The organism is Deltaproteobacteria bacterium (assembly GCA_016874755.1).
GTDB lineage: Bacteria > Desulfobacterota > Binatia > UBA9968 > UBA9968 > DP-20.
In genome coordinates, this window is sequence record VGTH01000043.1 from 1 (window position 1) to 47523 (window position 47523).

The 47523-nt window shown below is 58.1% G+C and carries 44 protein-coding genes and 1 pseudogene; 25 read left to right on the top strand and 20 right to left on the bottom strand.

What is annotated here, in order from left to right; genetic code table 11:
- Nucleotides 1-421: 421 nt before the first annotated feature.
- Together FJ145_21055 and FJ145_21060 are read right to left on the bottom strand one after the other, a co-directional pair.
- Entirely contained in the window at nt 422-1855 is a 1434-nt protein-coding gene (locus FJ145_21055) for an MFS transporter (protein ID MBM4263895.1), read from the bottom strand.
- 51 nt (nt 1856-1906) lie between these two features.
- Entirely contained in the window at nt 1907-2320 is a 414-nt protein-coding gene (locus FJ145_21060) for a hypothetical protein (GenBank protein MBM4263896.1), read from the bottom strand.
- Between the two features lie 90 nt (nt 2321-2410).
- Here FJ145_21060 and FJ145_21065 point away from each other — a divergent pair, with 90 nt between their 5' ends.
- A complete protein-coding gene (locus FJ145_21065; GenBank protein MBM4263897.1) occupies nt 2411-3406 on the top strand; it encodes a hypothetical protein in 996 nt (331 codons plus the stop codon).
- Between the two features lie 7 nt (nt 3407-3413).
- Here FJ145_21065 and thrC read toward each other — a convergent pair whose 3' ends face one another.
- Both thrC and FJ145_21075 read right to left on the bottom strand, forming a co-directional pair.
- On the bottom strand, nt 3414-4643 hold the full coding sequence (gene thrC, locus FJ145_21070) for a threonine synthase (protein MBM4263898.1): 1230 nt from the start codon (nt 4641-4643) through the stop codon (nt 3414-3416).
- 81 nt (nt 4644-4724) lie between these two features.
- Entirely contained in the window at nt 4725-5234 is a 510-nt protein-coding gene (locus FJ145_21075) for a hypothetical protein (GenBank protein MBM4263899.1), read from the bottom strand.
- 128 nt (nt 5235-5362) lie between these two features.
- Here FJ145_21075 and FJ145_21080 point away from each other — a divergent pair, with 128 nt between their 5' ends.
- The 10 genes from FJ145_21080 to FJ145_21125 all read left to right on the top strand — a co-directional run bounded on the left by FJ145_21080 (nt 5363) and on the right by FJ145_21125 (nt 13321).
- The gene (locus tag FJ145_21080) at nt 5363-6730 is read left to right on the top strand and encodes a VanZ family protein (GenBank protein MBM4263900.1); all 1368 of its coding nucleotides are present in this window, start codon (nt 5363-5365) and stop codon (nt 6728-6730) included.
- 89 nt (nt 6731-6819) lie between these two features.
- A complete protein-coding gene (locus tag FJ145_21085) occupies nt 6820-7068 on the top strand; it encodes a GlsB/YeaQ/YmgE family stress response membrane protein (protein MBM4263901.1) in 249 nt (82 codons plus the stop codon).
- A 30-nt stretch (nt 7069-7098) separates the two neighbouring features.
- Nucleotides 7099-7449 (top strand): ribonuclease, encoded by a 351-nt coding sequence (locus tag FJ145_21090; GenBank protein ID MBM4263902.1) that lies wholly within the window; start codon nt 7099-7101, stop codon nt 7447-7449.
- On the top strand, nt 7329-7901 hold the full coding sequence (locus tag FJ145_21095) for a barstar family protein (GenBank protein MBM4263903.1): 573 nt from the start codon (nt 7329-7331) through the stop codon (nt 7899-7901). Before FJ145_21090 ends, FJ145_21095 begins: the two co-directional genes overlap by 121 nt.
- A gap of 341 nt (nt 7902-8242) precedes the next feature.
- Entirely contained in the window at nt 8243-8536 is a 294-nt protein-coding gene (locus tag FJ145_21100) for a helix-hairpin-helix domain-containing protein (protein MBM4263904.1), read from the top strand.
- Between the two features lie 109 nt (nt 8537-8645).
- Nucleotides 8646-9497, top strand: a complete 852-nt coding sequence (locus tag FJ145_21105; GenBank protein MBM4263905.1) for a flagellar biosynthesis protein FlgM — start codon at nt 8646-8648, stop codon at nt 9495-9497.
- Nucleotides 9498-9674: 177 nt separating this feature from the next.
- Nucleotides 9675-10673 (top strand): ABC transporter substrate-binding protein, encoded by a 999-nt coding sequence (locus FJ145_21110; protein MBM4263906.1) that lies wholly within the window; start codon nt 9675-9677, stop codon nt 10671-10673.
- Nucleotides 10674-10698: 25 nt separating this feature from the next.
- A complete protein-coding gene (locus tag FJ145_21115; GenBank protein ID MBM4263907.1) occupies nt 10699-11037 on the top strand; it encodes a hypothetical protein in 339 nt (112 codons plus the stop codon).
- A gap of 187 nt (nt 11038-11224) precedes the next feature.
- A complete protein-coding gene (locus FJ145_21120; protein MBM4263908.1) occupies nt 11225-11638 on the top strand; it encodes a hypothetical protein in 414 nt (137 codons plus the stop codon).
- 237 nt (nt 11639-11875) lie between these two features.
- On the top strand, nt 11876-13321 hold the full coding sequence (locus FJ145_21125) for a hypothetical protein (protein ID MBM4263909.1): 1446 nt from the start codon (nt 11876-11878) through the stop codon (nt 13319-13321).
- 96 nt (nt 13322-13417) lie between these two features.
- Here the strand turns inward: FJ145_21125 and FJ145_21130 are convergent, their stop codons facing one another.
- The gene (locus FJ145_21130; protein ID MBM4263910.1) at nt 13418-13786 is read right to left on the bottom strand and encodes a VOC family protein; all 369 of its coding nucleotides are present in this window, start codon (nt 13784-13786) and stop codon (nt 13418-13420) included.
- 147 nt (nt 13787-13933) lie between these two features.
- Here FJ145_21130 and FJ145_21135 point away from each other — a divergent pair, with 147 nt between their 5' ends.
- The 8 genes and pseudogenes from FJ145_21135 to FJ145_21170 all read left to right on the top strand — a co-directional run bounded on the left by FJ145_21135 (nt 13934) and on the right by FJ145_21170 (nt 22970).
- Nucleotides 13934-14962, top strand: coding sequence for a hypothetical protein (locus tag FJ145_21135; GenBank protein MBM4263911.1), 1029 nt, complete (start codon nt 13934-13936; stop codon nt 14960-14962).
- Nucleotides 14963-15255: 293 nt separating this feature from the next.
- Nucleotides 15256-16341 (top strand): amidohydrolase, encoded by a 1086-nt coding sequence (locus FJ145_21140; protein MBM4263912.1) that lies wholly within the window; start codon nt 15256-15258, stop codon nt 16339-16341.
- A gap of 141 nt (nt 16342-16482) precedes the next feature.
- Nucleotides 16483-17274 carry an alpha/beta hydrolase gene (locus FJ145_21145; GenBank protein MBM4263913.1) on the top strand — a complete coding sequence of 264 codons (792 nt, stop codon included), beginning with the start codon at nt 16483-16485 and terminating at the stop codon, nt 17272-17274.
- Between the two features lie 43 nt (nt 17275-17317).
- A complete protein-coding gene (locus tag FJ145_21150) occupies nt 17318-17713 on the top strand; it encodes a hypothetical protein (protein MBM4263914.1) in 396 nt (131 codons plus the stop codon).
- Nucleotides 17714-17782: 69 nt separating this feature from the next.
- A complete protein-coding gene (locus tag FJ145_21155) occupies nt 17783-19498 on the top strand; it encodes an FAD-dependent oxidoreductase (GenBank protein ID MBM4263915.1) in 1716 nt (571 codons plus the stop codon).
- Between the two features lie 167 nt (nt 19499-19665).
- Entirely contained in the window at nt 19666-20139 is a 474-nt protein-coding gene (locus tag FJ145_21160; protein ID MBM4263916.1) for an MEKHLA domain-containing protein, read from the top strand.
- A gap of 201 nt (nt 20140-20340) precedes the next feature.
- Nucleotides 20341-21657 (top strand): MFS transporter, encoded by a 1317-nt coding sequence (locus tag FJ145_21165; GenBank protein ID MBM4263917.1) that lies wholly within the window; start codon nt 20341-20343, stop codon nt 21655-21657.
- Between the two features lie 200 nt (nt 21658-21857).
- A pseudogene (locus FJ145_21170) lies at nt 21858-22970 on the top strand (ABC transporter substrate-binding protein).
- Nucleotides 22971-22990: 20 nt separating this feature from the next.
- Here the strand turns inward: FJ145_21170 and FJ145_21175 are convergent.
- Nucleotides 22991-24484, bottom strand: a complete 1494-nt coding sequence (locus tag FJ145_21175; protein ID MBM4263918.1) for an adenylate/guanylate cyclase domain-containing protein — start codon at nt 24482-24484, stop codon at nt 22991-22993.
- An 84-nt stretch (nt 24485-24568) separates the two neighbouring features.
- Complete coding sequence (locus FJ145_21180) at nt 24569-25546, bottom strand: ChaN family lipoprotein (protein MBM4263919.1); 978 nt, start codon at nt 25544-25546, stop codon at nt 24569-24571.
- Between the two features lie 120 nt (nt 25547-25666).
- On the opposite strand from FJ145_21180, the gene FJ145_21185 reads away from it, so the two are divergent.
- The 3 genes from FJ145_21185 to FJ145_21195 all read left to right on the top strand — a co-directional run bounded on the left by FJ145_21185 (nt 25667) and on the right by FJ145_21195 (nt 29046).
- The gene (locus FJ145_21185; protein MBM4263920.1) at nt 25667-26923 is read left to right on the top strand and encodes an MFS transporter; all 1257 of its coding nucleotides are present in this window, start codon (nt 25667-25669) and stop codon (nt 26921-26923) included.
- A gap of 132 nt (nt 26924-27055) precedes the next feature.
- Nucleotides 27056-27922 (top strand): response regulator, encoded by an 867-nt coding sequence (locus FJ145_21190; protein MBM4263921.1) that lies wholly within the window; start codon nt 27056-27058, stop codon nt 27920-27922.
- Nucleotides 27919-29046 carry a response regulator gene (locus FJ145_21195; protein MBM4263922.1) on the top strand — a complete coding sequence of 376 codons (1128 nt, stop codon included), beginning with the start codon at nt 27919-27921 and terminating at the stop codon, nt 29044-29046. The genes FJ145_21190 and FJ145_21195 overlap by 4 nt, the downstream gene beginning before the upstream one ends.
- A gap of 32 nt (nt 29047-29078) precedes the next feature.
- Here the strand turns inward: FJ145_21195 and FJ145_21200 are convergent, their stop codons facing one another.
- Both FJ145_21200 and FJ145_21205 read right to left on the bottom strand, forming a co-directional pair.
- Nucleotides 29079-31418: a response regulator gene (locus tag FJ145_21200; protein ID MBM4263923.1), complete on the bottom strand. Its 2340-nt coding sequence runs from the start codon at nt 31416-31418 to the stop codon at nt 29079-29081.
- Between the two features lie 12 nt (nt 31419-31430).
- Nucleotides 31431-32282: a phosphate/phosphite/phosphonate ABC transporter substrate-binding protein gene (locus FJ145_21205; GenBank protein MBM4263924.1), complete on the bottom strand. Its 852-nt coding sequence runs from the start codon at nt 32280-32282 to the stop codon at nt 31431-31433.
- A gap of 119 nt (nt 32283-32401) precedes the next feature.
- Between FJ145_21205 and FJ145_21210 the strand changes: the two genes are divergently transcribed.
- The 3 genes from FJ145_21210 to FJ145_21220 all read left to right on the top strand — a co-directional run bounded on the left by FJ145_21210 (nt 32402) and on the right by FJ145_21220 (nt 34094).
- Nucleotides 32402-33220, top strand: a complete 819-nt coding sequence (locus FJ145_21210; protein ID MBM4263925.1) for a p-hydroxycinnamoyl CoA hydratase/lyase — start codon at nt 32402-32404, stop codon at nt 33218-33220.
- A 99-nt stretch (nt 33221-33319) separates the two neighbouring features.
- The gene (locus FJ145_21215; protein ID MBM4263926.1) at nt 33320-33544 is read left to right on the top strand and encodes a hypothetical protein; all 225 of its coding nucleotides are present in this window, start codon (nt 33320-33322) and stop codon (nt 33542-33544) included.
- A gap of 25 nt (nt 33545-33569) precedes the next feature.
- Complete coding sequence (locus FJ145_21220; GenBank protein ID MBM4263927.1) at nt 33570-34094, top strand: hypothetical protein; 525 nt, start codon at nt 33570-33572, stop codon at nt 34092-34094.
- On the opposite strand, the gene FJ145_21225 is transcribed toward FJ145_21220, so the two are convergent.
- The 11 genes from FJ145_21225 to FJ145_21275 all read right to left on the bottom strand — a co-directional run bounded on the left by FJ145_21225 (nt 34091) and on the right by FJ145_21275 (nt 47379).
- On the bottom strand, nt 34091-35410 hold the full coding sequence (locus tag FJ145_21225; protein ID MBM4263928.1) for a methyltransferase domain-containing protein: 1320 nt from the start codon (nt 35408-35410) through the stop codon (nt 34091-34093). The genes FJ145_21220 and FJ145_21225 overlap by 4 nt on opposite strands.
- Nucleotides 35411-35449: 39 nt before the next feature.
- Nucleotides 35450-36175 carry an enoyl-CoA hydratase/isomerase family protein gene (locus FJ145_21230; protein ID MBM4263929.1) on the bottom strand — a complete coding sequence of 242 codons (726 nt, stop codon included), beginning with the start codon at nt 36173-36175 and terminating at the stop codon, nt 35450-35452.
- Between the two features lie 111 nt (nt 36176-36286).
- Nucleotides 36287-36949, bottom strand: a complete 663-nt coding sequence (locus FJ145_21235; GenBank protein ID MBM4263930.1) for a 4Fe-4S dicluster domain-containing protein — start codon at nt 36947-36949, stop codon at nt 36287-36289.
- 117 nt (nt 36950-37066) lie between these two features.
- Nucleotides 37067-37630, bottom strand: a complete 564-nt coding sequence (locus FJ145_21240; GenBank protein MBM4263931.1) for a hypothetical protein — start codon at nt 37628-37630, stop codon at nt 37067-37069.
- Nucleotides 37631-38947, bottom strand: a complete 1317-nt coding sequence (locus FJ145_21245) for a 4Fe-4S dicluster domain-containing protein (GenBank protein MBM4263932.1) — start codon at nt 38945-38947, stop codon at nt 37631-37633.
- Nucleotides 38948-39097: 150 nt separating this feature from the next.
- Nucleotides 39098-39496, bottom strand: a complete 399-nt coding sequence (locus tag FJ145_21250) for a heme-binding protein (GenBank protein ID MBM4263933.1) — start codon at nt 39494-39496, stop codon at nt 39098-39100.
- 196 nt (nt 39497-39692) lie between these two features.
- A complete protein-coding gene (locus FJ145_21255; protein ID MBM4263934.1) occupies nt 39693-41990 on the bottom strand; it encodes a xanthine dehydrogenase family protein molybdopterin-binding subunit in 2298 nt (765 codons plus the stop codon).
- A 385-nt stretch (nt 41991-42375) separates the two neighbouring features.
- Nucleotides 42376-43821, bottom strand: a complete 1446-nt coding sequence (locus tag FJ145_21260; GenBank protein ID MBM4263935.1) for a UbiD family decarboxylase — start codon at nt 43819-43821, stop codon at nt 42376-42378.
- A gap of 141 nt (nt 43822-43962) precedes the next feature.
- On the bottom strand, nt 43963-44799 hold the full coding sequence (gene purU / locus FJ145_21265; GenBank protein ID MBM4263936.1) for a formyltetrahydrofolate deformylase: 837 nt from the start codon (nt 44797-44799) through the stop codon (nt 43963-43965).
- A gap of 265 nt (nt 44800-45064) precedes the next feature.
- A complete protein-coding gene (locus tag FJ145_21270) occupies nt 45065-46180 on the bottom strand; it encodes a hypothetical protein (protein ID MBM4263937.1) in 1116 nt (371 codons plus the stop codon).
- A gap of 89 nt (nt 46181-46269) precedes the next feature.
- Complete coding sequence (locus tag FJ145_21275; protein MBM4263938.1) at nt 46270-47379, bottom strand: ABC transporter substrate-binding protein; 1110 nt, start codon at nt 47377-47379, stop codon at nt 46270-46272.
- Between the last annotated feature and the right edge of the window lie 144 nt (nt 47380-47523).

Genomic DNA, 47523 nt, shown 5'->3' on the forward strand with positions numbered 1-47523 from the left:
AAGAGCTTCCGCAAACTGAACGCACCACAGCTTGTCGGAAAAGTAGCGCGCGGGACGAAGTATGACAATGGCAAAGAGATGAGGGTCGCCGCCTAGTATCTTTTTACACACCTATTGACAACGGCTCATTCGCTTTCCTCCTCCTTTGTTGTTCCGTTTTGCGTTAATAATTAGCAAAAATTTCCTTGCCAAGTTGTGACAGCAATAGCTGTGCCGTTCTAGAATATGCTGATTTAACTCATTTTTTTCGTTTTTTCTAAATCAAAACTGTTAGCCAATCTTACACTTTCTAATTCCATCTCCTCACCACACTAAAGGGCTGTTTTTACATGATAATTTTGTCGTATTTTTGTATCTCCTATTTACACTTTTTCGCGATAGCATCGGTTTACACCCTTTTTTGTCTGCAACCAACCTCGGGCTACTTTGTTTCACTCACTGGCGTTTGGCCCCGCATCGCCGAGCAGCCCATCGCCACCAGCGCCATGCAGCCGCCAATTGTAAAGCTGAAATTCATCGCTTGCACGAAGACCGTCGGGTTGGCTGGGGTCGGCGTGGCGCTCGCATCTCCACTGAAATAGCGAAAGGCCATGGTCAAGAGCAGCGTTCCCAACGACACGCCGAAGGTCGTGCCCAGGCCGAACATCACGTAGATGGCGCCGGTGGCGACGCCACGATGTTGCGGCGGCACCGAGGTGATCATCGCCGTGTGGTTCGACGTAAAAAATAGCGATGTGGCTAGCCCCCAGAGCATCAGTACTAAAACCGACGAGCTCCAGTGCGAGTCAGGCCGGAGAAACGAGCCATAGAAGCCGGCGGCGGCAAGAAACGAAATACCCATCGTCGCGGGCAGCCGCGGACCGACCTTGTCCACGGCCCAACCTACCAGCGGCGATAACGTAACCGTAAAGATCGGCGCGCTGATGAACATGAGACCGATAAACGATGGTTTCAAGCCCAGGATATCTTGCAGATAGAACGGCAGCACAAAACCGAGCATCACCTGCGCGATGCCGACCAGCATCAACGCCAGAGCGCTCAGCGTGAACATACGAATGCGAAACAAAGACAAGTCCAAAATCGGGCTCGCCACCGTCGCTTCGCGATAGAGAAACCCGCCAAAGGAAGCGAGAAACCCGCAGACCAACATTACCTTCAGCGGCGTGGAAAGGCTTTCCATGACGCGATGATCGACCACGGCGATGAGCGCGCCCGTGGCCGCCACCAGCAACAGTGCGCCAAGATAATCGATCGATTTGTCCGTCTCAGGCGGAGCTTCGCGCTGCGGCACGTGACCTTTCGCGCGGTTGAATAGCGTTAACCCTAAACCGCACAACGCAATCGGCACGAGAAAAAAGAACACGGCGCGCCAGTGAATATAGTCGATGATCAAACCGCCGACGCTGGGACCAATCAGCACGCCGGTGTGAAAGGCGGTCGTCATAAACCCTTGGGCACGCCCGGACAGTTCCTTGGGCGCCGCTTCCAGCGCCAGCGCACGCCCCTGGGTTTGCGTCATCGAAGCGCCGATGCCTTGAAACAAGCGAAACAGAATCAACTGACCGGCGGTCTGCGACAGGCCGCAGAGCATGGCGGCCACCGAGGAGACCACCAAACCGATGCCAAAAAGTGTGTGGCGCCCGTAGATATCGCCGATGCGGCCGAAAACGAACGACAGACTTATTTGCGAAATCTGATAGGCGATCACCGCCCATGAAATGCCGACGATGGTCGTCTGTAGACTCGCAGCCACGGTCGGTAGCGACACGGCGAAGATTCGGCTGGCGGTGCCGGCCAAGAAATTTCCCAGGGCAGCGTTGATCAGCAACGGCCAATTGATGCGTGTTGTTGACATCGGCAGGACTGGGCTCGGTGGCGCGCGAAATATCCGAAATGAAAACCGGACTTAGGCTGGCGGCTGCCAGTGTTCGTTGATCAGATCGATGCAAAGGAGCAACCCGGCTTCGGCCTCCGAGTGCGTCACGCCGCCGCGCCCTTCGCGCATTTCAAGTCGCGCCCGATGGATGCGTTCTAGGGGCGCGACGGCCTGCCCTTTGAGCCAACGTTGCTGCACCGCCCGGGACAATAGGTTGGTAAAATCGCTCTGCGCCCAGGGAGAAAGCCCTAGGCGCGCTCTAAGCCAATCACCGATCGCTTGGTCGCACAGAATAATCACGTCGTAGACGCCTAGCATCTGTGCTGCCCAACCGTTGAGGGCGCGGCTAAGCATGCGCATCGCGCGCCCCTCCGGCGAATGATGGCCGCAGCGCCGCTCCTTCTCTGCCAAATTAGCGAACAGCTCCTGCGTATCGACGGTCATCCGAGTTTCTATAGCACGTAAGTTTGCTTGGCCATAGCACTGAGCCTCGCTTGGCGGCAATCTGTTTGACAGGTGCATCGGCACATCCCTATGTTGGTCGAAAACTTTGGAGGTTCGATCATGGAGAAGCTCCCCCGCGGCGCCAATTTTCAACGCGCTTTGATGCTCTGGCAGATCGGTTTGCACATCGCCAGCGATCCGAAAACGCCCTATTACGGTCCGCGCGATATGTGCATTACCGTCGGCAGCGGCTCGCACGAAAACATGCAGCCCTGGCTGCGCATGTGCACCGGCTCGCCGATACTCGCCCACGGCATTTGCCGTGGAGAGCTGGAAGCGGCGATGATCAACCCTTCCGGGCTATTGACTCAAGCCTATCGCGGCACTGGGATTTTTCCGACGCCCCTGCCGGTGCGCATCATCGCCGTCTACCCATCGCTGGATCACTTTGTCTATCTCATCCATCCGCGCACCGGCTTGAAATCATTGGCTGAGATCAAAGCCAAAAAATATCCGCTGCGCCTGTCGATTCGCGAGGACGCCACCCATTCGACCCGCGTCCTGGTCGATCAAACCCTCGCGGCCTACGGCATGACGCTCAAGGACATCGAATCCTGGGGTGGCAGTTTTCAATTGAACGGCGGCCCTGGCGACGAGCGCCGCTTGCAAGCACTCAAAGATGAATCCATCGACGCCATCTTCGACGAAGGCTTACCGCTGTGGTTCGAAGCCGCCTTGGCGGCCGGCATGAAACCGGTGACGCTCGAGGACAAAGTGTTTAAATACTTGGTCGACGAGCTCGGCTGGCGCCGCTACACGATTGCGCCCGGGCGCTTCAAAGGCTTAAACGAAAACTATACCTGCATCGACTACAGCGGCTGGCCGCTCTACACCCGCGCGACACTGCCGGACGACGACGCCTACAAAATCTGCGACGCCATCATGGCGCGGCAAGAGGCGATCTATTGGGAGGAGTCCTACACCGGCGTCGGCCAATTGGGCGAAAACACCGACGCCACCCCGCGCGATGTGCCGCTTCATCCGGGAGCGGAAAGATGGTACCGCGAGCACGGCTTTAGAGTGTAGGAGAAAATTAGCGCCGCAGACGCTCACGCAGAGCTGCCAAGGTCGGCGCGATCGGCCCGACCTCTTGCGGCGGGATGGCCAGCGCTTCCGGTTGTTTCAAGCCGTGACCGGTTAGGTTGCAAACCACAATGTCGTCGCGCGCGATGGTGCCCCGGGCGCGCATCTGATTGGCGACGGCCACCGACACCACCGCTGCTGGCTCAGCGAAAACCCCGCAAAGACTGCCGGTTAGTGTCTGAGCTTCAAAAATTTGTTGATCGCCAACAGCCACCGCGGCGCCACCCGAATCGTAGACCGCCTCAAGCGCGCGCCAGCCGAGTGACGACGGGTTGCCGACTTGGATGCTCTCGGCGACCGTGTCACGCGCGTCGACCGGCTCGACCGTGCGCAGCCCCTTTGCGAATGCCTTGACGATGGGCGCCGCAGCTTCGCTTTGAGCGGCGACCAGCTTGGGCATTTTTTCAATCCAGCCCAACGAACGGAATTCTTTGAACCCCTGCCCCATGGCAAAGATGCCTGTGCCTCCGGCAGTGGGATGAATCACCCAATCGGCAATGACTCCATCGAGTTGATCGACCAGCTCATAAGCATAGGATTTCTTGCCGACGCGGTAGGGATTGGAGGACACGCAATCGTACCAGCCAAATTCACCCACCGCCCGGCTGTACAATTCGGCCACTTCGTAGTCGAACCGGCCGTCGACAACGACAACCTCCGCGCCATAGGCGCGGGCTTGAATAATCTTCGACAGCGCGGTCCCCGCCGGCACCATGACAACGCTCCGCATGCCGGCAGCGGCGGCGTAGGCGGCCACCGAAGCCGCCGCGTTGCCGGTGGAGATGACGCTGGCGACTTCAAACCCCATCTCTTTGCCTGCCGAGATGCCGACCGTATTGCTGCGGTCTTTGAGCGAGCCGGTGGGCAGAACTGTATCGTTCTTTAGATATAGATTTGGAATACCGATCCGCTCGCCGAGACGCTGCGCGCGCAAAAGCGGCGTGCTGCCCTCGCCCAGAGACACAATCGAAGCAGGGTCTCGCACTGGAAAAAATTCGCCCCAGCGCCAGATCGACAGATCGCGGCGCTGGCGCATGGTTTGAAAATCGGCGCGCGTCAGATGGTCGATCTGAACAGCCACTTCAACGATGACGTTGCATGACGGGCAGCGAAACGTCCTCTTGGTCGGCGGCTCTGTGCCACACAGAGGACACTGGAGGCAAAATTGTTTGGCCATCATTCGAATCCGCAGTCACCGGCAAATAGCGCCGCGCCGAAACGCGCTCTTGCCCATTTTCAACTCTCCACTTTCAATTTTCCATTAACTCGCGCGCTTTTCGACTTCGTTCAACGACTTTTCCAACTCGCCTTCGAGATCGCCGACGTCGAAACCGACGGCGCGGGCGCCGTCAAGGATAGCGATGCAAATCATGATCATATCGAGGCACTCGCGCGGCGGGGCTGCGTCAGGATGATCGTAAAGATAGTGATCGACGCGCTGCCTGAGGGTATGAAAGTCGCGCAAACAGACGACCGCCGGCAAGCCAGCCACCGGACCGGAATTTTTGACTACGGGCGCAAAGGCGATGCCGCCCGGATCGACAAGCGCGATCTGGGTGCCCTCTGCGAAAAGCAAAACCAAATAAGGCTCGCGGGATTCGGCATGCATCTTTTCCTCAAACGCGCTCAAGTCGCGCCACGAGATCTGCAATCTTTTCCCCGAAGCAACGTCGAGCAAGATGGCGCTCTCGACGTCGTAGGAAACCGCTTGGCGATGAGTCTCAGCCCACTGGCGAACCTTCAGCTTTGCTTGATCGACCGTCGAATCCACAACGAAATTTATATCAGGCGCGGCGCGCGGGAACTACTCCGCTGTAAGATTGACTTCAAGCGAAAAGGCCCCATACTAGCGGAGATTTCGCGCCACCCCATCACCATGAAACGCCGCGTCGGCTCGGTTTGACCGTTGTCACTGTGCACTCTGAGGACCCCACCGAATTTCGCCTGATCGAACGGCGCGCGCTGCGTTGGCTGTTGGTTCTGTACGGCCTGTTTATCCTCTACGGCACGTTCATTCCGTTTCGCTTCAACGACGATCCGGCGTTCCTGCAGTTGCAGTGGCAAGGGGTTTTCACACCTCCGTTTAACCAAGGTCGTAAGACCTTTTCACTCCTCGACGTGGCTGCTAACTTTTTGCTGTTTGTGCCGTTGGGTTTCCTCTGGGTCGGCAGCGCCTTTCGCAGGTTGTCCGCGGCCGGTTTCTTTGGCGCCCTGTTACAAGCTGGCTTGTGCGGTTTGCTGTTGAGCCTCGCCGTCGAGTTGGGCCAAGTCTATTCTCCCGGCCGCACGCCCTCAATCCTCGACGTGGCATTCAATGCCGCGGGTGCCGCCTTTGGCGGCGCGCTCGGCATTGTGATTTTCACAGGATTGCGCGGCGCCCTCGGCAAAAACTTATTGTTTGTCATCTGCTGGCGTCCCGCCCGGGTTCTGCTCGCCATGCTGGCCGTGGCGCCGGTCGCCGATGCCTTCTACCCGTTCCACCTCACCCTCGACGTCTCCACCGCCTGGTCCAACCTCAAGCGTGCCCAGTGGATGCCCTTTCTCGCCGGCACGCACCGCTATTGGCTCGACCTGGTGGTCGAGAAAGTTTTTGTCTATGCGGCGATGGCACATCTGGTCATTCTTGGTTTCAGGCAAAGCTATCGAACTGGCGGAGCCGGTGGTGCGCTAGGTTTCTGCTTCGCGCTCGGCTTTGCGGTCGAAGCAGGCAAACTGCTTTTCGTCGGCCGCGTGCCCAACGCCGAAAACTTTCTGCTCGCCGTTTGCGGCGCTCTCTTCGGAGTCATGGTGGTCACGCCGCTCAGTGAAACCCATTTCTGCCGGCGCCACGGCCGCCGGATCTTGCTGATACTGGCGCTTGCCCTGATGATTTATGCCCAACTGTCGCCGTTCGATTGGCTTGTGTCTTTGGCGGAGCTGCCGCAGCGCTGGCAGCGCGTCGAGTGGCTGCCGCTGGCAGCGTACTACGGCGCCGATCCGCAATCGGCCCTCTTCGATCTTGGCAAGAAGATTTTCATCGCCGGCCCTTTCGGCCTCCTGGTGGCGGCACGGCGCCACGCGTTATCGGGTAAGCCCGGGCGCAATCAAGCGCTTTTCTTTGGCTTGGCAATCGGCTTAATCTTAGAAGCTTGCCAGCGGGGGCTCCGCTCACGCACCCCTTCGATCACCGACGTGCTGCTTTTCGGCGCCGCTTCTTGGACCGGCGCGACGCTGTTTAGCCAGCGGCTAAGACTAATGAAATCGCAAACTCGGTCGTCTAATCGATAGGTCAGCTTGACAGCATGAGGGATTCCCGGCTAAGAGCTTGGCAGCCGCCTAGAATCGGGAGGCACAGCTACATTCACTAAGGAGGCGCTATGTTCGGACTCATTTGGACGATTGTTATCGGCTTTGTCGTTGGGGTCATCGCCAAGTTCATCATGCCGGGCAAGGAAAACCTGGGTTTTGTCTTGACCACCGTCCTCGGCATCGTCGGCTCCATCGCCGCTTCCTATGCCGGGCAAATCATCGGCTTGTACGATGCTGGCCAGGGCGCCGGGTTTATCGGCTCCATCGTTGGCGCCTTTGTTGTCTTGTGGGGCTACCTGAAAGTAAAGTCCGCCTAACTTCGGCAGCTCATCGTGCGCCGCATCGCGATATCTATATTGATTCTGTTCTCCCTCTGCGCGTCGGCGTCGCCGGCTTGCGCACGCGAGAAACGCGCCAACACCGGCGCGGAAATTCTCTTGGCCGAGCTGCCCAAAGAGGGACGCGCGACCTTGGCGCTGATCAAGCAGGGCGGCCCCTTTCCGTACAAACGTGATGGCATCGTCTTTGGCAATTTCGAAAAGCGACTCCCCGCGAAGAAGCGCGGTTACTACCGTGAATATACCGTGGCGACGCCGGGAGCGCGCGATCGCGGCGCGCGCCGCATTGTCGCCGGCGACGGCGGCGAGTACTACTACACCGCCGATCACTACAAGAGTTTTCAACGCATTCGGGAGTAACTCCATTGGCAAGTCTGAACGAGATTCTCGGCGATCCCAAACGCTGCGGCGTGTTTCGCTACGGTGGCGACTTGGACAGGCTGGAAAGCGCAGCCGAGCGCGCCAATCTCTCGCTGCACAAGCTTGATCTTAGCCTAGCCCGCAGCAAGAAAGACGCGCTCAAGAGCTTCGCCAAGACGCTAAAGTTCCCGACCTATTTCGGCGAGAACTGGGATGCCCTCGACGAATGTCTGAGCGACCTAGACTGGCTCGACGCGCCGGGCTGGATGCTAATCGTAACCGGCGCCGGCAAGTTCGCAGCGGTCGACGAGGAAAGCCTAGTGACGATTTTAGATGTGCTAAATAGCGCCGCTGAATACTGGAGCGAAGAAGGGAAACCGTTTTGGGCGATTGTTATCGGCGAGGGTCAGACTAAAGGCTTAGCCAACCTTAAACCTGTGCCCGAGAAATAAAATTCCGTGCTAGGTCGGCGCGCAGGTTGACAAATGCGCCGAACATCGGCTATTTCCAGGGGAACCAAGCTTTGAATAGCTCAACATTCGCTGCGTCTAAGAGTGCAAATTGGGCGGATATCCCGCCGAAAAAAAACCAGGAGGCATAGATGAAAAAATTGGTATTAGCAACTGCGTTGTGGTTTGCCGCGGCGGGCGTCGCGGGCATCGCAACCGCCGCCGACAAGGCGATGGAAAAGGAGAAAAAGGAAGCCGCCAAAGCTGAGGCGAAAGCAGAGACCAAAGCCAAGGAAGCGACCAAGGACGCCCCCAAACCGGCGGCAGCAAAACCCGGAAGTTTGATGGTCAACATCAACACCGCGAACGTTGATGAGCTGAAAGCTCTCAAGGGCATCGGTGAGACGCGGGCCAAGGACATCATCGAGTACCGCAAGAAAAACGGCGACTTCAAAACCATTGAAGACTTGGAAAAAGTTAAGGGCATCGGCCCCGGCACGATGAAACAGATTCGCGCCAATATCTCCGTGAGCGGCGACACCGTTGTCCCGAAAAAGGCCGAGCCGGCTGCCAAAGCCAAGGACACCAAAGCCCCGGCCAAAGCGATGGACAAAATGGAAGAAAAGGGCAAAAAATAACGCCTAGCACTCCCGGCAACAACCCCGCTCGCGGCAACGCGGCGGGGTTGTTTTTTTCCGCCAAAGTCATATCCAGAAGCTAAACGAAAGAGTGGCCGGGAGGATACCTATGCGGCTCGACAACGAACAAGAAAGTCGGAACATCGAAGATCGCCGCGGTTCACGGGTCTCACGCGGCGCCATTGGCGGCGGCATCGGCACCATCGCGTTGGCGCTGATCGCCATGTTTCTTGGTTTTGACCCGGGCGCGATCCTGCAAGGTAGCCCGCAATCGAATATTTCCAACGAACCACAGGTGCAGCAGGCCGGCGGGCGCGACGAAGGACGCGAATTTATCGCCAAAGTGCTCGGCAGCAACGAACGGGTCTGGGGTGAAATTTTCCAAAAAGCTGGACGCCAGTACGTTCCCCCTAAGCTCGTGCTTTTCTCCGGCGAAGAGCAGTCCGCCTGCGGCTTTGCTTCGGCGGCATCGGGGCCGTTTTACTGCCCCGGCGACCAAAAGGTTTACATTGACCTTTCCTTCTATCGTGAGCTAAGCCAGCGCTTCAAAGCGCCGGGCGATTTCGCTCAAGCTTACGTGGTTGCGCACGAGGTCGCGCATCACGTGCAAAATCAGCTTGGCATCATGGGTAAGGTGCAGGCGGCGCAACAGCGTTCCAGCGAGCGCGAGGCCAACGCGCTTTCGGTGCGCCTCGAGCTGCAGGCCGATTGCCTCGCCGGCATCTGGGCCAACTTCGCCAACCGCGATCGCAAAATCCTTGAACCAGGTGACGTGGAAGAAGGCCTAAACGCCGCTGCCCAAATCGGCGACGACACCCTGCAAAAGCGTTCCCAAGGCTATGTCGTACCCGAAGGCTTCCCCCACGGCAGCGCCGAACAGCGCGTGCGCTGGTTCCGCGCCGGCCTCCAATCCGGCGACATAAAACAGTGCGACACCTTTGCCGGACGCGGTGTGATGTAACCTCGTCTAAACGAACCATCCGGCTATGCTCATTGGCAGGTGGCGGCATCGCCGCCGCCTCTGTCTTGTTCACTCCGATCCCCGGCTCCCACTCGATTTTATTTGACAGGGTTTTCCCCTTTCTTTTAGACTCCGGCAGTTCCTAAACCAATTCGCTCGGGATACCGGGAGCACTTCATGATTTTGATCAAGGAACCTAAACTCGATCGGCTCAAGCGCGCAGCCCTTCCGGCTCTGTGCGTCGTTCTTGTCGCCATGGCTGTAACGAGCAGCGCCGCGGCACAAAAGGTGCGCATCGCCATGCCGGCCAAGAGCATGACGTTTTTGAACTTCTACGTCGGCGAGAAGTTCGGCATTTACAAAGCTGAAGGCTTCGATGTCTCTTTGGAAGTGATCAAGCCCGACGTCGGCGTGGCCGGCATGGTCGCCGGCGAGATCGATTATACATCGGCCATCGGTACCGCGATGCGCGCCGCCGCCACCGGCGTGCCGACCAAGGCGGCGATGTTCACCATGGATCGCGTGCTCGTCTACCTGTATTCCAAGCCATCGATCAAATCGATCGAAGAATTGAAAGGCGGCAAGACCGTCGCGTCCACCGGTTTGGTCGCCACACCAACTTTCGCGGCGAAGGCGATGGCGCGCGCCCATGGATTGAATCCCGATCGCGACCTGACGTTCGTCTTCACCGGCGACGCCGGCAATTCGCTGACCTCGCTGCTGAGCGGCGCCACCGACGCAGCGATGTTGTCCATGCCTTTTAATATCAAAGCCGAAGAGTCCGGTTTTCGAAATCTCGGCAATGCGGTCGATTATCTGCAAACCCCTTTTGCCGGGCTTGGCGCGACTGATGCGAAGCTGAAAAACAATCCCGCCCAGGTAAAGCGCATGATCCGCGCCACATTAAAAACGGTCGAGTACACCAAAGACCCGGCGAACCAGGAAAGAATCGTGGGCCTGTTAGTCGATGAGTTTAAGATCGACCGCAAGGCCGCCGCCGGCGCGCTGCGTGACATCATCCGGGCTTTCAGCAAAGATGGCACGACCACGGAAGAAGCCATCAAGATTGAAATCCGCGACATCCGCGAGCAAGCCAAGATCAAGAACGAAGTGCCGGTGAGCCAGGTGGTCGATTACAGATTGCTCGAAGAAGTGTTGGCGGAGATGAAGCGATAAAATTTTTGCGAAAAAATCGAAATGAATGACTCACCACGAAGACCCGAAGTACACGAAGTTCGGAAAACATATTTTCTTTCCTTACCTTCGTGATCTTCGTGCCTTCGTGGTGAACAATTCCGAAAACAAGCGATGCTCTGCAGTCGACCGCAGCGTCGAGCACCTAGGCGCCAGCGACGCCTTCATCATCCAACTGCGCCGCTTCCTGCAGCGCGCGATTAAAGAAGTACAAGCCGGCAAAGACGCACCGGGCACGATCTTCGATTCCCAACCGCGAGACTACGTGCATCTCCGCCGCGAAGCCGCTGATTTGCCAGCGGACGTTTCTTGGCGAACACTGTATTCAAATGCAGCGAATTCGTAGGGTGCGCATGGCGCACCCTACACGCTGAATAGTATATTGATTGTGCATGCCTCCGCGGAAACATAAACAATCGACTTGGTCGTCTGTCAAAGCGGCAGCATCAGGGCTCAGCCGTGATGACTTGCTTGCCCTTTTGCGAAATCTGTACGAGCTCTCGTCGAGCAACAAGCAGTTCGTCGACGCACGTCTGCGAATCGGCTCGGACCACGTCGCGCCGCACAAAAAAATAGTTAGTGACTGCATGTACCCAGACGTCCTTCGGAATCACCCTGTGCAGATTTCGAAAGCGAAAAAGGCCATCAGCGATTATCGCAAGGCGGCCGGAGATATTCACGGAGAGATCGATCTCATGATCCACTTCGTCGAATGTGGAAACCGATTCACGTGCGACTACGGTGACATTAACGAGCCATTTTACGATGCGCTGCTCAATATGTACGCGAAAGCTGTCCAGGCCGTAGCGGGACTCCCCGAGCCAGCGATGGCGCCGTTTCGAAACAGGCTATGGAAACTCACGGAAGCATCTCGCGGAATAGGATGGGGGTACCATGATGATCTATGTGAGGCGTACTACTCGGTGTTTCCCGAGGACGACGCCTGAAAGCTGCGTGTAACAATATGGGAGCCGAATGAGGTAAAAAATCAAAAGTAAAGATCTGACCTTAGTCTTCCCGGCGGTTCCTTAACGAAAGTCCAAGCCGCCATTCGTCTTCGCTGCTCCCGCAAATTGACACCGTTTCGAGTTATCGGATAACGTCGACGGACCGGCAACGTTTGCAGCGAAGGCAAGTCGAGTTCAATTTTATTTAACCGCAAAAATTTGTTGAGAGCTATGTAAATGCCAATACGTCGAGGAGAGGAATATCTCGAAAGCCTGAGAGACGGGCGCCGCGTGTGGCTGCACGGCGAATCGGTGGATGTCACCGCGCATCCCGGGTTGGCGGGCAGCGCGCGCAGCGTGGCTGGGGTCTATGATCTGCAGCATGACCCAGCACATCAAGATCTGCTGACAATGCCTTCGCCGGCGACGGGCCAGCGAGTGAGCCTGGCTTATCTGCTGCCCCATTCGGTCGAAGATCTCACTCGGCAGCGCAAGATGTATGAGTTCTTGGTGCGCCGTACAGGTGGCACGGCGGCGCGTCTGCCGCACCACTTGGCGACCGTCGTTTTGGGACTGCACGACTCTCGCGATATCTTCGGCCAAGAGAATCCGGCCTTCGCGGAGAACGTGACGCGCTACTTCGAGTATTGCCGTGAAAACGATTTGAGCATCGCGACGATTTTCAACGACCCGTTTCATCATCGCAGCCATCCGGAGTCCAAGCAAGAATATTTACGGGTGGTGGAGCGGCGGGCCGATGGCATCGTCGTGCGCGGCGCCAAAGGCGTGGGCACGCAGGCGCCCTACGCCAACGAAATCCTCTGCCTGACCCAGCCCAGACCCAACCTCCAGCCCGACGAAGTGATGTACTTCGCCGTGCCGGTCAACTCCAAAGGCCTCCAGCTCATCTGCCGCTCGTCGCTGACGCCGCCCAACCCCGAGGACCATCCGCTGAGTCCCCACTGGGACGAAATGGACGCCATGGTGCTGTTCGACAACGTGTTCATACCCTGGGATCGGGTATTCTATTTGCGCCAATCTCATCCCAAAGACCCCGGTCTCTACGCACAGCTCTTCCAAGGAGCCATGGGCATCGGCCCTTGGTATGTTTTAGTCAGGCTCGCGGTCAAAGCGGAGGTGTTGCTCGGCATCTGCGCGGCGATGGCGGAATATCTCGGTACTGCCAAACAACCGCACGTGCAGCTCGCCTTGGCCGACGCCATCCTCTACATGGAGACGATGCGAGCATTCATTCATGAGGCCGAATCAAATCCGGTGCGCTCGCCATCGGGCCTGACACTGCCCAACTGGACCCCGGCGCAAGCGGCGCGCATCTTTTCCATAGAGGGCTACCCTAAGATGTTACAGATGCTGCGCGAGCTGTGCGGCTCCGGCATCCTGATGTCGCCGAACCAAGCCGACATGAATAACCCCGAGATCGGCCAGCAAATCCAGCGCTATTTCGTGGGCGAGAACGAGCGCACGCAAGACATGTTTCGCATGTTGAAACTGGCGTGGGAGTACGCCTGCGATTCTTTCGGCTCGCGCCAGCTGCTATTTGAGATGTACAATGTCGCCAGCCTCGCCACCAACAAACAACGGCTAGTCGGCGCCTACGATCTGAGCCCGTACGTCCGTCTAGCCAAGGAATTGGCAGGCATTGACGGAAGGCGCGAGGCGTGAGGCCCTTCGATTGAACTCAGGACAGGCAACCCGGAAATGGTGCGCACGGCGCACCCTAGGTAACTCACACCTGTTGCCTCACGCCTCACGCTTTCTTCACACCGGCCAGCCATGCTTCGATAGATCAATCGGATTGCCGTCCGGATCATGCACGCGATATTCCGCCTCGCGATTGGGCGGCCTTTTATTAACATCGGTTTTCGCCTGCAGTCCTTTGCAAGCCTCGCGCACGGCCGCGACGTCGTCGACTTCGAAGCCAAAGTGATTGATGCCCACCTGAAGCTGAGGCCCTTCGATTTTACGCTCTGGGCCGATGGGAATGATCGCTAGATTGATATGACCGTCGGTCAAATAGGTCGCCGTGCCGACGCCGTGAACGATCTTCAAGCCGAATGCGGTCGTATAAAACTTCACGAGCTTGTCTACGTCTTCTGTGAGAATCGCGAGATGTCGAATGCGTGCCATCGTTAGTCCTCCTTTAACTGGGGCATCCTACTGAATCAGCAACAACTATGACAAGCTGTTCAGTCCTCTATTTCTGTGGTTGACTTCGCCCGCGCAATCGCTTTATAGGGATGCTGTCGCTGCCCGCGGGACCGAAGGAGTCTTCGCATGAAGTTCGCCAGCATTATACTAACTATCGCCAGCATCTGTGGCGCACTCTTCACGCCGGGCCGAATCGCGGCGCAAGATTTCTACCGCGGCAAAACCATTCGCTTTGTCGTTGCCTTTAGTCCAGGCGGCACTTTCGACGCCTACACGCGGGTCATCGCGCGCCACTTCGGCAAACATGTGCCGGGTAATCCGACGATCGTGGTCGAAAACATGACTGGCGCCGGCGGATTCATCCAAGCCAATTTCATGTACCAGCGCGCCAAGCCAGACGGCCTGACCATCGGCAACAACCAAGGGAGCTTCATCCTGCAGCAAATCCTCGGCGCCAAGGGCATCGAGTTCGACAGCCGCAAGTTTGAATACCTCGGCGTGCCGACGGAATTTCACCCGGTGTGCGCACTGACCAAAGTAAGCGGTTACACCAACATGGAGCGCTGGTTCGCCGCCAAAGAACCGGTGCGGTTGGGCGGCATCGGGCCCGGCACCGGTCCGTCAGACATCGCCCGCGCGGTGAAAGCGGCGCTGCCGAATTTGCCGATCCGCGTGGTCGACGGCTACAAGGGCGCGGCCGACGTGCGCCTGGCTGCCGACGGCGGCGAGTTGGCCGGCTTCTGCGCCGCCTGGGAAGGTATCAAACTGCTCTGGCGCAAGTCCATCGACAGCGGCGACGTCTCGGTAGTCCTGCAAGTGGCGCCGAAGAAACATGCCGAGCTGCCCAACGTGCCGCTCGTCATCGATTACGTCAAGAGCGACGAAGCCAAGCAGATTCTTAAATACGCCGTGCAGGACGTGGCCGTGTTGCAGTACTTGTATTTCTTGCCGCCGGCGACTAACAAAGAGACCGTGCGGCTCTTGCGCAAGAGTTTTCTTGACACGTTGAAGGACGGTGACTTTCTCGCCGAGATGAACAAAGCCAACCTCGCCGTCACGCCGGTGGGCGGCGAGGTGATCGACGGCATCGTCTCGGGTTTATTTAAGCTAGATACGCAGATGGTCGGGAAACTAAAAGGCGTACTGGTGCCGTAGCGCCGACACCAGGGGGTCGCCCCTACAAAGATTCGGATGACCGGTAGTCGCGAGTTGAATCCAGGACGCATTGTTATTTCGCAGGAGGGCGCGATGAATCGCGCCCCTACATGCGGATCGTTTTTGCGTTCTTTGCGCTCTTTGCGGTTAAATTCTCCGGATTCCGAATCCGGGCGCGCAGCGCCTTTTGTGCCCATGTGCTCTTTATGGTTAAAGCTCTTGCCGGATTCGGTTGCCGCTGCCGCGCTGGCTGCTTCGTGGTGAGATCAGATATTCCCTTGTAGGAGGAAAACATGGAACGTAAACTTATCGACGCCGACGGCCACGTGCTCGAGGACGAAACTCTCTTAGATTTTCTCGAAGAGCCCTACCGCAGTTGCCGCACCCAGGGCGGCATCATCGGGCCGATCCGCCAAGTTATGGGCAATGTGTTTCCGGCACTGGACTTCCTGCACTTGGCGACGTTCAAGCGCAGCGAGCGCGCCTTCGGCGGCGGCAAGCGCGTCGGCCCGGAGGAGTGGGTCAACTTCTTGGAAGTATCCAAGTTCGAAACCGCATTTCTTTACCCCACCGCCGGCTTGTCCATGGGCAACATCGTCCATCCCGACTGGGCCTGCGTGGTCGCTCGCGCCTATAACAATTGGCTGCACGAGCGCTACATGAAGCGCAGCCCCAGATTAAAGGGAATGGCGCTGATCCCGATGCAGGACGTCACCGAAGCGGTCAACGAGCTGCGCCGAGCGGTAAAAGATCTGGGCATGCCCGGCGCCATGCTGCCGTCGCGCGGCCTGCCCTTCGATCTCGGTCACCGCACCTATTGGCCGGTCTATGCTGAAGCAGAGAAACTCGGCTGCGCCCTCGCCATCCATGGCGGCTGCCATCACGGCATGGGGCTCGACACGTTTGAAACTTTTGTGCCGATCCATGGATTGGGCCATCCGTTGTCTTTGATCATCGCTTTCTCCGGCATGGTTTATCATGGCGTCTTCGATCAGTTTCCCAAACTGCGCCTCGGTTTTCTCGAAGGCGGCGCGGCCTGGGCGACGTTTTGGATGGACCGCATGGACCGCTCGCACCACTACTTTGGCGAATTAAATCTGCGCGAGCGCTACAAAGGCCCGTCGATGCAAAAGAAGCCGAGTGACTATGTCAAGCTTCCTAACGTTTACATCGGCTGCGAAGGCGGTGAAGACGGCTTAGACTACCAGGTCAAGCGCAGTGGCAACGGCCACTTTCTGTTTGCCAGCGACTTCCCGCACGAGATCGGCCCGGAGGACATTCTCCACGAGATCGAAGAGGTCGAAGAGTACGTGGGACTGACGGACGAAGATAAGACAGCTATCTTGGGCGGCAATGCCCGGCGATTTTACAATATGTGAGAGATAGACTAACTCACCGCGAAGACACGAAGACCGCGAAGGGAAGAAAAGATTTTTCTGAAAGACGCCTTTTTCCGCACTTCGTGGTCTTCGTGCCTTCGTGGTGAACGATGTTTTTTCCTTTTAGATAGGAGCACGCTGATGGCACCACACATTCACGGCCCGCTTTACTACGAACGCATGGGCCGCACCGGACCGGTGCTCGCGTTTATTCATCCCAACCCAATGGATCAGTCGTGTTGGATTTTTCAGCTGGCGCACTTCTCGACCTGGTATCGCTGCATGGCGATCGACGTGCCGGGCTATGGCCGCTCGCCCAAGGCTAGCGCCGGATTGACCATGGACGACATGGCGCAGGCTTGCTGGGAGGCGATCGATGAAATCGCGCCGGGGGAAAAAGCGATTCTAGTCGGCTGCTCGGTCGGCTCGTCGATTGCGCCGTTCATGTTTCATCAGCGCCCGGACAAAACCGCGGCGCTGGTCGTCTGCGGCACGGGTTACAACCCGACCAAAGAATTTACTAAAAAGCGCATCGACAATTACACCGCGGAAGGGATCAACTACCGCTGGCGCTACACCTTCGAGGACATGAGCGCCGCGTTTCGCACCACGCCGCTGGCGCATTACTTCGCCAACATGTTCACCGAGCGCAACGACATGGCTGACGTGGAAACGATCATTCACCAATTCCGCGCGTTGGCGCAGCCCTACCCGGAAGGTCATCACGAGCGCATCGCCTGCCCGATGATTATCTTGACCGGCAGCGAAGACGGCAGCCACCCGGGCAGCTTCGCGCTGCAGCAGCGCGTGCCCAATTGTGAATTGAAAGTGTTACCGGGAGCGGGCCACGCCTGTCAGCTCGAGCAGCCGTGGCTGTTCAATCGATTCATGATCGAGTTTCTGACCAGGCATGGGTTGTTCCCGGGAAAATGAAGAAGGGCCGCTAGTTCTTGACGGCACGCTATGAATTGCCATCATGGCCTCTATCCAAGTCCTCAGCGAGCCCATCGAGTTTCATTGCGATCACCGTGGTTTGGTTTTTGAGCCATTGCTAGCCGGCCAATTCGACGCGCAACGCAACCTCCACGTTGTACTGACGGCACCCGGCCATGTGCGAGGCAACCATTACCATCGGCAAGGCACCGAGGTACTTGCAGTCGTTGGCTCCTGGCTGATTCGCTATCGAGAAAACAACGCTATTAGAGAACTCACCCTCGGCGAGAAACAAGCCATGCGTATGACAATCCCGCCGGGGATTGCGCATGCATTCAAATACATCGGAACCGGTTCAGGACTTCTTGTCGCCTTTACCGACTTGGACCGCGATGCGGCGTTGGCTGACGTGGAGAAGGACGTACTGATCGCCCCGTGATTTTCTCTTGTAATTTTTCACTGCCGGTTATAAGCGATTGCTAATCTCATTATCGACGGAGGACAACCGATGGCACAGGTACAGAATTGGGATTACGAAGCCGACGTCGTGGTGATCGGTGCTGGCGCGGCCGGGCTGCCCGCGGCGATCAAAGCGGCCGACGGCGGCGCCACGGTCATTGTCGTCGAGGCGAATTACGACGTTGGCGGCCATGCGATTGTCAGCGGCGGCAACGTGCCGCTCGGCGGCGGCACCAGCGCGCAGAAGAAATACGGCATCAAAGACTCGCCTGATATTGTTTTTTCCGACTTGACCGACTGGACGGTCCTGGAGAACAACGGCTGGCCCAACTACCGCTACAACGACCGCGAGGTGATGCGCGCCTTTGCCGACCACTGCGCGCCGACGTTTGAATTTCTTTTAGAGAATGGCGTGAAGTTCAAAGAAATCGCGCCCGACAACCAGGGCGGCCACTGTTTGGGCAACACCGCGCCACGCGAGAACCACGCGTTTTGGACCAAGGGAGCGGGCCCGGAAAGCCCCAACGCGCGGCCAGGCACCGGCGTGATCAGGCCGTTGGAAGATAGCGCGCGCAAGAAAGGTGTGCGTTTCTTGCTCAACCATCAGATGACCGGCTTCGTGCGCGAAGGGCAGAAATCCGGCCGCGTGATCGGCGTGACCGCCGAGTACAGGCCGCGCATCATGCCCGGCCAGTCGACGCCGCTGAAAAGCTTTCGCTCCGACGGCAACATCGACGATACCAAACCGTCGTGCAGCGTGCGCGCCCGCAAAGCGGTCATCGTTGCCACCGGCGGCATGACCAGCGACGTCAACTTCCGGCGCATGTTCGATCCGCGCTTGACTGAGGTCTTGACCGTCGCCGGCGAGCCCTACAGCTATCAAGACGCCAGCGGCGAGCGCGCCGCCATGGACATCGGCGCGGCGCTGTGGGGACTGGTCAACCAGACCCTGGAGGTTGGCGACCAGATTCGCACCCAACGGGTGCTCGGCACCAAGTGGAACTATATGAACTGGGAGCTGGAGTCGCCGATTTTTCCGCTGGTGAAAGCGGTCGGCCTGACCCTCAAAGATTGGCAGAACGTGATTCTCGTCAACCAGGTTGGCAAGCGTTTTTACGACGAGACCAAGGGTGACTATCCGCACGGCAATGTCGCCGGCGACATCGATCCTTATACGCACAATGACTTTCGCAATCACGACAAGATTCACTTCCATCCCAACCACTACAACTTCTTTAACGCTGCGGTGGCGATGAACGAATATTCCGAAGCGCCGGAGTATTCCGCCGGGCCGATCTGGGCAATCTTCGACGCCGATGCGGTGGCGCGCAACAAATGGATCGTCGAGCCGCCCCACGTCGACCCGGACGGCTATTTTTTCAGCGCCAATACCATTCGCGAATTGGCCGGCAAGATCAAAAGCGAGTTTCAAGCCAAACCGATGAAAGGCGAAGTGCTCGAAGCAACGGTGGCGCGCTACAATTCATTCGTCGACAAGGGCGTCGACGAAGACTTCAGTAAGCCAACGCCGAAATACAAAATCGAAAAGGCGCCCTTCTATGCCGCCTGGGGCACGCCCAACGTGCACGACACCCGCGCGGGCTTGCGCATCAACGGCAACTGCCAAGTCCTCGACATGGACGGCAAATTGATTGCCGGCCTGTACTGCGCCGGCGAAAGCGCAGGCGGCTTCAACCAGCACGGCTTGGGCCGCTGCACGACGCAAGGATTTATTTCCGGGATGAGCGCGGCGAAGGAAAAATAAGCTGGCCAGCGCTCGTTCAAGCGGTTCATCCTTCCCTCGATATACGTTACACGCTACTTGGGACGGTCGGAAAAAATACCGTTTCCCCGTCCGCCCCGAGTAGCGAATAGCGAGGAAGTAAGCCCGCAGGGCTGGATCAGGGGCGCTCAGTCAAAATCCTACCGCCCATGACCTCTGTACCCAGCGAAGAAAATTCTTATCAACGGGACCACGCTCTGCGCATGCTTGCGAGCTATGCTCATTGGACCGGCAAACACCTAATCGAGCCTGAGCTGCCGCCGAGCGAACGAGCGCGGCGGCTCTTCGAAGCGCCCTTCGCAGCCCTATCCCACAATACTGCCGCCGATCCGATCTTGAACTATGCGAATCGTACCGGGTTACAGCTTTTCGAGCCTTCCTGGGCGGAACTCATGCAAACGCCGTCGCGCCAGACTGCTGAGCCCATGCATCGCGAAGAGCGGGCGCGCCTGCTCGATGCCGTTACCAAGCGGGGCTTCATCGACGACTACCGCGGCATTCGTATTTCCAAAACCGGCCGCAGGTTTCTCATCGAGCGAGCGACGGTGTGGAATCTCCTCGATGAAAACGGCGCCCCGTATGGTCAGGCAGCGACTTTCAGTCAGTGGCACTATCTCGAATGACAATGAGGCAAACACAGGGAGGACGCGATGATGGCAAAGGCTCTAACTCTAATCCTGCTCCTCCTCCGCGCCGAGGAAATAGCCAAAGCGCAAGCCGCGCGATGCAAAGATTCTCATAACGCATTTCACCGAATCTGTTGGCCGACAATTGTTTAATATCGGCGACTCATGTACTGCTGCTAAAAACGCCTGCGGCGATGCTTGATTTTTATTCGCCATGCCATCGATAACGTGATCCCCAAACTTTCAGAACTATTCTATGGTTGGCGCATGGTCGGACTATCGGCCGCCATGCGCGTGCTTGGCGCCGGTCTACACAGTTTCGGCTTTACGATCTTTTTCCTGCCGTTAAGCCAAGATCTCCACCTGAGCCGCACCGCGACTTCCTTCGCGTTCTCCCTCGCGCGCGCTGAGGGTGCCATCGAAGGGCCCCTTGTCGGGCACATTCTCGACCGCTACGGCCCGCGACCGGTGATGTTCGCGGCCATATTACTGATGGGGTTTGGTTACCTGCTACTTTCTACCGTCGACGGTTACGCGATGTTCCTCGTCGTGTATCTCGGCATGATCTCGATCGCCCACTCCGGTGGCTTCATGCACGCGCCGATCGTATTGGTCAATAGTTGGTTTATTCGCCAGCGCGCCCGCGCGATTACGCTCAACAGCGCGGCTTTCAGTCTGGGCGGAGTTTTGATCGCGCCGATTCTTAGCGTGATTGTCTTGTCCTGGGGTTGGCGCATTGGCGCCGCCTTTGCCGGCGTGATGTTCTTGCTGATCGGCCTTCCGATATGCATGGCGATTCGCCGCTCGCCGGAGAGCATGGGGCTTTTGCCCGACGGCGATCCGCCGCAACCTTCACAAGCAGAGTCGCAGCGCACAGGAGCAGCTCGGACACCAGCCAAAGAAGTGAACGTTACGGCCAGCGATGCGTTTCGCTCGTTTACTTTTTGGACTTTGGTATTCGGCAACGCGATCCGCAACATGGCCTACCACGGCATCTCGACGCATTTTGTGCCGATCATGGTCTGGAAAGGCATGACGCAGGCTCAAGCGGCGTTCTTGCTCAGCTCTTTCGCGCTACTCGGCTTTATCAGCACCTTGGCGTTCGGCTGGTTTGCCGACCGCATGAACAAACCGCGGCTGGTATCGACGATCCTGTTCATCGCTGCCGCCGGCATGTTGCTGCCGCTGTTTGGCAATTCAATCTGGATACTCTGGCTCTTCACACTCCTGTTTACCTGTGTCGAAGCGACCTATGCCGTCGGCTGGGCGGTGGTCGGTGACTTCTTCGGTCGCACCCACTTCGCCAAGATCCGCGGCTACATGAGTTTCTTTTACATGTGGGGTGGCGTCGTCGGGCCGGTGATCGCCGGCGCCATTTGGGACCGCTGGCAAACCTACGAGCCGCTGCTCTGGGGCTTGATCGTCTTGTTTACCATCGCCGGCATCACCTTTGGCATGCTGAGCAAGAAATGGGCAGCATTGCGAGCGCCATCGAAGAGCCCGCCGGGAGAATAAGCCGTGATGAAGCGTAGCTGCTTGCCGCGGTAGAAGTCAGCCACCGAAGATGGCGGCGAGGGCTGGCGGTCAAGCGAATGGCTCCACGACAACCGCGAGGAAGCAGTCAAGTTTCCGGCCCAATTACAAAACTTGACCGCAAGTTTGACATGACGGGGATTTTCTGGCTCTTTTCAAATTTTGCGAAGGGAGCCATCGCCATGCAAGCATCATCGATCAAGGTAGGAGTCATTACCGACCAGACGGGCCCACTCTCATTTATGGGCATCGCCAACGCCAATGTGGCCAAGATGGTCATTGACGACATCAACGCCAAGGGCGGCTTATTGGGGCGACACGTAGAGCTGTGCCTTGAGGACGGTGCGACTACGGACAGTGTCGCGGCGGCCAAAGCCACTAAGCTCGTCGAGCGCGACCACGTGGACGTGATCTTCGGCGGCATCTATAGCTCCACGCGATAGGCGATCAAGGGACCGGCTGTCACAGACGGTAAGAAGCTCTACCTCTATCCGGAGCAGTATGAGGGGCAGGAGTGCCACCCGTTGATTTTCTGTACCGGCCCCGTGCCGGCGCAGCAGCTTGAGCCGCTGATTCCTTGGCTGATGCAGCAAACCGGCGCGAAGAAATTCTACTTGCCGTCGGCGGATTATATCTGGCCGCACACGATGAACCGGAGAGTGCTTGAGCTAGTCACGGCAAATGGCGGCGCCATCGTCGGAGAGGAATATTTTCCTCTCGATCACGCCAATTATGCCAAGACAGTGGACAAGATTACCTCCACCGGCGCCGAGGTCGTTTTCAATACCATCGTCCCGCCCGGGCTCACGCCGTTCCTAGAGCAGCTTTACAACTCCGGCTTCGCGCGGCGCGGCGGCAAGATCGTTTGCACTTACTTCGACGAGAACTTTCTCAATTTGGTGCCGGCTGATCATGTCGAAGGACTCTACAGCTGCCTCGACTACTACCAGGAAATCAGCGATCCCTTCAGTAAGGAACTGCTCGACCGTTACAACAAACTGTATTCCGGCAGCGCCAAATTTACCGCCGGCAGCGCGTGCTCGGGCATGTACCGTGCGTTGAGGCTTTGGGAAGCCGCCGTGAAAGAGGCCGGTTCGCTCAAGCAAGAAGACGTCATCAAGGCGCTAGACCATGCAAGGATTGCCGAGGGGCCGGGCGGTCCGGCTGAAATGGTGCCGGGGCAGCATCACGTGCGCATGAACATGTACATCGCCCAGGCGCAGAACAGCCATTTCAAGGTCGTCAAAAGCTTGGGAATGGTCGACCCCAAGGAATGCATGCAGGGCGTAAAGTAAGCGGCTGCAGCTTTCCTCGTCTAACTGATAGCGATCCGATGGATCGCCACTTTTTGCCCGACGCCTTTCACTTGCACATGGTCGGCGGAGGCTCGATGCGCTGCGACCAAATCGGCGACGCCTGGGGCTTCCATCACCTCCTGGCTGATACACACTTCGTCGCCCTCAACCAACCCTTGCACGCGCGCGGCGATGTTTACGTCCTGTCCGAAATAATCGATCCGGTCATTGAGCGACACCGCGACCGACCGGCCCTTGTGGATGCCGACCTTCAGGATGAGCGGCCGTGAAACGGTCCGATTGAAGCGCACCAGTTCCTGGACCATCTCGATGCCTGCGCCGACCGCGTCACGAGACCGTTCAAAAGCCGCGAGAATCGCGTCGCCGATCGTCTTAACGATGATGCCGGAGCGTGCGCTGACAACCTTGTTCAGGATCTCGAAGTGCTGGCGCACTAAAAAATAGGCGTTCAAATCGCCCACCGTATCGTAGAGCGAGGTCGAGCCCTTCAGATCGGTGAAGAGGTAGGTCATGTCGGCGACGGGCAAGCCTTCGCCTTCGTTAATGAGCTGCGTCTTGTACAGCTCGCGAAACGTCGGCGTGAGCAGCAGCCTCTTGCCGGACAAGAACCGTTCGTATTCGACCCGATGCGGTTCGAAGGCCGGAGGATACTGAATCATCCAGAAACGGCCGAGCTCGTTCATCCGATTGGCGATTTCGATTCGATGTTTGCCGGGGTGGACGTCGGCGACCTGCCGGAACGAAAAACGCCCCTCGCCCAAGACTTTATCCCGCGGCTCCGTTGGCCGGTTCGGCACCAGGAATTTGCCGCCGTCGAGTTGGATCTGCGTCCGTTGCGGTTCGGCGGTTTGCCCCTCCACGAAGAAAACCAAGAGCAGGTTGTGGCTCAGATCGAGCACTTCGAATCGGCCAGCAGAAATATCAAAGTCGAAGGCACACTGCTGGTGCGCATCGATGTCGACGAATTTTCGCGACAAAGCCGCGACCAACTGCTCAGGGGTCATGCCGTGCGGCGGCTTGAAGCCCTTGGCGAAATGATAGCGCAGGTAATAGTCCTCGACGGACAGCGCTTTGGGGTGGTGAAAAATGTTGTATCGAATCTTTTCAGGAAGCGTGAAGGTCACCTGGATATAGTCGTCGAGCCCCACCTCATTGATCGCGTTGCAGAACTCGCACTGAAAGCGCGGATGGACCTTGTCCAGCTCGCGAAAGCTGCCAGCAATCTGGGGACAGTACGCGCACAGAAGCTGCCAATCCATCTCGAACAGACCGACTTTCGCCGCATGGATGAACAGCTCTATAGCGTCTGCTTCCGATAGGCCGGCCGTGCTGCCATAATGGATCGGGTTGACGCGAAACAGATCGTAATCGTCGGCCGTGCGAATGAAGTGCTCCAGCGCGGGCAGCACAGGCGACGCCCAAGCTTTGGCCGCCGCTAACTCCGACAGCCGCTGCCGTAAGACTATTTCGTCGACGGGGGAAGGACTGGTCATGCGCAAGGCCTACCACACCGGGAAACCCGCAGCAAATGACGGAACCCGCACTAGGTCAAATCGAACGTGGCTGCATGGACAAAATCACTGCGGCTTTTTGAGGCGCTCGATCTGCGCTTTGAACTTCTCACAGGGGTCTTCGTTGTCGACGCGCGGGGTAAACCAAAGATAATCGAAGGGCGCGCGGCCCGCGTCCTCGGGCAAAGCATACAGTCCTGGATCGACAGCACGCTCATCGACCTCGGTAAAAGCAATGCTGACAACCCGCTTATTCCCCGCCGCTGCCGCGAGATAGATGGGCACACCGTAGTCATTACGCCCATGGCCTGATCCAGCGATCAACACAGCGCCGTCGGCAGTGGCGCCCTTGATCAGACTCCGCGCCATCTGCGCGTCTCTGGCGCGCTGCACTTCGACCATCGCGTTGACGCTCGCCTCGGAGCCGTAGCCGCAATGGGAGTGGCGAATGTCCGCGGCCATTCTAGCTCGCAGCGGATCGGCTAGCGGCCGATCCAACCCCAACTCACGTGTCAAAGACGCATCGAGGGCTTGCCCATCGCGGCTCATTTTCCGTGCGGTGCTATTCGACAGATTGGCCGCAATGATCGGCTGTCTTGCGCCAAGCGCCGCTTCGGCAATGGGTTGGTACATCGCCCAGTCCGGCCAGCCGCTCGTGTCCCAGTTCACTGCCGGTCCCAAACCGGCGGCATCTTTCGGTGCTCGCGCCAGATGACTCGCGATCGCGTCGGCGTCATCGGCGGTGTACATTTCAAACGCCACGGCAGGTCTTCGCCCAGCCCCAATCAGCGTCCGTAATATATCAGCTTGCAAACGGTGATGATCGGGATTGTCGTGCTTCTCACCGAGCAGCACGAAATCGGCGCGTGCCAAGCGGGTATCGAGATCGCGGCGGTCGATAAACTTCCCAGCCGCTACATCCCAGATACGACCGACAAGCACGTGGTCGCGGCCGAGCGGGGCTTGCCACGAGGAGGCCGAACATGCCGACAGAACGTTCAGCAGCCCTAACAGGGGAATCCAACCAACTGACGGCCTTCGCATACAAGCAGGATAACACGCGGGACGACGGGTTGCAGACCGCAACACTTCAAGTTATCTCAGTGCAAGTCTTTGGAAACTATTTAGTGGGGCCCGCAACAAGCTGCGGGAAGTTTATAGGCCATGGCAGCTCCCAACGAACAGCCGAAGCCCGATAGGCGCGCGGTCTACTCAGTCGATCAATTTCTCACGCTCTACGCACCGGCGTTCATCTTCGCCTTAGGCGCGAGCATTGCAACTCCAGTCATCCCGGTTTTCGCAAAATCCTTCGACACCGGCTTCGGCGTCGCGTCGCTGGTTATCGTCATACACGCGTTGGGCGGGCTTTTCGCCGCACTGCCCACCGGTTTTTTACTCGACAAATTTGGCCGGCGGCCGGTGCTATTCATCGGCCCTACGGTGATGGCGCTGTCCTCTATTCTCACCGCGGTCGCGAGTTCTTTCCCGGAGCTGCTCGTCTACCGTTTTATCGGCGGTTGGGCGATGGAGATGTGGCGCCAGGCGCGGCTTGCGGTCGTCGCCGATCGTAGCCGGCGCAGCCAACGCGGCCGGCAGCTGACCGGCATGGTAGGCGTCGAAGCCTCGGGCCGCCTTATCGGTCCGGCGGTTGGCGGTTTCTTAGCGGCGTGGAGCATTCGCACGCCGTTCGTCGTCCACGGCATTTTGGCATTGCTGGCAATTGTCCCGAGCTTTTTTCTCGTCAAAGAAACCGCGCCTCTGGCCAATCGCCGTGGCGCACAGAATGACGACGCGCCGCTCAGCAACCGTGAGCTCTGGCGCATGATTCGCGACGGTGGCTTGGTCGGGTTTTTTCCCGCCCAGTTTTTCGCGTCGATGACCCGCGGTGTGCTTTGGGGCGGCACGCTGCTGCTCTACGCCACGTTTGCCTACGGCACCAGCGCGCAACTGCTAGGCGGGCTCGCCACAGCGGCCAGCGTTATCGGCATACCGGTCACGCTTTCTTGCGGCTACTTGATGGACCGCTTCGGCCGCAAGACCACGATGGTGCCTGGTTTTACCCTGATCGCGCTGGGCCTTTTGTTCCTCGCGTGCGGGGCCCAATGGCACTGGAGCCTCGTCAGTTTCATCGCCGGTTTCTTCTGGGTCCACGGTGGCCACAGTGTGACCTCGGGCAGCATGCAGGTGATCGGCTCCGACATGGCGCCGGCCAACGCCCGCGGCCGCTTCTTTGGCATTTGGCGGCTGGTCGGCGAGATCGGCGCCCTGGTCAGCCCGCTGTTGTTCGCCTTCGTCGCCGAACACTTTGCCTACAGCGCCGCTTTCGCGCTCTTTGCCCTCTGCTCTTTCGCCACCGCCCTGCTGCTCGCCTTTTCAGTCAAAGAGACGCGCCATTCGGGACGGCGCAGTGAAGATAGCTGACAAGCTCGTTACCAACGCCGCAACAGCAACCTTGGCATTCTTCGGAGCGCCTACGCATTTTGGCGAATAACCAGGGGATAGAGAAAATAGAGAGCATTTGGCTGATTGTATGTTAAGATCGACGCTCGCAGCATGAACGCGCGCCTTACATACCCAGCTGTTCCTGGCTCGCAGCTCCAAGCGGCGCCGCTTTGGCCAAGAGTTCTCTTGGTCGAAGACGTTGCGATTAGCCAGGTGTTGGCCGCCGAAACCCTCAAGGCGTTGGCGTGCGCGGTGGTTATCGTCGGCGACGGCGAGGCTGCGGTCGAGCGCGTGGCTCGGGAAAAATTCGATTTGATTCTCATGGATTGTGAGCTGCCAGGCATAGACGGTCTGGAAGCGGCGCAACTGATTCGCTGTGAGTTGCTTGCCGCCGGTTCAGCAAGCCCACCCATCATCGCTTTTACAGGCAATGACGAGCATGATTATCGACAGGGGTGTTTGTTGGCGGGGATGAGTGGCTTTCTCAATAAGCCGCTGAATCTGAGCGGGCTCAGCGAGATATTGCGGCACCATCTTCCAGGCTATGACTTACCCGATTCTCTACCTACAGCGGCCTTTCCGACGCAGCAGTCACTCGACGGCGCGCCGTTGACGTCGGAGCCGGTCATCGATCGCAAGGCTCTCGATGCCATCCGTGCCTTGCAGCGGCCGGATGCGCCGAATCTTGTTGCCCAAGTTATCAATAAGTTTTTCCTTCATGCGTCTAAGTTATTACATGACCTTGAACGAGCCCTACGGGACGGCGACGCGGCGGCTGTGAGAGACGCGGCACACGGCCTAAAGTCAAGCGCTGCCACAGTTGGTGCCATCGCCCTAGCGGCGCAGTCCCGGCGAATGGAGGCTGTGGCGCGACAGAACGATTTCGTGGCCGCAGGGCAATCTTTGGCTCAGCTGCTGATCGAGCACGACAAAGCCTTCAAAGCGTTAAACCGGGAATCCAACGAGCTTGAACGATGAGTAAGCCGTCGAAGGAGGAAAACCAGCCGCTGGTGCTCATCGCCGACGACGATCCGGCAATGTGCCTGCTGATGACCGAATCGTTGGAACGGGCCGGTTTTCGCACCGTCGAGGCGCACGACGGCAATGAGGCGTTGGCCGCGTTTCAGCGCCAGCAACCCGACGTGGTTGTCCTCGACGTCAAAATGCCGCAGCAGGACGGCTTTGCCGCCTGTGCCGCAATTCGCCAAAAACCTCGCGGCGAACATGTCCCGATCTTGATGGTTACCGGGCTGGACGATATCGATTCGATCAACCGCGCTTTCCAAGTGGGCGCCACCGACTTTGTTTCCAAGCCGATTAACTGGACGGTCCTGAGTCATCATGTGCGTTATCTTTACCGCGCCGGACGCGCCATGATCGAGCTGCGTCAAAGCCAAACCGATCTCAAACATCAAGCTGAACAGTTGGCACGCTCCAATCGCGATTTAGAACAGTTTGCATACGTGGCCTCGCACGATCTCCAAGAGCCGCTGCGCATGGTGTCGAGCTACGCAAAGATGCTGGCGAAACGCTACGACGGCAAGCTGGATAGCACCGCCGATGACTATATTGGCTTTGTTCTCGATGGCGCCGAGCGCATGCGCCAACTGATCCAGGATCTGTTGAAGTACAGCCGGGCCGGCACGAGCCCAGCGCCGCTGGGCCCGGTCAATGTGGCGACGGCGTTGAGCCAGACCTTGGAGGATCTCGACGTCGCTATTCAGAGCAGTCGCGCCACGGTCACTCACGACGAGCTGCCCATCGTGATGGCCAACGAAACCCAGATGAAACAGCTCCTGCAAAACTCGATCGGCAATGCCATAAAGTTTCACGGCGACAAGGCGCCGCAAATACACGTGTCAGCGGAACGCAAAGGATGCGAATGGCGATTTGCCGTGCGCGACAACGGTATCGGCGTCCCCGCCGAGTTTGCCGAGCGCATATTCGTCATGTTCCAACGCCTACATTCACGCGAGACCTACCCCGGCACCGGCATCGGGCTCTCGATCTGCAAGAAGATCGTCGATCACATGAACGGACGCATATGGGTGGAGCCCAACCCGGAGGGCGGCAGCTCGTTCTTTTTTACCATTCCGGCGTAAGCTTAGACCGGCAAAAAGTTCAGTATAGCCCGTCACAGTTCGTCGCGCTGCGCGCTGGAGGGCGGCGGCGGGTTGTCGGCGGCTTGATGCAATAACCGTAGCGAGGTTTCGATCATCGGCTGGTTCGCGTCGAGAAGGCTGGCGATTTCTTGTTGCCGGCCGGCTTTGGCCAGCTGCTGCAGTTCCGCATAACAGCGGCCGAGGGCTTGCGCGCCGAGGCCGAGGCTCGCGCCTTTGAGCGAATGGGCGGCGCGCGCCAGCGCGTCATCGACACCTGCCGCTTTTGACGCCCGCAACTGTGCGGCGAATGCTTCGACGCTGGCTGTTAATTCGCGCACCAGCTCTGGCAACGAACCGAAGGCGCCGGAGGAGCGCAGCATCGCTGAGACCTCTGCAAAGTGCTGCCAATCGATCAGGTCACCGCCGACGAGCTCCGCCGGCTTGTTGCTAGCGCCGCTGCCCTCGCTCCCATCGCCGCGCGCCGCGCCGGCGTCGCCGAGCGCGGTACGCAGCTGCGCCAAAGTAAGCGGTTTGCTGAGCAAACCGTTCATGCCGGCGGCGAGGTAAGTCTGCCGATCGGCCGGCAGCACATTGGCGCTAACCGCAATGATAAAGGGCGAAATCGGGTTGCCTCCCGACGCGCGAATGCGCCGCGTTGCCGCTAAACCGTCCATCTCCGGCATCTGAACGTCCATCAAAATCACGTCGTAAGCGTTTGCATTTAGGCGGTCGAGCACTTCGCGACCATTGCCGGCAAAATCCGCTCGCACACCCAGCTGGTCAAGCATTAACGAGAGCAAGCGCAGGTTGATCGCGTTGTCTTCAGCCACTAGAACACGAAGGTGGTCCAAGCGCTTGCGCTCGGAGCCCTTGATGGCCACCGGCGCCACCGCCAACGCTTGCGGCGTTGCGTTTGCGACACGAAGGGTGAAGCGAAACGTCGACCCCTTGCCCGGCGTGCTCTCCACGCCGATCGCTCCGCCCATCAGCTCCACCAGGCGCTTGCTAATGGCTAACCCAAGGCCAGTGCCGCCGTAGCGCCGTGCCGTGCTGGCGTCGACTTGATGAAACGGTTGAAACAGTTCACGCTGCGCAGCTTCGTCGATGCCGATGCCGGTATCGCGCACGGCGAATTCCAAAACCTCGCTATCGTGCACCGCGCGCGCAACCTGGACAAAGACTTCGCCGCGTTCGGTAAACTTGATCGCGTTGCCCACCAGATTGATGAGCACCTGCCGCAAGCGAGTCGCGTCGCCGACGATCGCTTGCGCTACCTCCGCCGCTATTCCGTAACGCAGCTCGACCTGCTTTTCCCTTGCGGAGGCGCCGACGATGCGAAACGCCGACCCGATGCAGTCAGCCAAATTGAAGGGGGCCAGCTCCAACACCATGTTGCCAGACTCGATCTTTGAGAAATCCAGAATATCGTTGATCACCGTCAACAAGCCGCTACCGCACAAACGAATGGTATCGACGTACTCCGACTGGTCAGTGCTTAGCGAGGTGCGCGAAAGCAGATCGCTCATGCCGATAACGCCATTTATTGGCGTGCGGATCTCATGGCTCATGTTGGCGAGGAAACTGGACTTGGCCTGGTTCGCGACGACCAATTCCGCCTCCCGCTGTTCGGCTTCGGCGCGATAACGGCGCTGCAGCGCTTCGCTGGCGGTGAGCTCGCCCATACGGCGCTCCACCTCCGCCGCCATGCGGCGAAAGTCCTCCGTCAGCGCGCCGACTTCATCCTGTCCGGCGGGAGCAAGGTCAATGTTGTAATTGCCGGCGTTGATCTGCCGGCTCGCTGCCGCCAGCTTGGCCAACGGCCGGGTCAAGAAAAACGCCACCGCCGCCAACAGCAGCGAAAACAAGAACAGGCAACCGACCCCGACAATCAGGGCGCGCTGCAACAGCTGGTCGCGCGCTTCGTCGATCACCGTGGCGTCAAGCCCAAATTTGAGTTGACCCAGGGGCTGGCCCGCTAGCTGAAGCGGCATGTCGAAGTCGAACCGCTTGCTGCCATTGACGCCAACGGAGGGCTGCGCCATTGCCACATTGGGCAAACCTTCCGAAGGCTGCCAGCCCTCGTAGGCGATGAAGCGCTGCGCGGTGTCGCACACGATCAGATAGGCGAAACCCTGCGCCGAGCGCGCCTCGCGCAGAATCGCCTGGACCGTGGCATAGTCGCGCTGTGCCATTGGCCCCGATAGGGCGGCGTTAAACATCGGCTGATCTTGTCTGACCCGTTCTTGGAACCGCTTGAGGACATAATCGTCGATCAACCGGACCGTGTTCCAGGTGAGCAGAGCGATTGCGGCGACAAGCACCAAGACACCCGACAAGACCAGCTTTGCGCGAAAGCTGAGTCGGTGCCACATAAAATGAAAGAACTATTTTGGGGCTGGCGCCAAACCGGCGCGCGTCGCCGCGACGAACGGATCGAGGGACTCCAATTCCGCGCGGGTCACTTCACGAATGTTGGCGAATCCCGAAAGCGCAAAAAATTTCTTGCCCTCACTGTCCTGCGGCAGCTTGAGCACCAGGGTTTGAATCCGGCGTTTTTCGGCGCTGTCGAGCTTCGGATTGAGCATCACGAGAAAGCCCGGCACTTTGGCGATCTCGGTAACGACCTTGAGCGACTTGCGGATGTCTTCGCCGATTTGGCGAAATTCGCCCAGGCTCATCATCGCCATCGGCGCCTCTCCTGAACGGATCATCGAACCTAAACTGTCATCGTTGTTGGCGCGCAGCATCTTGAAATCGCGCCCATCCTGCAAGCCCTGTTCGCGCAGCCATTGCAGGCCGCGTAAAACCACCAGCGACTGCGGATTGGCCACGGCCAAGGTTTTGCCACGCAATTGCTCCACTGAAGAGTTGCTGTTGTCGCTGCCGGCAATCAGCAATGCTGGGATGGCTGGTTCGTAAATCGCGATGGGTTCCCACTTCCCGTCCAACTGAGCGACTCGACCGAGATTGGCGGCGGTGACAATCATGTGATAATCGCCGCGCAGCGTCGCTTCGCCGAAAGCGCGCAGATCGGCGGCAGTGACAATCTCGACGCTGCGCTTCAACTCGCGCTCGAAATAGCTGCGCACCGGTTGGTAGTTTGCGAGAATCACCCGGGCGCTGACGTTGGGGAGCACCCCCAAAAGAAACGGCGTTTCCTGCGCCGCCACTCGGCCCGCGCCCAGCGTTAGGATCATGACGGCGAACACAATCCAATTGATCGCGAGCTTCCTCATGAATCGTCCCCTTTCCGGCTGCCATTATCGCGCACTCCTTAGGGCCTGGCAATGTTTTCAGCTCTTGCTTCTCGATCGGGTCTGGGCGATGACAGGAAACACGAAGGGAGAAACAACCCATGGCCGAAGATCTACAAACCCTCTTAGTTACCAAGGAAAGCGGCATTACTACCATCACGTTCAACCGCCCGGAAAAACGCAACGCCATGAGCCCGCAGCTACACCGCGAGATGTACCAGGTGCTAACCGAGCTGCGCTACGACAAAGAGACCCGCGTCGTCATCATCACCGGCGCCGGCGGCAACTTCTGCGCCGGCCAAGACTTGAAGCAATACGGCCTGGAGATGGAGTCCCAGCCCGAGTGGGTGAAAGATGAAGTCCGCGACAAGGTGCGCAAATGGCGCACAGAGCTATTGCGAAATCTGCCCCAGCCGGTGATCGCCAAGATCATGGGCTGGTGCCTCGGCGGAGCGCTCACCGTCACGGTCGGCTGCGACGTTGCGATCGCCTCCGACGACGCCAAGTTCTGTCTTCCCGAAGTCAACTTCGGCCATTTCCCCGCCGGCGAAACCACGCCGATTTTGTCCAACTACCTTCAGGCAAAGCACGGGCTCTACTACGCGCTCTCCGGCAAGATGATGTCGGCTCAAGAAGCCGAACGTATCGGCTTGGTTTCCAAGGTGGTGCCGAGCGCCGAACTGGACAAAGAAGTCGACGAATTCGCCAAAGTCCTTGCCGAAAAAAGCCCGCGGGCATTGAAAGCCGTCAAAGAGGCTTGGTATCTCAGCCGCAACGCCTCCCTCGATATCGGTTTTACGCTTTCTAATTTCATTTCCGAGCGCATCGTCCGAGAGCAAGGCGGCCGGCCGGGCTTGGAACAGTTCGTCCAGAAAAAGCTGCGCCCGGTTTCCGGCACGATGAAATTGGAAGAAGAGTGATTTTCATTGCTTTATTCGTTCGGCGAATTCGTCTAACGTAAGGGCGCAACGCTACGCTTTGGCTGCGCGCGGTAATTTTCCAAGGAGTGGACAGTTTCGATGGCGCTAAAACTGGTGCGGAGCAGCAACAAAGCTCCTGAGCAACCTAAAAAAGAAAAATCCCGCGGAGAATATCTCGTCGCTTGCCTGCGCGACGAACAGCACGATCCCAAATATACCGATTGGGAGCGCAACTTTATCGCCAGCGTCGCCAAACAGGTCGATCAAGGACGCAAGCTGAGCGAGCGGCAAATCGAAATCATCGAGCGCATTTGGGATAAGTAGATTGCCCACCCTTGCGGAACTAACCATGAGCCGATGGTCGCTCCTAGTCTTGCTGCTCGCGTGCGTGTGGTCGAGCGGCTGCAGCTATACGCTTAAAATGCATGCGCGCGACGGCGAGCAGTTGCACGGCCGCTACCGCCACGGGCGAGAAGGCCGCGGTTTGATACGAGTGGCGCGGCCTGACGGCGAAGTGTTGTTCGGAACCTTTTTCAAAGTCGACCGCACCACGTTTGTCGACGGCTACGAAAAAGCCTTCGGCCGGGGCTCCATCGAATGGGACGGTCCCGATCTATCGGCCGCGGGCAACGTCTTCTCAAGCTTGCTCGGCCACTCCTATGCAACCGGCGAGTCGGCAAGCGGCCAGCAATTCAACGCGCCCCCGGGGAAAGCTGCCACGGTGGTGAGCGGACCGCTATTCTTTTGGACGGCTTTTCTGGAGAGCGACCGGCGCACGAGTATGCGCTGCTACTTGATCGGCTCCGCCTACACCGGCAACGGCTTCGGCCGCTGCGTCAATCAGCAAGGGATGGAATACAGCGTCGAGTTCTAGCTGGCTTTCTTGCCCACTGCACAGTGAAACGGCTCGGTCATAAAGAAGCTGCCCTCAGCCTGAGCTTGAGCTATGGCAGCGCGCCATTCGACTAACTCATCCGCGCTCAACACACCTGCGATGCGATCCTGCATGTATTGTAAACGCTCCCCGCCGTGATGACTCGCCCACTGCGGCATCTTAGCGATGTTGCACAGCCCGGCGGCGTGCATGCGTCTATACAGACTCATGTCGGCACACCCTTCGGCATTGACATTGCCGCCCACCAGACCCGGCGCTTCGACTTTGTACTTCAGTGCCGCCGACAGCTGTAAATTGACCCAGCGCGGCATATCGATGGAGCGCACGACGTTCGCAACCCGGCCACCCGGCTTGGTAACTCGCGTCAATTCGGCGATCATGCGATCGGCGTCGCCCTCTTCCATGACGGTGCAGGCCATCGCGACGTCATAACTATTGTCGGCGAACGGCAACTTCTCAGCGTTGCCCTCTTGAAACTCGATCCACTGCGCCACGCCGTCGCGCTTGGCGAGAGCCGCTGCTTCGCGCATCAAGTAGCGATTGACGTCGGCGCCGACGATGCGATTCTGCCCCGCGGTTTTCTTGGCGAGCCGGCGCACGATCGCCCCCGGTCCACAGCCAATTTCAAGGATCGATTGCCCGGGCGCAAGCCCAATTTCCGCAATCAGCGTATCGATCACCCGCATGTAGCCGGACTGCGCCCGAGCTTCGAGATGGGCGACCATGCCCAAGTGCGGGCCGCTAAGCGTTATAGTGCAAAACTCGTCGCCCAGGCGCGCAATCAACGGATCCCATTGCGATGGCGACAGCGCCAGCGGCATGAGAACCAACGGCTGACCTTTGCCGTGAATGCTGTAAACGATCTCGGCAAACTCACCGGAACCTTTGGTCAGAGATGCCGGTTGCAATTTCGCGTGCAGGCCGATGATGAATTCGCTGATTGCCCGATCCACTTCTTCGCCGCGGTCCTTCGCTGCGTCCGCCCAGGACGGACTGAAGTAATCGCGCAGTGTGACGATCTTCGCTTGCGGCACATCCTTGGCGGCCCGCTGTGTCTCCTGAGCCGAGCGTCCCTTGTCGCCGCTAATACAGAGAACCGGCAAAGACTCAGACGAGAGCAGCCCGACGTTGATCCCCATCGGACAGAGCAGCGTCAGTGACGCGATAGACTCCGGCTGTTTCGCCACCAACCCTTGCCAATCGCGCGGCATGCACGCCGCCCAATGAGCGCGCTCGATACCAAGATGAGTGAGCAACTGCGTGAGGCGTTCTTCAAGTGGTAAGCTTTGCGTCATGATTCTTTGTTGGTTTCAAATGCCTATTGCCTATTATTCTCATCCACGCATGCCCGAATAACTATTCACCGTCGCATGCAAACTGCGCGCGTAGTCGGTGGCGGCCGGCACACTCATATCGAAGGCTTGACGCGCGTACTCTTTGGCCGCAAGGATCGCCGCCATCGGTCCTTTCTTGAAATGATCGACGAGAGTCGTGACCGATCCTTGCAGTTCACCTGCGGCAACTACGTTGCTGACCAACCCGAAGCTCAAAGCCTTATGGGCATCGATCTCCTGCGTCGAATAGATCATAAACGTCGCGGCCTTGCGCGGCATGCGATCGACCAACGCCGAGAAGGCAATCGTTGGCATGATCTTGTGCGCCATCTCGGGAAACGAAAAACGCGCTTTGTCACTCGCTAAAGTAATGTCGCACAGCGCTGCCAACGCGCAGCCTAACCCTGAGGCGCGGCCTTGCACGACGCCGATGATCGGCACTTTGGAATTGCGAAAGGCGCCGTAGAGATTGAAAATAATATCGGCCCGTTCACGCACCTGATAGGCTTCGAGCACCGGCCCGGCCTGCCCCATCGCCGCCCGTCCTAAGCAGAAGTCAGCGCCAGCGCCGCGAAAGACGATCGCCCGCGACTCTTTCGCCGCGGTGTTGAGCATCTCGGTGCATTGCGCCCAAGTGTCGTCGGACTGTTTGTTGCCGTCTTCAGGACGATTGAGTGTGATGGTTGTGATGTCACCGTCTTTTTGTTTGAGAATCGGGTCTGCCATAGGATTCTCCTCCGACTGAAGTGAACCGCTCTAACAAACAGGGCGGGTCTCAGACCCGCCCCTACAGTCTTTACTTGGCGCGCTCCGCGCCTCTGCGCGAGACATTCCGAACTAATGCCCCGCGTTTTCCCACACCGACAGCCCCGCGCGGCAGCACAGCCCGTCCTGTTCCGGCCGAGCCATTCCGGCAACGCCGATGGCACCGACAATGGTCACGCCGTTGATAATCGGCAGCGCGCCGACGGCAGGCAAAATCTTGCCGCGCGAAGCAATCGACAAGCTGCGCATCTGCGGGTCGCGTGCCTGCGCCGTTAGTGTCGCAGTGGCGACGTGCAGCGCGGCGGCCGTATAGGCTTTGTTAAATGCCAACTCGGCCGTCATCGGATCGGCCTTGTCCATCTTGCCGACGGCGATCGGCGCGCCCGCTTCATCGACGACAACCGCAGTCACCGCAGCGCCGACCATCTGCGCATATTCGTGCGCAGACTTGATCATCGCCCAGGCCGTCTCGAACGGCACTGGCCCGATGGCGGCCTTGTTCTGGCGGAAGAAAGCCGCGTTGACTTCAATGAAGTCGGTGTACTTCGCCGGGATATCGACGTCTTTGAAAATCGCATCCACCGGGCAGACAATCTCACACTGCTCGCAGTCGATGCAGACTTCGGGGTCTATATAGAATTGCGGCGCGCCGGGTTTGGTATGAATGCACGCCACCGGGCAAACTTCGACGCAAGCGCCGTCGTTGGTGCAGAGGTCGGTGATTACGTAGGGCATAGGTTCGCTTCGCTCAGGATGCAAAATTACAGATTCCAGATTTATTCACGCGATCAGCCGAGCCAATTTGGAATCTGTAATCTGGAATTTGGAATCGCACCGCGCGCCAGCGCCGCGCTAGTCGGCTTTCATCGGCATGTCTGTGTAGACCGCGTCGGCGACATAGATATTGGTTCCGAATTGTTGCGTCACTAATCTGCCGTTGCCATTCAGAGTTCCCATACCGGCTTTTCCAGCCATGGCGTCGAAATCGTGATCGCGCACAATTTTCGCTCGAAAGCCTAATTCGCGAATCCACGAGCTCAACACGAACGTGATAAACAAGCCGTTCTGCACTGGCATTTGGCCGCCGATGCCTTTGGCGCTCCGCGCGTCATAGTCGTCGCGCACCGCGCACAGGATGGCGAAGGGGAATTTTTCGGCGTTGTCCGGTGCGCCGTCACCGAGCGCAAGTATGCCGGTCCTCTCCGAACCGAAATACAGAGCCATGCCTTTGACGTGGCTCGCCGTGATCGCCGGCGTGTGCAGCTCGGTCTTCGTCGGAAAGACGTTGCCCGGCGGCGCCTTGCGAATGAGTTCAATGACCGTGTTGGTCATGTCAGCGGGCTGCGTGTTGACGAAAAAATCCCAGTAGGGATCGTCGCCGTGAGATTCTTTCGACCAGGGAAACTTGAAGGCCACTTACGGTTCCCGCTTAACGAAACGGTTGGTGTTTTCTTTGAGCGGCGCGTAGTAGCCGGTGCTGCCCGTAACGGCGCCGGAACCTGCCTTGTCATGGGACGCGGTGCAGCCGGCCACCGTGCAAGCGTGCTCGCCCGGCTTGATGCCCGAGTCATAACCCAGCCAGGTAACGCGAGCTGTGCGCGCCAATCCCCAGAATTTGTCATCGATCCATTTGAGAAATTTCACCACCAGCGGCCGCGCGCTGTAAGGAGAGTTGTGCAGCGACCAGGTAGCTAGATGGTGCCACCACACGTTCGGTTTGGTGTACGGGCAAACCGCGGCGCAGGTCAGGCAGCTGCCCCAGTAGTCGTGCACGTAAGGCCGCAGCTTATAACAGGTCAGCCAGTTGATCTTGTATTTTTCGACGCCGTTGTGGACGACCTTGTCGCCAACAGGGATGCTGTTGGTCGGACAGGTGTTGGCGCACTTGCGGCAGATCTTGCAGAAATCATCGACGCCGATGTCAATCGGTTCGTCGGCCTCGAGTGGCAGATCGGTGACAATCGGATCGGGCATGTGGACGCGTGCGCCGAACTCTTTACTGATGACCAGACCGTTGCGCCCCAGCTCACCGACACCCGACGCGATGCCCGCCGCCTGTGGCACCGCCACGCCGCGCAGTGCGTTGTAGCCCAACTCTTTGATGTAGCCTTCCAGGGCTTTGAGGATCATGTTCCCTTTGATCTGCGAGATGTGATACGCCGCGTCGCCGATCAGATGCCGATGTGCTTGCAGCTTGTTGTAATCCCAAGCCGTGGTGGCGACGACGATGTAAGGAAACCGGCGCGCCATGTCTTCGACAGAATCGCTCTGAAAATCATCTTTCGCCGTGCCGTCCTGGACGTAGCGACCCCCACCGGGTGCATAGAGATAGTTTGGATGGGTCTTGGCGATGCGGCAAATGTCGGCGCCCATGTACTTGGCGACCGCTTTGATATGGCGCGCCATCGCCTGCGGATCGTCGACGGAAACTTTCTGCGGATTGACTTTGCCCTTGGCTGCCTGGTTGACCACCGTGCTCAAGAAATGGCGCCGGTCGGCAAAGTGGTTCGGCGCCGACACCCGCGTCAGCGGATCTTTCGAGACCGTGTTGTGGTACCAGTTGAATAGCGGCTTGCCCAACTCGCCGCGCTGATTTTTCGGATGCGGCGATTGGTTCATGTCGACGTTTTCGAACTTGTCGACGATGCGCACCGTGCGGCCGAGATAGGGAGTGGCGAATTCCTTGCTGGAATCGGCTTTTATTTCCGGTTCGATTTTTTCTGCTTTGGACATGAGTCCTCCAGAGAAAATTGTGAATTATGAAAACGGAAGGATGAAGGAAAGCAGAAACGCGGAAAACGGAAAGCGGAAATATTCACTCGGAGTTGGGCGACCTCCGAAGTTTCCGCTTTCCGCGTTTCCGCTTTCATAATTCATAATTCATCATTGATAACTCGCCAGCGCCACTTCGGCGCATTTTTGATCCTGATCGTCGGTGCCGCCCGATACGGCGATGGCACCGACGACGTTGCCGCCCTCGACAACGGGTACGGCACCGCCGCCGGGCATGACCTTGCCGCTGCTTGAAACGACCAGACTTTGAAACCATGCTTGATTGGCAACGTTGGAGAGATCTTTGGTCGGCTGCTGAAAACTCGCCGCGGTGTAGGCTTTGTTGAGCGCGATTTCCACCGTAATCGGCCGCGCCTTGTCCATGCGCCCCAGCGCGATCATGCGTCCGCTTTGATCGACCACCACCGCTGTGACGGCGATCTCCAACTGCGCCGCCTGCGCGTGCGCGCTGCGCACCATTTGAATCGCTTTTTCTCCAGGGATAGCCATGTCGAAGTCGCTGCCTCGTCAGGCCCTATGATGACCCCTACTAAGCCAGAAACGCTTAGAAACGGCAAGGGAAACGCAGGATGCAAAAGGATCAAAACGGAAACCTGAGGCTCCAAACGCTGGCCCAATAGCGGCCAGGTCAACCCCAGAGCGAAAACGCGAACCCCGGAACTCGAAACCCGAAACCGCGCGCCGTCTAGCCGCGCTTGGCTTGCAGCGCCTGCCACACCTTCGGCGGCGTCAGCGGCAAGTCCTGAATGCGCACGCCGACGGCGCGCGATACCGCGTTCGCCACGGCCGATGCCACCGGCAAGAGCCCACCTTCACCGATGCCCTTCGAACCAAACGGCCCCGGTCCGTTGCCGTTCTCTAACAGGATGGTTTGCAGTTTCTCAGGGACATCCTCAAACGTCGGCACGCGATAATCGACCAGGTTGCCGTTGAGCAGCTGGCCGTCTTCGTAGTGCATCTCTTCGAGCAGCGTGTGGCCGATACCGAACATCACGGCGCCTTCGTCCTGGCCTTCACATTGTTCGGGATTGATGGCTTTGCCAGCGTCGCAAGCAGAAACATACTTGAGCAGCTTCACCGTGCCGGTGTCCGGATCGACTTCGACTTCGGCACCGCCCCAACCGACTTCCCAAAACGTCGTCGTCGAACCCAGCACTGCTTTCGTGCTGCGTTTGTCTTTGTAGAGGCCCTTGCCGATGATCTCGCCGGCTTTGCTGCCAAAGAAATCAACGATGATCTTACTGTAGGGGATCGCCTGCTCGCTCGCCGTAATCACGTGGCCGTCGCGCAGCATCAGCTTTTCCGGTTTTTGCTTAAGCACTTTGGCGGCGCATTGGAGCAACTGCTTTTTGGCATCCTGGGCCGCGCGCAGCACCGCCGTGCCCATGACCACCATCGAGCTACTCGCGCTGGTGGAAATATCGTAGGGCGTGACATCGGTATCGAGCTGCGCCACACCGATTTGGTCCATAGGCATTGCCAGCTCTTCGGCGACCACTTGACTAAGAGCGGTGCGGGGCCCCTGCCCCACTTCGACCGTGCCGGTGAGCAGCATGACGCTGCCGTCGGACGACATCTTGACGGTCGCGCCGGCGACTTTATACGTGCCGCCGGCGTCTTTGATACAGCAACTTAGACCTTTGGCGCGATTGGGCTGGGAGCTTTTCTTGTTCCATTCGATGGCGTCGGCGACTTTGAGCAACCCTTCTTTTAAATCGCAATCGAGTGGCGTGTCGCCTTTCGTGTAAAGGTCGCCTTTCTTCATGAGATTCTTCAAGCGAAACTCGAGCGGATCGATGCCCAAACGATCGGCCATCATGTCCATCTGCGACTCATAAGCCCACGTGACTTGCAGTGCGCCGAAACCGCGAAACGCTCCAGCGGGGACGACGTTGGTGTAAACACCATAGGCTTCGACTTTGGCGTAAGGGATTTTGTAAGGACCCAGCGAACGGTAGCACGCCTTCTGTGTGACGCGCGGGCCCGCGTCGGCGTAGGCGCCAGTGTCCATGTAAACCTGACACTCACGCGCAACCAGCTTGCCGTCTTTCGTCACGCCGGTCTTGACGGTGACCCGCGACGGATGGCGCGTGACGGTCTTAAAGCTTTCGTTGACCGAGAGCTGCAACTTCACCGGTCGGCGCGTCATCCAGCTCAGCGCCGCGGAAATCGGCTCGGCTTTGACATAAAGCTTGCCGCCGTAGCCGCCGCCGACGTAGGGGACAATCACACGAATGCGGCTGCAGGGCAGGCGAAAAATTCCCGACAGATGATCGCGCAGCGTAAACGGATCCTGGCACGACGCCCACACCGTGAGCTTCTCGCCATCGTAGTAGGCAACGTTATTGTGAGCCTCCAGCGAATAGTGCTGGACTTTTTGAAAACGAAAGGTGTCTTCGAAAATATGATCGGCTTTGGCAAAACCTTTGTCGACGTCCTCACGGCCAAAGGTCAAGTAATAGCAAATATTGGTGCCGTTAAAGCGCTCCGGCGCGCCGTAGGTCGAGCCGCGCAGCTCGGCGCGCGCAACGCCGCCCTCATGGACTTGCATGGCACCCGGCGCGGTGGCTTCTTCAATATTGGTTACCTTTGGCAACTCGTCATATTCGACTTCGATCAACTCCAGCGCGGCTTCGGCGATGTCAGGATCCTCCGCCAGCACCGCAGCGACCGGATCGCCGACGTAGCGCACTTTGTCGACGGCGACGATCGACTGGTCTTTATAGGTCGCGCCATATTTGAAATTGAACTGCTTGATGTCGTCGCGCGTCAGTGTCGCAATCACGCCGGGCAATTGCTTTGCCTTGGAGGCATCGACTTTGACGAGTCGAGCATGTGCCACCGGGCTACGCAAAATCTTGGCATAGGCCATTCCCGGCAGCCGCACATCGACAGTGTATGCCGCTTTGCCCGTAACTTTTTCGATGCTATCGACGCGATGCGCGCTGGTGCCGGCGATCTTAAATGCGTGCGAGGTTTTCATAGGGCTCTTTTAAATAAAAAAAGGCCACGGCGAAGAGGAGAACATCGCCGTGGCCGGAATCGTTAATTTACTTACGAATCTTCGGGCTGTCTTTTTCCGGGAAATATTTGTCACAGTACGGGCAATGGAAATCCATCCCCGATCCCAGCATATGGGGATTGACGACAAACACCTTCTTGCAAGACGGACAGGTTACTTCGACTGCTTGACCCATGGTTCACCCCTCTTAAGAATTTTGGATTTTGGATTTGCGATTTTGGATTGTTGGATCGGAATTTCGGAATTCACCACGAAGACACGAAGGACGCGAAATTCGGAAAATAAGATTTTCTTTATTCTTTTCTTCGTGCTCTTCGTGTCTTCGTGGTGAGTCTTTCTTCTCTTCCTACGCCCAGTATGTCGTGCGGTCCATCGGGATGTGCTGCAGCACTTCACCCGGGACGTAGTCTTCCAACTTGATGCGCGCCATCGCTTCGTCGGGGCACTTGGACACCGGCGAGAACGGCCGGTCGGTCGGCCGAGTGGCGTCGACGATCATGCCCGAGGTCTTGATCTCGTCGCGCAGCGACGGATCCAAGAAGTTGCCGCGGAACAGCGGCTTCAAGATATTCACTTGCAGGTGCGGTTGCACGCGCGTCGCGATGGCCCAGAGAATGTCGGTCGGGTTGAACACGTCGATGTCTTCGTCAAACACGAACACGTTCTTGGTATGGTCGAAGGTCAACGCCGCGGCGGCGGCGCGCGCCGGATCGCCTTCGGAGAGTTTTTTCATCGAGATGAAAACATTGTAGTGCGCGTGGCGACCCTGCTTGCAGACCGCGGTGACGCCGGGCACCGCCTCGCGGCAGCGGCGCAGGTAGGCACCTTCGCGCGGCAGGTCCATCCAGGGCTTGTCGCCTTCCGGCGTGATGACCGATTGGTACATCGCCCCGTTGCGATAGTTGATCGCTTTGACTTCGTAATGCACGCAGGTGGTGTAGCGCTGCGGCCCCAAATAGCCCGGCGCTTCGCCGAACGGTCCTTCGACCACGCGGCCGCCTGGTTTAAGCACACCTTCGATGACGACTTCAGCGTCGGCGGGAATGAGCAGATCGTCGCCAAAAGTCTCCGAGGCGACCAAGCGCAGCGGTTCGCCAAGGTAGCCGCCGATAACGTCGTACTCGCTGACTTCAAACGGCCCGCTGTAGCAGGCGCCCATGTGAAACGCTGGATGATGGCCAAGCACGGTGGCGACGGGCATTTCCAGGCCGGCGTCCTCGTGGTCTTTGAAAATCTTCCACAGGTGGCGCGGCGAAGCGTAGAGCGCCGTCGAGTTCTTCGATTTCACTTCCATGCGGTGATACGACAGGTTGTAGATGCCCGACTTGCGGTCCTTGGTGATGGTCGACAAGACGATATACGGTCCACCGTCCATTTCGTGGTGGCGCATGATCGGAATCTGGTACATGTCGACGTCTTTGCCGACCATGGTGTTTTCTTTCACCGGCGCGTCTTTCCTCTGTATTATCGTCGGCGGCACGCGGTGCTCTTCCATCTCCAAACATTTTTCCGCCATCTCCGGCCGGGTCGCGTTGCGCGGCATGCCTAACGCGATCTGCGTCTTAGCCTGCGAGATCTCGCAGTTCATCGTCAACTTGATCGGGCCGACTTTGCCATTCAGGTTTAACGGCTTATCGAAGATGATGATCGGAAACCGCTTCTGCGCCCCGAGATGTTTGATAATCGCCGTGACATCGTAGTTGGCCGGGTTCACCTCTTTCGTGATGTGGATCACCTCGCCTGGCAGCTCGCGCTCACACTGCGCGATAAACGTTCTTAAATCCTTCGCCATGTATCTGGCCTCCTAGCTAAGTTATGAAAAATTTTATGCAAAAATCTTTATCGGATGGTCCAAACATTGTCAACGAAGCGGCGCCGTGGCCGCCGCGGTTTCGAGTTGAAGACCCGAGCTGATTTCGCGGACCTTGACAGACTATTCAAATACGACGGTTCGGTTACCGTGCAGAAATACACGTTCCTCTAAAACCAGCTTGACCGCCCTCGCCAGCACGATTTTCTCCACGTCCCTGCCCGCCTGGGCCATCGCGGCAGCCGTATAGGCATGATTCACCGGGATAACGTTCTGCGCAATGATCGGCCCGGTGTCGAGGTCGTCGGTAACGATGTGCGCCGTGGCGCCGATGATTTTCACGCCGCGTTGATAGGCCTGGTGATAGGGCTTGGCGCCGATGAACGCCGGTAGGAACGAATGGTGGATGTTGATGATGCGGTTACGGTAGCGTGCCACGAACGACGGCGTCAAAATACGCATGAATTTCGCGAGCACGATGTATTCAGGGCGATAACCTTCGATCACTTCCGCAATGCGTTTTTCGTGCTCGGGTCGATCGATGTCTTTGTGACTGACGCAGTGAAACGGGATGCCAAACGGCTTAACCAGCGCGCCAAGAGTCTCGTGATTGGCGATCACAGCCTTAATCTCCCCCGGTAGCTCACCAGAGAAGTGGCGGATCAAAAGATCGCCGAGACAGTGCGCTTCGGAAGTCGCGAGAATTACGATCGGCTGGCGCTCCTGCGACACCAGCTTGACCACGGAATCCTGCGGCAAAATCTGCTCTAAATAAGACACCACACGGTCGGGCGCGGTTGGCCCCTCGAACGCCGTCCGCATAAAGAAACGCTTCGCCTCTAGATCAACAAACTCCTGATTATCAAGAATATTGTAGCCGGCGTTAAAGAGCACGCCGGTGATTTTGTGAACCAGGCCCTGCTCATCAGGGCAATCAATGCGGAGGATATGGGGCGGCACGAAATGAGGCTCCAATCAAAACTTTTGATCGAATCGATTATCGCACAGGATTTGTGAGATATGAAACAACAGGCCGCCTGAGTTCTCGCATCACAGCCTTATTTCGCACCGGATATTTGAGAACGGCTTCTTTGCCAGGTGGCCAATCTCGAGGAACAGAACCTGAGGTTATTATACTTGAATAAACATTGAGAGGCGCGCAACCCCTCCCCTAGACGACCCCTTCACGCATGCCGGCGTTCGTTCGGCTTAACAACCGTGCCATTCAATGCCTTGCCGCGCCGTTTTCCGCGAGCCCAAACAACCGCATTGCGTTCTCACCCAGCACTTTCTCTTTGTCGACATCCGACAGAGATTTCATTTGTTTAATCACTTGCACTGTGCGCGGCCAGGTAGCCACGGCATCACCGTGGTCGAAGTCGCTGCCGATGATGATGTTGTGATTGGGCCAGCCGTTGACGGTGTCGGCGACATAGGTCTCCCAGGCGACACAGGCGATGTAAAACTGGTCGAAATACTCGCTCGGTTTTTTCTTGATGGCTTCTTTGCCTTCGAAGAATTGCTGCACCGCCACCGAGATCGTCGCATCGTTCGGCGTGTGGGCGTCGAGGGTGTGCATCAGCCACGGCACCCAGCCGATGCCACCTTCGAAGAAACCGAACTTCAAAGTCGGGAAGCGATCGAGCACACGACCGAAGATCAGGCGCGCCGCGCTGACCATATAGGTTAGCGGGAATCCTAACGCGGTTGGAAAATGTTGATAGCCCTGGTAGCGCTCCGAGCCTACGAGCCACGGATGGCTGTGTTGGGCTTCGAACACCCGCGCGGCCGGATGAAGTAGGATCGGAATGTTAAGATCGGCAATCTCTTCATAAAGCGGATACAGCACTTCGTTGTCGAGATCGCCGTCGCCCCAGCCACCGTTGAACTTAACCGCCTTCATGCCCAGCTCTTTGACCGCTCGTCGCAGCTCTTTGACCGATTCTTTGATATCCGGCAGATAAATCCACGCACAGCCGATAAAACGATTGTCGCCCTGGATATCTTCGGCCGCCGTATCGTTGTACGCGCGCGCCAACTGCCGACCCAGCTCCGGATCGCACTCATAAATCAACGGCCGGTTGTCAGGAATCAAAACCTGGACATCGAAACCGTCTTTCTTCATAAACTCGGCGCGCAGCGGAATGCTCCAACGCCCTTCTTTGAACGAATGAACCTTCTTGCCATCGCGATAATACGTCGCCACTTTGCCCGGCACCACTTCGCCGTAGCGCACCATGTCGCCCTTGTCTTCGACGACTTCGACATGTCCCTTACCAGGGTGCTTAACCTTGTCGATAAAACGTAGCGGCCAATAGTGGCTGTCGCCGTCGATGTACATGGGAACCTCCGAACGGAACGTCTAGCGTCCAGCGTCTTGTGTTTAGCGTGGGGACCGAACGAAAACGCCAGACCCCAAACGCTAGACGCTCATTTCACGCCATACCGATTCAGCACTTCGTCAATAAATCCGCTCTGATCGAGCCGTTTCATGATGCGATCGTCGATCAAGTTTTCGGGCTTGACGTTTTCGACTTTCGGGTTGCTGCGCTTCATCAGACGGATCACGTTGGTCGCGCCGGCGGGATTGGCATAAGGCCTACGATCGAGACCGCTCACCATGTCGCGGTAGCCTTCCTCGGCGTCTTTCTCCGAAACGCGCAAATACTTTTGTAGGATCTTGAGGGTGTTAGGCTTTTCCTTGGCCGACAAGCAAAATGCCGCGCCTTCGATCACCGACTTGATGACGTTCTCCACCATTTGTGGATTTTTCTGAATATAGGGGTCGCGTGCAACGATGGACGAGCTCAAGATAGGCAGATTGAGCTTGCCCAAATCGGCTAGAATGTTCAGCCCCTTAGCCGCCAAGGGTCGCGCCTGCACGCCGTCGAGGACGGTCGCGTCCACCGTGCCTTGGGCCACGGCTTGAGCCAACACCGATTGATCGCCCGCGGCGATAATCGCGATCTTGTCACGATCGGGATCGAGGCCGAGATGTTCGAGTGCCAGAATCGCGCCCATCCATACCGTGCCGCCGATAGCCTGGACGCCAAACTTCTTGCCGCGCAGGTCCTCCGCCGTCTTGATGTTGGGCCGCGCCACCACTTCATAGGTGACCCGATTGGTCAGCGCCGAGAGCACCTTCAAGTCCGAACCTGAAGCCACCGCGCCGATGACCGCGGTGCCGCCGGTGTAACCTACTTCGATTTCGTTGGACGCCATCGCGGAAACCAAAGTCGGCGCGCCACGCACAAACAACGGCTCCGCATCGAAGCCGTATTTGGTGAACAAGCCGCGCTCCTTGGGCGCCCAAAGCGGGCAGACCCGCGCATTCATGGCGGCGTAGGCGATAACGAGTTTCTTGCCGGGGGCCGCTGCGGCGGATGCTTCCTTGCGAAAGCTCAGAAGGCTCAAAATTAAAAGCAAAACTACTGACAGATTCAACATACGTTCTCCTCTTCCGTCATGCCGGCGTAGGCCGAAATCCACTTTGTCATCGTGCAACATGAGCCATGTGTGGATGCCGGCCTTACCCGGCATGACGGATGATACTCGACACCAATAATCTTCCTAGCCCGAATTATGCATGCGACGAGGAAAACCCATGACACTGTGTCGATCGAAGTGGAACTCTGGAGGAGCGAAGGCATCAGCGCAGATCGTTCGGTTTGATTCGCCGATGCT

Bases quoted from the DNA above. Each gene is read 5' to 3' on its own strand.
- FJ145_21055 (MBM4263895.1), bottom strand. From the start codon at position 1,855: ATGTCAACAACACGCATCAATTGGCCGTTGCTGATCAACGCTGCCCTG.
- FJ145_21060 (MBM4263896.1), bottom strand. From the start codon at position 2,320: ATGACCGTCGATACGCAGGAGCTGTTCGCTAATTTGGCAGAGAAGGAG.
- FJ145_21065 (MBM4263897.1), top strand. From the start codon at position 2,411: ATGTTGGTCGAAAACTTTGGAGGTTCGATCATGGAGAAGCTCCCCCGC.
- thrC (MBM4263898.1), bottom strand. From the start codon at position 4,643: ATGATGGCCAAACAATTTTGCCTCCAGTGTCCTCTGTGTGGCACAGAG.
- FJ145_21085 (MBM4263901.1), top strand. From the start codon at position 6,820: ATGTTCGGACTCATTTGGACGATTGTTATCGGCTTTGTCGTTGGGGTC.
- FJ145_21100 (MBM4263904.1), top strand. From the start codon at position 8,243: ATGGTCAACATCAACACCGCGAACGTTGATGAGCTGAAAGCTCTCAAG.
- FJ145_21105 (MBM4263905.1), top strand. From the start codon at position 8,646: ATGCGGCTCGACAACGAACAAGAAAGTCGGAACATCGAAGATCGCCGC.
- FJ145_21110 (MBM4263906.1), top strand. From the start codon at position 9,675: ATGATTTTGATCAAGGAACCTAAACTCGATCGGCTCAAGCGCGCAGCC.
- FJ145_21115 (MBM4263907.1), top strand. From the start codon at position 10,699: ATGACTCACCACGAAGACCCGAAGTACACGAAGTTCGGAAAACATATT.
- FJ145_21125 (MBM4263909.1), top strand. From the start codon at position 11,876: ATGCCAATACGTCGAGGAGAGGAATATCTCGAAAGCCTGAGAGACGGG.
- FJ145_21130 (MBM4263910.1), bottom strand. From the start codon at position 13,786: ATGGCACGCATTCGACATCTCGCGATTCTCACAGAAGACGTAGACAAG.
- FJ145_21135 (MBM4263911.1), top strand. From the start codon at position 13,934: ATGAAGTTCGCCAGCATTATACTAACTATCGCCAGCATCTGTGGCGCA.
- FJ145_21140 (MBM4263912.1), top strand. From the start codon at position 15,256: ATGGAACGTAAACTTATCGACGCCGACGGCCACGTGCTCGAGGACGAA.
- FJ145_21145 (MBM4263913.1), top strand. From the start codon at position 16,483: ATGGCACCACACATTCACGGCCCGCTTTACTACGAACGCATGGGCCGC.
- FJ145_21150 (MBM4263914.1), top strand. From the start codon at position 17,318: ATGGCCTCTATCCAAGTCCTCAGCGAGCCCATCGAGTTTCATTGCGAT.
- FJ145_21155 (MBM4263915.1), top strand. From the start codon at position 17,783: ATGGCACAGGTACAGAATTGGGATTACGAAGCCGACGTCGTGGTGATC.
- FJ145_21160 (MBM4263916.1), top strand. From the start codon at position 19,666: ATGACCTCTGTACCCAGCGAAGAAAATTCTTATCAACGGGACCACGCT.
- FJ145_21175 (MBM4263918.1), bottom strand. From the start codon at position 24,484: ATGACCAGTCCTTCCCCCGTCGACGAAATAGTCTTACGGCAGCGGCTG.
- FJ145_21180 (MBM4263919.1), bottom strand. From the start codon at position 25,546: ATGCGAAGGCCGTCAGTTGGTTGGATTCCCCTGTTAGGGCTGCTGAAC.
- FJ145_21185 (MBM4263920.1), top strand. From the start codon at position 25,667: ATGGCAGCTCCCAACGAACAGCCGAAGCCCGATAGGCGCGCGGTCTAC.
- FJ145_21190 (MBM4263921.1), top strand. From the start codon at position 27,056: ATGAACGCGCGCCTTACATACCCAGCTGTTCCTGGCTCGCAGCTCCAA.
- FJ145_21195 (MBM4263922.1), top strand. From the start codon at position 27,919: ATGAGTAAGCCGTCGAAGGAGGAAAACCAGCCGCTGGTGCTCATCGCC.
- FJ145_21200 (MBM4263923.1), bottom strand. From the start codon at position 31,418: ATGTGGCACCGACTCAGCTTTCGCGCAAAGCTGGTCTTGTCGGGTGTC.
- FJ145_21205 (MBM4263924.1), bottom strand. From the start codon at position 32,282: ATGAGGAAGCTCGCGATCAATTGGATTGTGTTCGCCGTCATGATCCTA.
- FJ145_21210 (MBM4263925.1), top strand. From the start codon at position 32,402: ATGGCCGAAGATCTACAAACCCTCTTAGTTACCAAGGAAAGCGGCATT.
- FJ145_21215 (MBM4263926.1), top strand. From the start codon at position 33,320: ATGGCGCTAAAACTGGTGCGGAGCAGCAACAAAGCTCCTGAGCAACCT.
- FJ145_21220 (MBM4263927.1), top strand. From the start codon at position 33,570: ATGAGCCGATGGTCGCTCCTAGTCTTGCTGCTCGCGTGCGTGTGGTCG.
- FJ145_21225 (MBM4263928.1), bottom strand. From the start codon at position 35,410: ATGACGCAAAGCTTACCACTTGAAGAACGCCTCACGCAGTTGCTCACT.
- FJ145_21230 (MBM4263929.1), bottom strand. From the start codon at position 36,175: ATGGCAGACCCGATTCTCAAACAAAAAGACGGTGACATCACAACCATC.
- FJ145_21235 (MBM4263930.1), bottom strand. From the start codon at position 36,949: ATGCCCTACGTAATCACCGACCTCTGCACCAACGACGGCGCTTGCGTC.
- FJ145_21245 (MBM4263932.1), bottom strand. From the start codon at position 38,947: ATGTCCAAAGCAGAAAAAATCGAACCGGAAATAAAAGCCGATTCCAGC.
- FJ145_21250 (MBM4263933.1), bottom strand. From the start codon at position 39,496: ATGGCTATCCCTGGAGAAAAAGCGATTCAAATGGTGCGCAGCGCGCAC.
- FJ145_21255 (MBM4263934.1), bottom strand. From the start codon at position 41,990: ATGAAAACCTCGCACGCATTTAAGATCGCCGGCACCAGCGCGCATCGC.
- FJ145_21260 (MBM4263935.1), bottom strand. From the start codon at position 43,821: ATGGCGAAGGATTTAAGAACGTTTATCGCGCAGTGTGAGCGCGAGCTG.
- FJ145_21270 (MBM4263937.1), bottom strand. From the start codon at position 46,180: ATGTACATCGACGGCGACAGCCACTATTGGCCGCTACGTTTTATCGAC.
- FJ145_21275 (MBM4263938.1), bottom strand. From the start codon at position 47,379: ATGCCGGGTAAGGCCGGCATCCACACATGGCTCATGTTGCACGATGAC.